Annotated in this window: 50 protein-coding genes (2 of these 50 running past the window's edge); 30 read left to right on the forward strand and 20 right to left on the reverse strand. The window is 46.4% G+C overall.

What is annotated here, in order from left to right:
• Nucleotides 1-472 carry the 5' end (the start) of a sensor histidine kinase gene (locus PBAL39_RS07395; RefSeq protein ID WP_008239945.1) on the reverse strand. 560 nt of this gene lie to the left of the window's left edge, so only the first 472 of its 1,032 coding nucleotides appear in the window; its start codon is at nucleotides 470-472; its stop codon lies off the left edge, out of view.
• 225 nt (nucleotides 473-697) lie between these two features.
• On the opposite strand from PBAL39_RS07395, the gene PBAL39_RS25280 reads away from it, so the two are divergent.
• On the forward strand, nucleotides 698-871 hold the full coding sequence (locus PBAL39_RS25280; RefSeq protein ID WP_157273937.1) for a hypothetical protein: 174 nt from the start codon (nucleotides 698-700) through the stop codon (nucleotides 869-871).
• 373 nt (nucleotides 872-1,244) lie between these two features.
• Here the strand turns inward: PBAL39_RS25280 and PBAL39_RS07410 are convergent, their stop codons facing one another.
• A complete protein-coding gene (locus PBAL39_RS07410) occupies nucleotides 1,245-1,625 on the reverse strand; it encodes a lipoprotein (protein ID WP_157273938.1) in 381 nt (126 codons plus the stop codon).
• A 210-nt stretch (nucleotides 1,626-1,835) separates the two neighbouring features.
• On the opposite strand from PBAL39_RS07410, the gene PBAL39_RS07415 reads away from it, so the two are divergent.
• From PBAL39_RS07415 to PBAL39_RS07425, 3 genes are all read left to right on the forward strand, one after another.
• Nucleotides 1,836-3,380 (forward strand): M20/M25/M40 family metallo-hydrolase, encoded by a 1,545-nt coding sequence (locus tag PBAL39_RS07415; RefSeq protein ID WP_008239949.1) that lies wholly within the window; start codon nucleotides 1,836-1,838, stop codon nucleotides 3,378-3,380.
• Between the two features lie 273 nt (nucleotides 3,381-3,653).
• Nucleotides 3,654-4,031 (forward strand): BlaI/MecI/CopY family transcriptional regulator, encoded by a 378-nt coding sequence (locus PBAL39_RS07420; protein ID WP_008239950.1) that lies wholly within the window; start codon nucleotides 3,654-3,656, stop codon nucleotides 4,029-4,031.
• Nucleotides 4,028-6,007: a TonB family protein gene (locus tag PBAL39_RS07425; protein ID WP_008239951.1), complete on the forward strand. Its 1,980-nt coding sequence runs from the start codon at nucleotides 4,028-4,030 to the stop codon at nucleotides 6,005-6,007. Before PBAL39_RS07420 ends, PBAL39_RS07425 begins: the two co-directional genes overlap by 4 nt.
• 89 nt (nucleotides 6,008-6,096) lie before the next feature.
• On the opposite strand, the gene PBAL39_RS07430 is transcribed toward PBAL39_RS07425, so the two are convergent.
• The 4 genes from PBAL39_RS07430 to PBAL39_RS07445 all read right to left on the reverse strand — a co-directional run bounded on the left by PBAL39_RS07430 (nucleotide 6,097) and on the right by PBAL39_RS07445 (nucleotide 11,343).
• Nucleotides 6,097-6,867: a succinate dehydrogenase/fumarate reductase iron-sulfur subunit gene (locus PBAL39_RS07430; protein ID WP_008239952.1), complete on the reverse strand. Its 771-nt coding sequence runs from the start codon at nucleotides 6,865-6,867 to the stop codon at nucleotides 6,097-6,099.
• 22 nt (nucleotides 6,868-6,889) lie between these two features.
• Nucleotides 6,890-8,869 carry a fumarate reductase/succinate dehydrogenase flavoprotein subunit gene (locus tag PBAL39_RS07435; protein ID WP_008239953.1) on the reverse strand — a complete coding sequence of 660 codons (1,980 nt, stop codon included), beginning with the start codon at nucleotides 8,867-8,869 and terminating at the stop codon, nucleotides 6,890-6,892.
• A gap of 27 nt (nucleotides 8,870-8,896) precedes the next feature.
• The gene (locus PBAL39_RS07440) at nucleotides 8,897-9,577 is read right to left on the reverse strand and encodes a succinate dehydrogenase cytochrome b subunit (protein WP_039866228.1); all 681 of its coding nucleotides are present in this window, start codon (nucleotides 9,575-9,577) and stop codon (nucleotides 8,897-8,899) included.
• A 227-nt stretch (nucleotides 9,578-9,804) separates the two neighbouring features.
• Complete coding sequence (locus PBAL39_RS07445; RefSeq protein ID WP_008239955.1) at nucleotides 9,805-11,343, reverse strand: trypsin-like peptidase domain-containing protein; 1,539 nt, start codon at nucleotides 11,341-11,343, stop codon at nucleotides 9,805-9,807.
• Between the two features lie 147 nt (nucleotides 11,344-11,490).
• On the opposite strand from PBAL39_RS07445, the gene dapF reads away from it, so the two are divergent.
• On the forward strand, nucleotides 11,491-12,303 hold the full coding sequence (gene dapF / locus PBAL39_RS07450; protein ID WP_008239956.1) for a diaminopimelate epimerase: 813 nt from the start codon (nucleotides 11,491-11,493) through the stop codon (nucleotides 12,301-12,303).
• A gap of 8 nt (nucleotides 12,304-12,311) precedes the next feature.
• On the opposite strand, the gene PBAL39_RS07455 is transcribed toward dapF, so the two are convergent.
• The gene (locus PBAL39_RS07455) at nucleotides 12,312-14,591 is read right to left on the reverse strand and encodes a helix-turn-helix domain-containing protein (protein ID WP_008239957.1); all 2,280 of its coding nucleotides are present in this window, start codon (nucleotides 14,589-14,591) and stop codon (nucleotides 12,312-12,314) included.
• A 68-nt stretch (nucleotides 14,592-14,659) separates the two neighbouring features.
• Complete coding sequence (locus PBAL39_RS07460; RefSeq protein ID WP_008239958.1) at nucleotides 14,660-15,295, reverse strand: hypothetical protein; 636 nt, start codon at nucleotides 15,293-15,295, stop codon at nucleotides 14,660-14,662.
• A 218-nt stretch (nucleotides 15,296-15,513) separates the two neighbouring features.
• On the opposite strand from PBAL39_RS07460, the gene PBAL39_RS07465 reads away from it, so the two are divergent.
• Both PBAL39_RS07465 and PBAL39_RS07470 read left to right on the forward strand, forming a co-directional pair.
• A complete protein-coding gene (locus tag PBAL39_RS07465; RefSeq protein ID WP_039866276.1) occupies nucleotides 15,514-18,300 on the forward strand; it encodes an outer membrane beta-barrel family protein in 2,787 nt (928 codons plus the stop codon).
• 4 nt (nucleotides 18,301-18,304) lie between these two features.
• Entirely contained in the window at nucleotides 18,305-19,081 is a 777-nt protein-coding gene (locus PBAL39_RS07470) for a GLPGLI family protein (protein ID WP_008239966.1), read from the forward strand.
• On the opposite strand, the gene PBAL39_RS07475 is transcribed toward PBAL39_RS07470, so the two are convergent.
• The 3 genes from PBAL39_RS07475 to PBAL39_RS07485 form a co-directional block, all read right to left on the reverse strand.
• A complete protein-coding gene (locus PBAL39_RS07475) occupies nucleotides 19,078-19,773 on the reverse strand; it encodes a response regulator transcription factor (protein ID WP_008239967.1) in 696 nt (231 codons plus the stop codon). The two genes, PBAL39_RS07470 and PBAL39_RS07475, sit on opposite strands and share 4 nt — an antisense overlap.
• Nucleotides 19,774-19,781: 8 nt before the next feature.
• Nucleotides 19,782-21,620 (reverse strand): ATP-binding protein, encoded by a 1,839-nt coding sequence (locus PBAL39_RS07480; RefSeq protein WP_008239968.1) that lies wholly within the window; start codon nucleotides 21,618-21,620, stop codon nucleotides 19,782-19,784.
• Nucleotides 21,621-22,130: 510 nt separating this feature from the next.
• Nucleotides 22,131-22,499, reverse strand: a complete 369-nt coding sequence (locus tag PBAL39_RS07485; protein WP_008239969.1) for a DUF3127 domain-containing protein — start codon at nucleotides 22,497-22,499, stop codon at nucleotides 22,131-22,133.
• 72 nt (nucleotides 22,500-22,571) lie between these two features.
• Here PBAL39_RS07485 and PBAL39_RS07490 point away from each other — a divergent pair, with 72 nt between their 5' ends.
• The 6 genes from PBAL39_RS07490 to PBAL39_RS07515 all read left to right on the forward strand — a co-directional run bounded on the left by PBAL39_RS07490 (nucleotide 22,572) and on the right by PBAL39_RS07515 (nucleotide 27,697).
• Nucleotides 22,572-23,753 (forward strand): class I SAM-dependent RNA methyltransferase, encoded by a 1,182-nt coding sequence (locus PBAL39_RS07490; protein WP_008239970.1) that lies wholly within the window; start codon nucleotides 22,572-22,574, stop codon nucleotides 23,751-23,753.
• A gap of 80 nt (nucleotides 23,754-23,833) precedes the next feature.
• On the forward strand, nucleotides 23,834-24,094 hold the full coding sequence (locus PBAL39_RS07495; RefSeq protein ID WP_008239972.1) for a helix-turn-helix domain-containing protein: 261 nt from the start codon (nucleotides 23,834-23,836) through the stop codon (nucleotides 24,092-24,094).
• 62 nt (nucleotides 24,095-24,156) lie between these two features.
• Nucleotides 24,157-24,804: an HD domain-containing protein gene (locus PBAL39_RS07500; protein ID WP_008239974.1), complete on the forward strand. Its 648-nt coding sequence runs from the start codon at nucleotides 24,157-24,159 to the stop codon at nucleotides 24,802-24,804.
• 58 nt (nucleotides 24,805-24,862) lie between these two features.
• Complete coding sequence (locus PBAL39_RS07505; protein WP_008239976.1) at nucleotides 24,863-25,888, forward strand: cell wall metabolism sensor histidine kinase WalK; 1,026 nt, start codon at nucleotides 24,863-24,865, stop codon at nucleotides 25,886-25,888.
• 145 nt (nucleotides 25,889-26,033) lie between these two features.
• On the forward strand, nucleotides 26,034-26,675 hold the full coding sequence (locus PBAL39_RS07510; RefSeq protein WP_198139789.1) for a DUF47 domain-containing protein: 642 nt from the start codon (nucleotides 26,034-26,036) through the stop codon (nucleotides 26,673-26,675).
• Nucleotides 26,676-26,686: 11 nt separating this feature from the next.
• Nucleotides 26,687-27,697, forward strand: coding sequence for an inorganic phosphate transporter (locus PBAL39_RS07515; protein ID WP_008239989.1), 1,011 nt, complete (start codon nucleotides 26,687-26,689; stop codon nucleotides 27,695-27,697).
• Nucleotides 27,698-28,103: 406 nt separating this feature from the next.
• On the opposite strand, the gene PBAL39_RS07520 is transcribed toward PBAL39_RS07515, so the two are convergent.
• Complete coding sequence (locus PBAL39_RS07520) at nucleotides 28,104-28,697, reverse strand: hypothetical protein (RefSeq protein ID WP_157273939.1); 594 nt, start codon at nucleotides 28,695-28,697, stop codon at nucleotides 28,104-28,106.
• Between the two features lie 224 nt (nucleotides 28,698-28,921).
• Here PBAL39_RS07520 and PBAL39_RS25285 point away from each other — a divergent pair, with 224 nt between their 5' ends.
• Nucleotides 28,922-29,059: a hypothetical protein gene (locus tag PBAL39_RS25285; protein WP_157273940.1), complete on the forward strand. Its 138-nt coding sequence runs from the start codon at nucleotides 28,922-28,924 to the stop codon at nucleotides 29,057-29,059.
• A gap of 5 nt (nucleotides 29,060-29,064) precedes the next feature.
• Here PBAL39_RS25285 and PBAL39_RS07525 read toward each other — a convergent pair whose 3' ends face one another.
• On the reverse strand, nucleotides 29,065-30,357 hold the full coding sequence (locus PBAL39_RS07525) for a carboxypeptidase-like regulatory domain-containing protein (RefSeq protein WP_008239992.1): 1,293 nt from the start codon (nucleotides 30,355-30,357) through the stop codon (nucleotides 29,065-29,067).
• Entirely contained in the window at nucleotides 30,350-30,928 is a 579-nt protein-coding gene (locus PBAL39_RS07530) for an RNA polymerase sigma factor (protein ID WP_008239993.1), read from the reverse strand. The genes PBAL39_RS07525 and PBAL39_RS07530 overlap by 8 nt, the downstream gene beginning before the upstream one ends.
• Before the next feature lie 98 nt (nucleotides 30,929-31,026).
• Between PBAL39_RS07530 and PBAL39_RS07535 the strand changes: the two genes are divergently transcribed.
• The 7 genes from PBAL39_RS07535 (at nucleotide 31,027) to PBAL39_RS07565 (ending at nucleotide 39,336) form a co-directional block, all read left to right on the forward strand.
• Entirely contained in the window at nucleotides 31,027-32,916 is a 1,890-nt protein-coding gene (locus PBAL39_RS07535) for a VWA domain-containing protein (protein ID WP_008239994.1), read from the forward strand.
• Nucleotides 32,903-33,637: a DUF4197 domain-containing protein gene (locus PBAL39_RS07540; protein WP_008240001.1), complete on the forward strand. Its 735-nt coding sequence runs from the start codon at nucleotides 32,903-32,905 to the stop codon at nucleotides 33,635-33,637. The genes PBAL39_RS07535 and PBAL39_RS07540 overlap by 14 nt, the downstream gene beginning before the upstream one ends.
• Nucleotides 33,638-33,720: 83 nt before the next feature.
• The gene (locus PBAL39_RS07545) at nucleotides 33,721-34,959 is read left to right on the forward strand and encodes a DEAD/DEAH box helicase (RefSeq protein ID WP_008240003.1); all 1,239 of its coding nucleotides are present in this window, start codon (nucleotides 33,721-33,723) and stop codon (nucleotides 34,957-34,959) included.
• A 68-nt stretch (nucleotides 34,960-35,027) separates the two neighbouring features.
• On the forward strand, nucleotides 35,028-36,308 hold the full coding sequence (locus tag PBAL39_RS07550; RefSeq protein ID WP_008240010.1) for a replication-associated recombination protein A: 1,281 nt from the start codon (nucleotides 35,028-35,030) through the stop codon (nucleotides 36,306-36,308).
• A 2-nt stretch (nucleotides 36,309-36,310) separates the two neighbouring features.
• Entirely contained in the window at nucleotides 36,311-37,789 is a 1,479-nt protein-coding gene (locus PBAL39_RS07555; protein ID WP_008240011.1) for a DUF5687 family protein, read from the forward strand.
• Entirely contained in the window at nucleotides 37,786-38,484 is a 699-nt protein-coding gene (locus PBAL39_RS07560) for an ABC transporter ATP-binding protein (protein WP_008240013.1), read from the forward strand. The genes PBAL39_RS07555 and PBAL39_RS07560 overlap by 4 nt, the downstream gene beginning before the upstream one ends.
• A gap of 171 nt (nucleotides 38,485-38,655) precedes the next feature.
• On the forward strand, nucleotides 38,656-39,336 hold the full coding sequence (locus PBAL39_RS07565; RefSeq protein WP_008240016.1) for an OmpA family protein: 681 nt from the start codon (nucleotides 38,656-38,658) through the stop codon (nucleotides 39,334-39,336).
• A 123-nt stretch (nucleotides 39,337-39,459) separates the two neighbouring features.
• Here PBAL39_RS07565 and PBAL39_RS07570 read toward each other — a convergent pair whose 3' ends face one another.
• Nucleotides 39,460-39,813, reverse strand: coding sequence for a hypothetical protein (locus PBAL39_RS07570; RefSeq protein ID WP_008240018.1), 354 nt, complete (start codon nucleotides 39,811-39,813; stop codon nucleotides 39,460-39,462).
• A 98-nt stretch (nucleotides 39,814-39,911) separates the two neighbouring features.
• Here PBAL39_RS07570 and PBAL39_RS07575 point away from each other — a divergent pair, with 98 nt between their 5' ends.
• The gene (locus PBAL39_RS07575; RefSeq protein ID WP_008240020.1) at nucleotides 39,912-40,931 is read left to right on the forward strand and encodes a Gfo/Idh/MocA family oxidoreductase; all 1,020 of its coding nucleotides are present in this window, start codon (nucleotides 39,912-39,914) and stop codon (nucleotides 40,929-40,931) included.
• Nucleotides 40,931-41,713 carry a zinc-dependent peptidase gene (locus PBAL39_RS07580; RefSeq protein ID WP_008240021.1) on the forward strand — a complete coding sequence of 261 codons (783 nt, stop codon included), beginning with the start codon at nucleotides 40,931-40,933 and terminating at the stop codon, nucleotides 41,711-41,713. Before PBAL39_RS07575 ends, PBAL39_RS07580 begins: the two co-directional genes overlap by 1 nt.
• Here PBAL39_RS07580 and PBAL39_RS07585 read toward each other — a convergent pair.
• Nucleotides 41,708-42,697 (reverse strand): alpha/beta fold hydrolase, encoded by a 990-nt coding sequence (locus PBAL39_RS07585; protein WP_008240022.1) that lies wholly within the window; start codon nucleotides 42,695-42,697, stop codon nucleotides 41,708-41,710. The genes PBAL39_RS07580 and PBAL39_RS07585 overlap by 6 nt on opposite strands.
• A gap of 152 nt (nucleotides 42,698-42,849) precedes the next feature.
• On the opposite strand from PBAL39_RS07585, the gene PBAL39_RS07590 reads away from it, so the two are divergent.
• From PBAL39_RS07590 to PBAL39_RS07620, 7 genes are all read left to right on the forward strand, one after another.
• Nucleotides 42,850-43,452 carry a murein L,D-transpeptidase catalytic domain-containing protein gene (locus PBAL39_RS07590; protein WP_083801718.1) on the forward strand — a complete coding sequence of 201 codons (603 nt, stop codon included), beginning with the start codon at nucleotides 42,850-42,852 and terminating at the stop codon, nucleotides 43,450-43,452.
• A 74-nt stretch (nucleotides 43,453-43,526) separates the two neighbouring features.
• Complete coding sequence (locus PBAL39_RS07595; protein ID WP_008240025.1) at nucleotides 43,527-44,108, forward strand: RNA polymerase sigma factor; 582 nt, start codon at nucleotides 43,527-43,529, stop codon at nucleotides 44,106-44,108.
• A 119-nt stretch (nucleotides 44,109-44,227) separates the two neighbouring features.
• Nucleotides 44,228-45,169, forward strand: coding sequence for an ABC transporter ATP-binding protein (locus tag PBAL39_RS07600; RefSeq protein WP_008240036.1), 942 nt, complete (start codon nucleotides 44,228-44,230; stop codon nucleotides 45,167-45,169).
• Nucleotides 45,166-47,418, forward strand: a complete 2,253-nt coding sequence (locus PBAL39_RS07605) for a Gldg family protein (protein ID WP_008240038.1) — start codon at nucleotides 45,166-45,168, stop codon at nucleotides 47,416-47,418. Before PBAL39_RS07600 ends, PBAL39_RS07605 begins: the two co-directional genes overlap by 4 nt.
• 76 nt (nucleotides 47,419-47,494) lie before the next feature.
• Nucleotides 47,495-48,625 carry a FecR family protein gene (locus PBAL39_RS07610; protein ID WP_008240039.1) on the forward strand — a complete coding sequence of 377 codons (1,131 nt, stop codon included), beginning with the start codon at nucleotides 47,495-47,497 and terminating at the stop codon, nucleotides 48,623-48,625.
• 231 nt (nucleotides 48,626-48,856) lie between these two features.
• Nucleotides 48,857-52,474 carry a SusC/RagA family TonB-linked outer membrane protein gene (locus tag PBAL39_RS07615; protein ID WP_232282908.1) on the forward strand — a complete coding sequence of 1,206 codons (3,618 nt, stop codon included), beginning with the start codon at nucleotides 48,857-48,859 and terminating at the stop codon, nucleotides 52,472-52,474.
• An 11-nt stretch (nucleotides 52,475-52,485) separates the two neighbouring features.
• Nucleotides 52,486-53,895, forward strand: a complete 1,410-nt coding sequence (locus PBAL39_RS07620; protein WP_008240042.1) for a RagB/SusD family nutrient uptake outer membrane protein — start codon at nucleotides 52,486-52,488, stop codon at nucleotides 53,893-53,895.
• A 78-nt stretch (nucleotides 53,896-53,973) separates the two neighbouring features.
• On the opposite strand, the gene PBAL39_RS07625 is transcribed toward PBAL39_RS07620, so the two are convergent.
• From PBAL39_RS07625 to PBAL39_RS07640, 4 genes are all read right to left on the reverse strand, one after another.
• Nucleotides 53,974-55,320: an ankyrin repeat domain-containing protein gene (locus PBAL39_RS07625; protein WP_232282909.1), complete on the reverse strand. Its 1,347-nt coding sequence runs from the start codon at nucleotides 55,318-55,320 to the stop codon at nucleotides 53,974-53,976.
• Nucleotides 55,321-55,331: 11 nt separating this feature from the next.
• Complete coding sequence (locus PBAL39_RS07630) at nucleotides 55,332-56,522, reverse strand: ankyrin repeat domain-containing protein (protein ID WP_157273941.1); 1,191 nt, start codon at nucleotides 56,520-56,522, stop codon at nucleotides 55,332-55,334.
• Between the two features lie 168 nt (nucleotides 56,523-56,690).
• On the reverse strand, nucleotides 56,691-57,530 hold the full coding sequence (locus PBAL39_RS07635) for a universal stress protein (protein WP_008240045.1): 840 nt from the start codon (nucleotides 57,528-57,530) through the stop codon (nucleotides 56,691-56,693).
• Between the two features lie 59 nt (nucleotides 57,531-57,589).
• On the reverse strand, nucleotides 57,590-57,671 hold the 3' end of the coding sequence (locus tag PBAL39_RS07640) for a MarR family winged helix-turn-helix transcriptional regulator (protein WP_008240046.1). Its footprint extends 359 nt past the window's final position; only the last 82 of its 441 coding nucleotides appear in the window; the start codon falls outside the window, past its right edge; its stop codon occupies nucleotides 57,590-57,592.

A 57,671-nucleotide genomic window follows, 5' to 3' on the forward strand; every position in this document is an offset into this window, starting at 1 on the left:
TCTCCCGTTTTTCAGTTTCCAGATTGCGCTGTACCCGTTCATTTCCAAACCAGTCGATCGCAAACTTCAGCAGGGAGCTGACTACAACGAAAAACCCAGAGGTAAATATGGAAGCAAGTGCATAATGTGTAATCGGTTGGTAATTGATCCTGCCCTGCTCATCAATATATTTCAGGATGGTATCTGGGCTTAGGGTAGCAACAACGGTCTTCAACGTTGCCATAGCCATGATCAGCAGAACGATGGAGGCGATATATAACCCATATCGCTTCTGCTCCTTTACCAGCATTGGGATCAGCAAAGTGTAGTTGATATAGAAGATGGAGATGTTGATGACCCCCGCGACTCCATAAGTAATTCCCAGTGCACGTATTGGGAGCTTGTTTTCTGTGTACAATACCGCCATTACGACAATCAGTGCGATGATAAACCAGAATACCACGTGTACTATAAAAGGTCCTTTACTCTTCATGCATTTATGCGCCTAATTCAATACGTCTAAAATAGGGTTTTCAGGCTGCTGAGGCTATATCCTTTCGACGAACGGGCATTTTTTTTCTACGAACTGGTCAAAAATACCAATCAATTACAAAGCCATTCGAAAGTGGCGTTTATCTATGATATTGGAAGCTTGGTCTAAAAGATTTTAGCAGCGTTTTTTTTATGATTCTATTTGTTTCATCAAAACAAAACAATTATGAAAAAGTTATCAAACGTATCGCCATTTCTACTGCTCCTGGTTCCGGTTTTCGTCATGATGATGCTTAGCCTTGCAGCAAGCACTGTAAATACACCAAGTGATGAAGTTGCCTTAAAAGGGAATACAAAGACTACAGGTATTGCAAAAATCACCTCAATATTCTTTAAATAAAAAACACTGTTCCATGTCAACAGTGTTACGTGATGTGTAGCCGGGCATGGATTACTAAATATAAACAGTATTTTGCGACACTTCCAGCCTCATAGCTATCAGGCTTTAAAGATCGAAAAAAGCAATGCAGCCAATAAGATGGCTATAAAAATTACAAGAATACCTACTAGTCTGTTATAGACTGCTTCAATATCTATTAAATCAACATCCCTCCTTCGTGATTTACGCGGTTTTCCAAGGCGAAACAATCTTCTTACAAAACCACCTATCCCGTCCAACAAATACTGGCCGAGTACAACTGCAAAAAACTCAAGTATTACTCCCATATTTTGCCGATCAATTATTTAATTGTCTTTACTATATATAGATCATTCTAAAGGCCCTTTAAGGATTCTCCATTACATTCCTTTTCAAGCGTTTCTTTAAATCGGCTTTCACTTATCGAATATGGTTTAAGTTTGTCATTCGAGTAGTCTATGTTAGCATCAAGAATAAAATATTCGGGCGAGTGGTCATCAGGTTTTCCATTACCATCTAATGGGTGCTGTACTATGTAGATATGATTTCCGCATTTCAGATAAGCGACGATATCCGCTCTAATGACGAAAAACATTTGGTTTTTCTCATTCAAATACATCAATGATAAATCATTGGTATCAAAAGTTGATAGAAAAAAATGATCATCTATTGTAACCTCACGCTCGCATCCAGACAACAATAGCAATGACAACAATAAACAAAAGTAGCGTTTCATATGACCTTTTATTTGAGACATCTAATTTAGTCCTGTCGATAAAATACAGTATCCAAATTTATATTTATTTATCACGCTGAACAACTGTCGCTCAAATTTCTCGAAACAATACGCGCGAGCACCACCTATTGCAACTACAAAGCAACAAACAGTTCCATTTTTTAAAGATTATGGTTACTTTAATCCCTCGATAGCAAATCGTTTTAGATCATGAAGAAACTCACCATCACCACACTGGCCCTGAGTCTATGCCTCACCGTATCTGCACAGGAGAAAATAGATGCATCTGCAGTGCAGAAGATCCGTAAAGAGGGGCTTGAAAATTCAAAAGTTATGGACATCGCCTTTGAAATCACCGATGTGGCAGGGCCAAGGCTCTCCAACTCCCCCGGACTTAAACGTGCGCAGGACTGGGCAGTATCGCAATTCACCAAATGGGGATTAAAAAATGTACATCTTGAAGCCTGGGGAGATTTCGGCAAAGGATGGCAGGTCGCTAAATACTATGCAGCCACCACACTTCCCTATTACCATCCCATCATTGCTTCACCCAAAGCATGGACGCCCGGAACAAAAGGGCCTATAAAATCAGAAGTCATCCTCATCAAGGCAGATACCGTAACCGACCTCGATAAATATAAAGGGAAACTGGCAGGGAAGATCGTCATGTTCGATCAGATGACCTTACAGCCTCTTGAAAACACCTATAAACCGGATGCTGTCAGACATACCGATTCGGTTCTGAATGCCATGGGCAATGCAGAAACAGGTGCACAGCGCCGACCAGGATCCCCGAATAACATGGCCGCACAGATGATGAAGATGAGAGAAGTGCGGGCAGCAATGGCCAGATTGCTACAGGAAGAGCAAACCGGCCTCATCCTCACTTATGCCAGGGGCAGCTATGGTACCCTGTTTACCAGCAATGGTGCTTCTTATGCACTGGATGCCGCTCCTGTCAATCCGGAACTGGAGGTCTCATCCGAAGATTATCTTCACATCCTCAGGCTCCTTCGCGCAGGAAAAAAAGTGGAAATAGAAGCAGACATCCGGACCTCCTTTTATGATCAGGACCCAAAAGGATATAACGTCATTGCCGAGATCCCAGGAACCGATAGAAAATTAAAAGAAGAAGTAGTTATGATCGGCGGTCATTATGATTCCTGGCATTCCGCAACGGGTGCGACCGACAATGCCGCCGGCTCCGCAGTCATGATGGAAGCAATGAGGATCCTCAAGGCCATCGACTTCAAGCCAAAAAGAACCATCAGAATTGCCCTATGGAGTTCAGAAGAACAAGGTCTCTTTGGCTCCAAAGGTTATGTTGCCAAACATTTCGGGGATGCAAAAACAATGTCTTTCACTAAGGAACAGGAAAAGCTCAGTGCCTATTACAACCTCGATAACGGAACGGGTGCCATCAGAGGGATCTATCTGCAGGGCAATGCCGCTGTAAGACCAATCTTTCAGGAATGGCTGAGCCCCTTCCACGATATCGGCGCAAAAACAGTCACCATCAATAACACCGGCGGTACTGATCACCTTGCTTTTGATGCTCTTGGTATCCCGGGCTTCCAGTTCATACAGGATCCTATGGACTACAATACACGTACACACCATAGCAATCAGGATACTTATGACCGCCTTGTGCCGGAAGACCTGCAGCGTGCAGCAACCATCGTTGCCTCATTTGTCTACCATACTTCCGAACGCAAGGACAAATTGCCAAGAAAGCCACTCAGCGATCCAAAATAAAATAATACCCAATAAAATTATTTTTCCCTGCTAAGAAACCTCCGGATACCGGGGGTTTCTGCGTTTAAGAACTGCTTAAGGACGATTTACATCCCGATAACCCACTGAAAAACAGGCAGACAAATCCACTTGCCGTAAAAAATAAATGTAATATATTTTGAAAACTAAAATATTAGTTTTACGTTTATACTAAGAACTTAGTTATAGGGGCCACTATACCTGAGTTCGTTGCGCAACAACATAGGAATTCCAAAAAATCAATAACAATAAGAAATGGAGATAAAAGACTTAACAAAAGCAGAAGAACAGATCATGCAGATCCTTTGGCAAATAGAAAAAGGGTTCGTGAAAGATGTGATGGATTTCCTGCCAGAGCCAAAACCAGCATACAACACCGTATCCACCATCATCAGGATTCTGGAGACAAAGGGTTTTATTGCTCATGAGGCTTTTGGAAAATCACACCAGTACTTTCCGCTGATCGGCAGAGAAGATTACAAACGCCATGCTACAGAAAAACTGCTCGGAAACTATTTCGGGAACTCTGTGGAAAGCATGTTTTCCTTCTTTGTGAAAGAAGAGAAGATTGACCTCAGCGACGTAGATGAGATCTTAAAAATGATTAACAAAATTAAAAACAGACCGAGATGAATTGGGCACATTACATTTTGCAGGTAAACATCTACCTGGTGATCTTTTATAGCTTTTATCAGCTGCTGTTAGCGAAGGAAACCTTCTTTACACTCAACAGGATTTACCTCCTGTCTGCTGGAGTTCTGTCTTTTGCCATTCCATTTCTAAGGTTTGAATGGTTCAACCAGCATGCTGCAGAGCCGCTGCTGGCAGGTGCCGGACAACTGAGCGATCTCATGACACAAGTGAGCATCCAGAATGAGCAGGCACAATTTGGCTGGGGAAACCTGGTCGTCATTGCCTACCTCTCTGGCATGGCTTTCTTCGTGCTGAAGTTCCTCTACCAACTGCTTGCCTTGCGCTTGTTGTTGAAGAAAGTTCCTGTTGGTAATGCCTTCAGCTTCTTCAACTACAAGAGGATAGACCAGCAGCTGCCCGAAGCCGAAATCATTGACCGACACGAGGACATTCATGTCCGTCAGCTTCACACGCTGGATGTCTTGTTCTTCGAAGTGGTGGGAATCCTGACCTGGTTCAACCCTGTCATTTACCTCTACAAAAAGACCATTAAAAACATCCATGAATACCTTGCTGATGAAGCTGCAGCTGAATTCCAGGGCAACAAGGAAGCCTATGCATTACTGTTGCTCAGCAATGCTTTTGGCATCGAGCCAAACAAACTGACCAACACATTTTTTAACAAATCTTTATTAAAAAGGAGGATATTTATGTTACACAAAGAAAGATCTGCAAAAGCCGCCATTCTGAAATATGGCATGCTTTTACCCCTGTTTGGCATTACGCTGACCCTATCTGCAGCCAGCATCCACAACAACAAAACGATTCTTGCCGTATCTGAGGAACTGCCATTGGACAATCCAATGATTTCAGTACAGTCTGCAATTGAAAATCCGCTTAGTAACGGGCAGTCAGATTGGAAGCCATTTTACAAGTATCTACAAAGAGAACTCAGGTATCCACAAGAAGCGCAAAAAAACAATACCCAAGGCACCACTCAGGTGAAATTTACAGTGAACAGCGGAACTGTAAAAGATGCAGGTATTGTAGATCAACTAGGTTATGGATGTGATGAAGAAGTGCTCAGGGCAGTAAAATCATACAATGGATACAAAGTCCTTCCAAATGGGGATTATGCTATTCAAGTGAACTATCAGCTTAGCGGCGGCGCTAAACCAGCGTCCAATGAGCAGCTTAGTAACGTTGAAGGTTATACGTTGCTGAATAAAGTCATCATTGTGGGTTTTGCCCCACCCATTGTCACCACAATAGAGACCAACACCAATGTTGACGTCAGCGATACTAAAATTTATGATTTTGCCGGAATCGAAACCGCACCTGGTTTTAAGGGTGGAATGAACGGCTTATACGACTTCCTGGGTAAAAACGTAAAATATCCAAAGGACGCCCAGGACAAAAATATCCAGGGCAAAGTATTTATATCTTTCGTCGTTGAAAAGGACGGCAGGATTGAGGATGTAAAGGTAGAGCGTGGAGTAGAACCGTCGCTGGATCAGGAAGCGATACGTGTGATGAAAGCATCACCAGCATGGATACCTGGAACGGCCGAAGGCAAAGCGGTGCGTGTAAAGTACAATCTTCCAATAAGCTTCACGCTAAGTGATGATTCCAAGGCCAAAAACACGACTGAGAAAAAGGACGGGATCGTAGTTACCAGCTCCGATCAACCGGCCATTACTTTCAGATCAGGAACATCAGGCACACAGCAACCAATGTATGTCATTGATGGAAAGACTGCAGAAAAAGCAGACATGGAAGCCCTAAAACCTGCAGATATAGAAAGCATCAATGTCCTGAAAGATGCAAGCGCCACTTCTATTTACGGTGCAGACGGTAGAAATGGCGTTATTCTCATCACCACGAAAGCGCACAAAGCATCTGGAAAGATAGAGGCGAAATCAGACAACGACAAAAAGAAAGTGGAATTCAAAGCCAAACCGGCGGGTCAGAAATAACCCAATACATACCCTTTCTAAACACAAAACCCCTGCTAAATATAGCCGGGGTTTTGTGCTTAATGTCCTTGTCTCGTTAGATAAATCTATTAAATATCTTCTTCAGATACAAATTTTGCACTCAAAAAGTCTCTGTTCATCCTTGCAATGTTTTCCAAAGAAATTCCTTTAGGGCATTCCGCTTCACAGGCCCCGGTATTGGTACAGTTTCCGAAACCTTCCGCGTCCATCTGCGCCACCATACTTTGTACCCTGCGGTAACGTTCTGGCTGTCCCTGAGGCAATTGTGCCAACTGTGAAATTTTCGCAGATACGAAAAGCATCGCCGAAGCATTTTTACAGGTCGCCACACAAGCACCACATCCGATACATGCTGCTGCCTCAAAAGCAGAATCCGCCTGTACCTTTGGAATCGGCAAGCTATTGGCATCCTGAGCATTCCCTGTATTTACTGAGATAAAGCCTCCTGCCGCAATAACACGGTCAAAGGCAGTCCTATCTACCGTTAAATCTTTAATTACCGGGAAAGCCTTTGCTCTCCATGGTTCCACAACGATGGTATCGCCATCCTTGAACGAACGCATGTGCAACTGGCAGGTCGTAATCCCTTCCTTCGGACCGTGCGGGCGACCGTTGATGAACATAGAACACGCACCGCAGATCCCTTCCCTGCAATCGTGGTCAAAAACAACCGGCTCATCACCTTTCGAGATCAGCTGCTCGTTCAGGACGTCAAACATTTCCAGGAAGGACATGTCAGGAGAGATCTCTGATAGTTTATAATCCACCAATTTACCATTGGTTTTGGTATTCTTCTGACGCCAGATCTTCAGCGTTAAATTCATATTTCCTGTACTCATGATATTGAGATTTTAGTACTTTCTATTTATAACTTCTTTGTGCTACCTTAATGTTTTCAAACTTCAGCTCTTCTTTGTGCAGTGCAAAAGTCACATCACCTGTGTACTCCCATGCTGCTACATAAGCGTAGTTCTCATCATCACGAAGCGCCTCACCCTCTTCTGTCTGATACTCCTCACGGAAGTGACCACCACAAGACTCATTTCTGTTCAGTGCATCCATACACATCAGCTCACCCAGCTCGATGAAATCGGCTACACGACCTGCTTTCTCCAGTTCAGGATTGAACTCGTCTGCTGCACCAGGAACACGGACATCAGACCAGAACTCTTTACGCAGCTGCTGAATCTCGGCAATACCTTCTTTCAGTCCCTGCTCATTCCTTGCCATACCACATTTCTCCCACATGATCTTTCCTAATTTCTTATGGAAATAATCCACAGACTTCGTTCCCTTGATGGCAAAGAACTTATCAATGATCGCCTGTGCGCTGGCTTCTGCTTCGATGAAAGCCGGGTGGTCAAGCGGAATTGGTTTTGTAGCCAGCTCCTTGCTCAGGTAAGCACCGATAGTATAAGGGATCACAAAATAACCATCAGCAAGCCCCTGCATCAGCGCAGAAGCACCCAGGCGGTTTGCACCATGGTCGGAGAAGTTCGCCTCACCCAAAGCGTACAAACCAGGAACAGTGGTCATCAGGTTATAATCTACCCAAAGACCGCCCATGGTATAGTGTACCGCAGGATAAATACGCATTGGCAACTCATAAGGGTCTTCACCAGTGATCTGTTTGTACATGTCAAACAGGTTACCATATTTTTCCTTGATCACCTCACGGCCTAAGCGCATGCAGGTTTCATAATCCGGATTGTGGATGTTGTGTTTATTTGCCTCAATACGGCCATAACGCTCGGTATTCGCCTTGAAATCCAGGTATACTGCCAGTTTCGAAGCACCAACACCATAACCTGCATCGCAACGCTCTTTTGCAGCGCGTGAGGCCACGTCACGTGGTACCAGGTTACCGAAAGCAGGATACCTGCGCTCCAGGTAATAATCTCTCTCATCCTCAGGGATGTCTGTCGCCTTACGGTTATCATCTTTTTTCTTAGGCACCCAGATCCTTCCGTCATTACGCAGCGACTCTGACATCAGCGTTAACTTCGACTGGTGGTCGCCCGATACCGGGATACAGGTAGGGTGAATTTGTGTGTAACATGGGTTACCGAAGAAAGCTCCTTTTTTGTGTGCTTTCCATGCTGCTGTCACGTTACTTCCCATTGCGTTTGTAGACAGGTAGAACACGTTTCCGTAACCACCACTGCCCAGCAATACGGCGTGACCAAAATGACGTTCCAGCTCACCGGTGATCAGGTTACGTGCAATAATTCCACGTGCTTTACCATCAATTACCACCACTTCCAGCATCTCATGACGGGTAAACATCTCTACCTTACCCATACCTATCTGGCGCTCTAAAGCACTGTAAGCACCCAATAGCAACTGCTGACCGGTCTGTCCGGCAGCGTAGAAAGTCCTTTGGACCTGTGTACCACCAAAAGAACGGTTGTCCAGCAGACCACCATATTCCCTTGCCAATGGCACACCTTGCGCCACACACTGATCGATGATGTTCGCGCTCACTTCTGCCAAACGGTGTACGTTCGCCTCACGTGCGCGGTAATCACCACCTTTTATCGTATCATAGAATAGACGGTAAACACTGTCGCCATCATTCTGATAGTTTTTTGCCGCATTGATACCACCCTGAGCTGCGATAGAGTGCGCACGGCGTGGTGAATCCTGAAAGCAAAAACATTTAACTTTATAGCCCATTTCGGCCAGTGTTGCTGCTGCCGAAGCACCCGCAAGTCCTGAGCCTACTACAATAATTTCGATGCTTCTTTTATTTGCCGGGTTTACTAATGGCATGGAAGACCTCAGCTTGGTCCATTTCTCCGTTAATTCGCCTTCCGGAATATGTGCATTAAATTCAGCCATTTTATATAAGCTTTATACGTTCAAAAATTATTTAATAAGACCTGTATAGATTGCAACAGGCATCGCTGCAAAAAGAATAGAGATGATGATTGAGAACCATACTCCAGCAGCTTTAATGATTGGGGTGTATTTCTTGTGGTTCCATCCCAAAGTCTGGAATGCCGAAGCAAAACCATGCAACAGGTGGTAGGCCAGTGAAATCATTGCCAGCACATAAATTGCCACAACCCAAGGCGTCTGGAACCTCACGATCATTACCGCATAAAGATCTTCATGTCCTGCAGTATCATGTGTAGGAATACCTGTAAAACGTGAAACTACCCAGAAATCAGATAAGTGTACCACAAGAAAGATCAGCAGGATGGTACCTAAAAGACCCATAGAACGGGAATACCATTTGCTATTCGCGGCACCGTTGGTGACCGCATATTTTACAGGACGTGCAGCCTGGTTTTGAAAAACCAGTCTTAGTCCCTGAATGATGTGGGCGAGCAATCCTGCCATCAGTACCACTTCCATCGCTCTGATGAGCCAGTTGGTAGCCATGAAATGTGCCCCCACATTAAAGGTTAATCCTCCGTCGTTCACGAAAATCAAAGAATTGATAAAACAGTGAACCAGCAGAAATGAAATAAGAAACAGGCCGGTGATACCCATTATTAATTTTTTCCCTATAGATGAGGAAAAAGCGTTTCCGAAACTAGCCATTCGATTGTATTTTTAGTTGTATTATGTGCAAAAGTATTTAATAAATGAATGATTTAGGTAATCGTTTCCATAAAAACGCCAGTTAAAAGCTATTTAGAAACAATCTAAATTTTACAGAGTCATGACACGCGCAAAAGCTTATTCTTATACGATTAAATAAAAAACGGGAAGCCTTTGTGGGCTTCCCGTTTGCGACCAAAAGATCTTATTGATTAAATTGAAATTATTTAGAAAGTGAAGGTGTAATTTCCATTCGGTCCAACACCAGAAATGGTAGTCATACCGTTTTTGGAAGTCGGCAATGCACTTTCCACGTCTTTAGCACTGTTCACCGGTTTACCATTCACAGAAGTGACCAGCAATCCTTTAGGGATATCCATCGAATCAAACACCTTTCCTGGTTCGATATCAGTAACTACGACACCATTTTTAGCACCAAATTTTGCTTTTACCGCAGCAGATGCAGGTGCAAACGTTGCGCCCAGTTTACCGACAGTAGCACCAGTAGCTTTACCACCAGTAGATGCTGTTTTAGTGCTCACACTACTTTCGCCTTTCAGAGTAACGTTCAGGTTTTTAAGTTTACCATCCCTCAACACGGTCAGGTTCACTTTATCACCAGGGCTCATGCGGCCGATTTTTTCCTGTAAATCCGGGGAGTCATAGATCTCTACACCCTCCACTTTTTTGATGATGTCACCTTTCTGGATACCCGCAGCAGCACCGCCACCGTTAGGAATTACATCACTCACATATAACCCACTGATGTCATTGATTTTCAATTCACCTGCATAGTCAGCATCCAGAGGACGGAAAGAAACGCCAATGTAACCGCGTTTCACCGCACCGTATTTTCTGAAATCTTCCAACACCTTTTTAGCCAGGTTCACAGGAATCGCGAATCCATAACCTTCATTGGTACCAGTCTGTGAAGCAATCGCAGCATTGATACCGATCAGCTCGCCGTTTGCATTTACCAGGGCACCACCACTGTTTCCAGGGTTGATGGCCGCATCGGTCTGGATGAATGATTCAATACTGTTGTTGGTACGCTCAGGCGCTTTACCTGTACGACGATACTCATCATATTCTTCTTCGGTCAGTTTACCCTGCTCTCTCGCAAGAATACCAATGCTTCTCGCTTTTGCACTTACAATACCAGCAGTTACGGTAGTCTGCAGGTCCAGCGGGAAGCCTACAGCCAATACCCACTCGCCGATCTGTACATTGTCAGAGTTACCCATTTTCACAATCGGAAGACCAGTTTCTTCAACTTTGATCAATGCAAGATCTGTATTCGGATCTTTACCGATTACTTTCGCAACCACCTTACGGCGATCAGAAAGGATGACCTCGATCTTATCCGCGTTGTCTACCACGTGATTGTTGGTCACGATGTAACCATCCGGTGTAAGGATCACACCAGATCCTGATGCTGCCCTTGGTGCACGCTGCATGCGGCCACCGCCACCACCGAAAAAGTCTTCGAACATATCCATTGGAGAACTGCCACGACCACGGCCTTCAGCGCTGCTGCTGCCGTAAGAAGTTTTGATGTGCACCACCGCCGGCGATACCGCTGCTGCTGCATCGACAAAATCTACTGCCCCTGTGGAAGAGATCTTTGATGGATTGCTTGCGAAAAGCACGTTCTGACGTTCGGTCAATGATAAGTTATCATTGTTGCGCTCCAATAGTTTATAAGCGCCAATTGCTGCCGCACCCCCTATAAATGCAGCTAACACTATTAATCCTATTTTTTTCATTTGTATTTATTTGTTTTTTAACCGGCCGTTGAGAGCCTGTAGTTTGTAATTTTACTTTTTTGGAACTATTCTTTTGCTTTATTATTCAAATTTAATACCATATGAACGATATTTGCATACTCATAAAGTCATTAATACTGTTAAAAAATGTTAAATGACCAGCAGAAAGAAGACATGAAGATTCACTTTTACAAATACCAGGGTGCCGGCAACGATTTTATTCTGATCGACAACCGGGACCTGTCCTTTAAATATACGGGCAATAATGCAGTATTACAACTTTGTAACAGACGTTTTGGTATCGGCGCGGATGGATTGATGCTGTTGCAGGATCATGCGGACTATGATTTTGAAATGCTGTATTTCAATGCTGACGGCAAACTGGGCAGCATGTGCGGCAACGGCGGGCGCTGCATTGTGGCCTTCGCGAAACACCTTGGAATAATTGACAGTGAAACTAATTTTCTGGCAGTAGATGGCCCTCATTATGCCAAAATTTCAGATGCAGGCAACTGGGTAGACCTGCAGATGATCGACATCGACCACATCGGCAATGATGGTGAGGCTTACGTCCTAAACACCGGCTCCCCTCATTATGTTGCCCAGGTCAATAACCTGGAGACACTTGATGTGTACCATGAAGGCCATAGCATCCGCAACAACGAGACCTACAAACAGGAAGGCATCAATGTCAACTTTGTCGAAGACCTCGGTGACCATCTGTTTGTTCGCACTTTTGAAAGAGGTGTGGAAGATGAGACCTATGCCTGTGGTACAGGCGTCACCGCTGTAGCCTTATCTATGGCACAGCACAAAGGCCAGAATGGCCACATTGAAACGCCTGTAAAAGTATTGGGCGGTGACCTGCGCATTGCATTCGATTACAATGGCAGCCAGTTCAGAAATGTTTTCCTTTGCGGCCCTGCAGAGCAGGTGTTCGAGGGCAACGTTAGTATATAACGGGCTCCTTACTCCCCTTCGGCGAGGTATGCCGCAACACCGATTTTGATCTCTCCAAAAGAGTAATCACGGCCAAGGTGCTCCCTGATCGGATTCATCTGCATGGTCTTCAGCTCGCGGATGGCCGTAAGGATCTTGTCCAGCTTCCTACTGCCGATGAGCTCTTTCGCAGAGACTTCGTGTTTAGCAACATAATGAGCAAGGTGGCCTTCAATGGTTCCGATCACCATCTTCCGTTCCTGAGCAATTTCATTGATGGTCTTTCCTTCCTTGTGCAGCGCCAGTGAAAGCTCTTTGGTATCGGCCTTCGGTTCCTTCTCCTTCTTGACAGTCGTTTTTCCTTTTGATGGTTTTGCTTTCTTCGCTGTAAAATCCAGCTTACCAGGCATCGCAAAAACCTTCTCCATCTGCGCTGCGCGGGCAGCCTGACTTTGCAGGGCCGTCACATCCTTTTTGGTGAATTCATTGCCCGCAAGGGTGGCACTGAGGAGGGCCGTAGCTTTACGGATTTTCTTAAACTGATCATAAAACAAGGCTTCCATCTCCAACAGCTCTGTCAGGAAGGCGGTCACCTGCTTGTCCTGCTTCACCAGCTCCATCCGCTCAAAAATACGCTTGGAGAAACCCACCAGTAAAGGATTAAAGTAGTTCTCGGCGGCATCTACCCTGTTCATGAGCGTAGCCATGCCCGTCTCCGTTTTATCCTGATATAGGCGCTGGATTTGAGCGAGAAACTTACTGGCATTCACCTTCACCTCCGTCAGGTCTTTCAGCAACTGCCCAGCCCATTTGACATGTTTCTGTTTCGCCGATTTATTGATGTCCTTGGTATAGGAGTGTACATGTTCATAAACATAGTTATCCAGCGGCGCAAGGTCAAAACACTGAAGCAGGTAGTTGCGCAAAAAGGCCTCCCGCTCGGTTTCGATCTGCGTTTCAAGGCTCAGCTGGTTTTCTTTGGTCTTGGAGAAAAAGGAAACATTCTGGTCCTGGCGGATGCCTGCACCGGAGATTTGTGAAGTCAACACCAGCCCATCCAGGGAGCGCAACCTGGACAGTGCCACATAAATCTGACCCGGTGCAAAGGCACTACCAATGTCAATGATGGCCTTATCAAAAGTCAGACCCTGGCTTTTATGGACCGTGATGGCCCAGGCCAGTTTCAGGGGATACTGCGTAAAGGTTCCTACCAGCTCCTCCTCAATCTCTCCGGTCACCTTATCTGTAGTATACTTGATGTTTTTCCAGGTATACTTTTCCAGCACGATCTTGTTGTCGCTTCCCTCAGGCTGCACCTCTATCCGGTCCGTTTGCAGCTCTGTGACCACGGCGATCTTTCCGTTAAAAAAGCGCTGCTCGCCTGTAGGGTCATTCTTGATGAACATCACCTGTGCCCCCACCTTCAGGTCGAGGATGTGTTCTGCCGGATAGGACGACTCACTAAAGTCATCTTCCACCTTCGCCACATACAGGTATGACGGTGCCTTCAGCTCTTCCAGGCTACGTTTATTGAGCGCATCGGCCTTGCTATTGTGCGTGGTGAGTGTGATGTATTTATCGTGTATTGATGGCTTAAAGTCGGCCTGATAATATTTTTCCAGGAGTGCCACATCCTGTGCGGTCACCTCGTTGTTCCGGAGGCTGTTCAGCAGGTTGATGAACACCTCATCACTCTGGCGGTAGATTTTCTCGAGCTCAATATAAATCGGCGGATGTTGCTGCAATGCCAGGGCATCGAAAAAATAGGCGCTGTTGTAAAACTGCCCCAGCAGGCTCCATTCGGAAGATTTCACCACCGGTGGCAACTGATGAAGGTCACCGATAAAGAGCACCTGCACCCCTCCGAAGCTTGCGCTGTTGTTACGGCGGATATAACGCAACACCATGTCGATGGCATCCAGCAAGTCTGCACGCAGCATACTCACCTCATCGATGATCAGCAGCTCCATGTCCGTCAGCACCTTTCTCTTGGCGGAGTTCATGTTCAGGTGCCTCACGATGGACTTTGGCGTATTGTACTGCTGACTGTAGTGATTACCCTCTGCTGCAGGGGCCTTCGGCAGATACGTGCCAAAAGGAAGCTGGAACAGGGAATGGATGGTGACACCGGCGGCGTTGATGGCTGCAATACCTGTTGGCGCTGCGATGACTGCTTTTTTATGCGTCAGCTCCATCAGGTTACGCAGAAAGGTGGTTTTACCCGTACCCGCTTTTCCAGTCAGGAATATATGTTTGGACGTATAATTTACAAATTTGGCAGCAAGCTCAGCGGGGTTCTTCTCAGACATATCTTGGCATCAGTTAAACATATCGCCTTTTTTTAACGGCAGCAGCAAAGATAACAAGAATGCCTAAATTAATGGCTGGCCGTAGGTTGCTTTAAATTGTATTCGATAACCAGCTGCCTGATGAAGTCAAACGTAAACTTGTCGACCTCTTCATAACGCTTCGCCACAGCCGCATTGTCCTGGATCAGATCGAAGAACGCATCCCTCCTCTTTTTTCTGCTTAGCGTAATCCAGCTATTCTTCTTCAGCTCGACCAGCGGACCATCACCTTTCCTGGCAAACCATGTAATGTTATTGTACGAAGTGGTTCCGAAGGCCATGGGCTGACCGGGTCCTCGGGAGAAAGTATTTGAATAAGTACCAGAGATATTCAACTCATAAATACTCAGCTTTCCTTTCTCTACAATCTTCAGGAACTGTTGCTTTTTGGCGTCCGGTAATACCAGCGGCACAAAATGTCCATCACTACTGGAATAGAAACCACGGAGATCGCCAGCCTTTATTTTCTCGGCCTTTCTGCTATCCAGTTTCAGAAATTTCAGCACATCCTTTTTATGACTTTTCACAATCCCCGGAACCGTATCTCCACTGGCAGTAATGAGATAATCGCCCTGGGCCATCAGGTGCGGGCTTTCCAGAAGCAACAAAAAAATACAAATAATCAGTAACGAAGGTCTCTTCAATCTGGCAATGAGCGTGTTCATATTTGAGCGCATAAAGTTGTCTTAAAGGACGCAAATTAGGAGAAATCGTCCAGACTGCCAATATTGATTAAAAATTAACTAAAATTTAACAAAGGCCGTTATCTATAGGCATTAAAAGAGATAAAAGCGCTTTAAATAAATTAACACCTTTTAACAATTTCCTTATATGATTACTAAACATTTAGTTTTATCTTAGACTAACCAAATTAATGCCACTCATGAAGATCATTTTATTCGTGCTAATCCTACTCTCCCTCAGCAGCTACACCTTTGGCCAGCATACAATTAAGGGAAAGGTTACCGATACCGCGGCCACCTATAAAATGTCCAATGCCACCGTTACCATCCTGCAGCAAAAAGATTCCAGTCTTGTCGGATTTACCAGGGCAGACACCAGCGGCAGCTTTCACATCAACCCTGTTCCCTCTGGGCAATTTATGCTGATGGTCAGTTATCCGGGGTACGCCGATTACATCGAGGAATTCCGTATTGACAGCGCCACTCAGCAGAAAGACTTCGGCCTGATCAATCTCATCCTGAAAGCCACGCTGTTGGAGGGTGTCGTCATACAGGGTAAGGCCGCAGCCATAAAGATCAACGGTGACACCACAGAGTATAATCCTGCCAGCTACAGCATACAACCAAATTCGAAGGTGGAAGACCTCCTGAAACAGCTGCCAGGCATTCAGGTAGACAAGGACGGAAAGATCACCGCCCAGGGGAAAACCGTCAGCAAGGTACTCGTTGACGGAGAAGAGTTTTTTGGCGATGACCCCACGCTGGTCACTAAAAACATCCGCGGAGATATGGTCTCCAAGGTGCAGCTGTATGACAAAACAAGCGATAGGGCAGCATTTACCGGCATTGATGATGGCGAGAAAGCAAAGACCATCAATATACAACTCAAAGAAGATAAGAAAAACGGATACTTCGGAAAAATCAGCGCCGGCCAGGGAACCGACAAGTTTTATCAACACCAGGGGATGTTCAATGCTTTCAAAGGAAAAAAGAAAATATCCGCATACCTGACCACTGGAAACACCGGGCAGACGGGGCTTGGCTGGAGCGACAGCGAGAAGTATAGCGGCTCGGGCATAGAAACCACTGATGATGGTGCGGTGATGATGGTATTCACCGGCGGCGATGATGAGCTGGGCGGCTTCGATGGGAGGTATGGCGGGCAGGGAATCCCAAGGTCTTACAGTGGCGGCCTGCACTATGAGCACAAGTGGAATAAGGATAAGGAATCCATCAACAGCAATTATAAAATCGGCAATATGGACATTGAGGGTGTCCAGAACTCCCTTTCACAGAACAACCTGCCAGACGGCATGATCAGCAGCAGCAGTGACCAGAACTTTCGCAAACACCTGTTTCAGCAGCGTGGAGATGCGAAGTACAGCATCTCCATAGATTCCGTAACTACCTTAAAGGTCAGCATCAATGGTTCATTGAAGCACAGCTCCACCGAAGACCAGTTTTTGTCGCAAAGCAACCGCGCCGACAATAGCCTGCTGAACAGTAGCAGCCGCAGCCTCAATAACAAAGGAAAAGGGCATAACATCAGTGCCGATGCTTTTTTCAGCAAGAAACTGCCGAAAAAAGGACGCACGTATACCATCCGGATCTCCGGACAAGTCAAAAATGACGACGCAACAGGATTTCTCCATGCCAAAAATGAGTTCTTCAATACCAGCGGAACTTTGGACAGCAGCCAGCTGACCGATCAGTACAAGGTAAATGACATTCAGGACAACAGGTTCAGCACTGAACTCAGCTATACCGAACCTTTAACAAAAGAGATCTCGCTAAGTGTCAGCTACGGCTTGAACCTCCTTCATGGGACATCCGACAGAAAGTCGTTCAATCAATCCGCAATGGGCCAGTATGACTTGCTGGACGAAACCTTCAGCAATAATTTCGATCTTCAACAGCTCAGCAACCGCGGAGGTCTTTCCTTCAACTACAAGAAAGACAAGTCAGTCATCAACATTGGAAACGACCTTAGCCAGGTGAGCTTCAGACAGAAAGACCTGTACAGGAACAGCAACTTCAACAGAAACTTTATCAACTGGAGTCCCAGGGCCGACTACAGGTACATGATCTCCAAACAGCAGAGTCTTCAGTTCCGGTATAGCGGTCGCACTTCCCAACCGGGAATAGACCAGATCCAACCTGTCAGGAACAACAACGATCCACTCAACATTACACTAGGCAATACAGAGCTGAAACCCTCATTTTCAAATAACTTCAGTCTGAGCTACAACTCCTTTAAGATCCTGAGCGAGCAGTACATCTGGATGCAGGGATCCTATAATTTCAACAGCAACGCGTTCAGCAGTAACGTCATCACTGACGCGACTGGTAAGACGACCTATCAAACGGTCAACCTGCAGGGACACACTCCGTCCAGTTATTACTTCAGCACTTCTATGGACAGGAAAGTAAAAGTAATAGGCAGCAATGTAGGCATGGAGCTCAACATCAATGGAAACACCAGTTACAATATGGTCAACAATGCGATGAACACTTCAAAATCTGCCAGTTACGGGGGGAATCTGAATTTCAGAAAATCAAAGGAAAACAGATATGATTTCTATATGCGCGGGGGGCCGAACTACAATACGAACAGTGCTTCGCTGCAGACAGCAACCAACAATAATGGCTGGGGAGCTTCCGGGGATGCCACCCTTAACATTTACCTGCCCGGCAAACTGGAGCTCAGCACTACAGCCAACTATGAGTTCAGGGGCAAAACACAGACCTTCGACGAGACTTTTGAGCGGCTACTCCTGAATGCATCCATCAGCAAGAAGTTCCTTAAAACAGAAAATCTGAAGCTCTCGTTCAGTGGGCAGGACCTGCTGAACCAGAACGTAGGTTTTGACAGGACTGCCAACAACAACATGATCAACCAGAACAGCTATACCACCATCAAACGTTTTTTCCTGCTGTCGCTAAGCTGGGACTTCAATAAAATGGGGATAGACACCACTAAGAAATAAAACCATGGGCAGCATAAGAAACACCATTATCATTCTCCTTTTTTGCAACATCAGTATATATGCACAGCAGGCAAGGTTCACTTCCTCAGGCATCATTGAGTTTGAGAAAAGCACCAATATGTACGCCATCATGAAAAAGCGCATCAATAAAGACAATGAGAATTATATGCAGCCTGTGTATGAACAATACCGAAAGGGCAATCCGCAGTTTATGCTGCTGAAAAGCACCCTTGTTTTTTCGGGTCAGCAGAGCTTGTTTACTCCCATTGCTCCTGAAGCCAATGCGGAAATGGGATTTTTTAATGGTAACCCCATGGCAGAACAGCACAACATCGTCTATACAGACCATGGCAGCGACAGCTTTACTGCACAGAAAAAAGTATATGAAGAGACATTTCTGGTCAGGGATAAACGAAGAAAGATCAATTGGAAGGTCACCACGGAGACACGCGAAATTGCCGGTTACCAATGCAGGCGCGCCAATGCAATCATCCTGGACTCTGTTTATGTTGTTGCTTTTTACACTGACCAGATCCCCTTGTCTGGAGGCCCGGAATCCTTCTCCGGGCTACCGGGAATGATCCTTGGCGTTGCTTTGCCGCATGAGAACATCACCTGGTTTGCAAAGTCGGTGAAAGACCAGCCAGTCAATACAGCCACGATAAAGGCACCCACAAAAGGGAAACCGATGGACCGGGCCACACTGACAAGCACCCTTCAGTCTATTATGAAAAGCTGGGGCGACTATACCAGTACGGCATTGAAGGCTTTCAGTCTTTAATTGACCAATAGTTTATATCCCTTACCATGGACGTTCAGGATTTCCACCTTCGGATCCTCACGCAGGTATTTACGCAGCTTGCTCAGAAAAACATCCATACTTCGTCCGTTGAAGTAGTTGTCGTCATGCCAGATGCTCAACAATGCTTCCTCACGTGTCAGGACAGCATTTTTCTTCAGGCACAGCAGCTGGAGCAGCTCCGCCTCCTTGGTAGACAGCTTCTGTTGCTGCCCCTGGTAGTGAATGAGCTGGGTCGTGTAGTCGAAGGTATAGTCGCCGATCTGGAATTGTGTCTGTGCTGGCACTGGCTCCGGAGTTTCCTTCACTGACATTCTTTTAAGGAGCGCATTGATGCGCAGCAGCAGTTCTTCGATACGGAAAGGCTTGGTAATGTAGTCGTCACCACCAAGATCATACGCCGAAGCCTTGTCTTCTATCATTGCCTTTGCCGTAGCAAAGATGATCGGCACCTGCTGGTTGAGCTTACGAATTTCCTTTCCCAGTGTGAACCCATCCTTCTTCGGCATCATCACATCCAGGATGCATAGGTCAAAGTCCTGTTTGGAAAAAGCTTTCAAACCTTCATCACCATCCATGCACAGCACCACATCGAACTTGCCTTTCAGCTGCAGGTAATCTTGCAGAAGCAGACCCAGGTTCGGGTCATCTTCCACCAATAGTATCGTTTTCATTGGCTTAATCAGTTATGTTTTAGTGGTAATATGATTTCAAATGTTGTTCCTTTATCTTTTTCGCTGTGCACCTTGACGGTGCCCCCCATCTGTTCGATGATGTCCTGCACATAGTTAAGTCCCAGTCCGAAGCCCTTCACATCGTGAAGGTTCCCTGTGGGCACCCGGTAGAACTGGTCAAAGATACGTTTCGTCTGCTCTTTGGTCATCCCAATGCCTTTATCAGACACCTCAATGATCATATTCTTGCTTGTATGTCTGGTGCTGAGCGTAATCCGCGGCGCATCGGCACTGTACTTATTGGCATTGTCGATCAGGTTGTAGATGACATTGGAGAGGTGCAGTTCATCGGCCATGATCACCGGCGGCTCAGACTCCAGGTTCATGGTAATGTCTGCATTTTTTTTCTGCAGCTGCAGGCTCATGCTGTCCACTACCACCACAATCAGGTCGTTGATGTTCACTTCCGAGGGCTCCAGTCGCAGCTCCTTCTTTTCCAGGCGTGCGATGCTGAGCACCCTTTCAATGTGGTTACCAAGGCGCACGTTTTCATCGTAGATGATGCCTGCCAGCCTGTTCACGCGACTTTGATCGGAGGTGATCTCCGGATCTTTAAGGGCTTCGCTGGCAATCATGATGGTCGCCACCGGGGTCTTAAACTCATGCGTCATGTTATTGATGAAGTCGTTCTTCATCTCTGATATTTTCTTTTGGCGGAGGATCGTATAAAGGGTGTAAGTGAAGATGAAGATCAGCACCAGCAGCAACCCTGCCGAAGAGGCCATCGTGGCAAACAGGTTACTTATGATCAGGGAGTTTTCATCCGGAAAGTTCACATACAACATTCCAGGGTCCCGGAAGACGTCATTGCTGAACAATGCCACTTTATGTACATTCTTTTTTAAGGGTTCCTCTTCCACATTGGAAACTTTCCTGAAGTACAGGGAGTCCTTGTTGGCGAGTTTCACCCAGAAGTCGTAATCCAGCTTGATGTTCCTGTTCAGCAGCTCCTCGCCAATGAGGGTATCCAGCACACTCCTGGAGATGCGCTGGTTAATGGGAATGTTCTCCTGCTGCATTTCTTTGGCCACATCCTGTAAGTAAAGCAGACTGCTGGGCTCGATGGTCATGGTATCAGCCAGCATATCCTTGTAGGACTTGTTAAATTTTGAATCCTCCAGCTCATCCTCGCTCCTGAACTTGGCAGCCATTTCAGGGCCAACCCTTGGCAGCGTAATCAATAATGGCTTGCGACTGAAAGGATTGAAGGCCAGATAGCGAATGCTATCGGGAAGGCGATCTGTAGACAGTTTGAACGTCACTGCCCTTACTGGAATAAAACTCTGGTTGATATTTGCAGAAATGATGTTTCCCGCAGCATCAATGCCGAGGTTAAGGTCGACCTGCAGGGGCGACTTTTTATTGTTGTCCATGCTGGAAAGGGCGACATATTCCTTTTCGGTAATGATCATCGGCCGCAAGTAGTTGTTCCTGATGACACTGTCCTGCATGTTCAGCTCGGCAATAATTTTTTTCTGCTGTTCCAGCTTACGCGCTTCTTCCTGTTCTTTATGCTTTTCCTTGAAGTCTACCAGCATCTGCGCCCTGCTGCGGAGCTCTTCTTCGCGCTCCGCCCTCAGCTGCTCGTCTTTTTTGTTCAGGTGGCGCGCAGCATACCGCTTCTGCACCTTGTTGACCACTGCATTTAGCGCCTGGCTGACATCCTGCTGGAAAACCTGTGTTTTAAGTTTATAAGCCTCCCTGATGTAATACAATTGCATTACAAAGACCCCCAGCAAAGCGATGGTCATTAAAATGGTGATTAACCAGAGACTCTTCTTTTTCATGTGATAACATTCAAAATTAACTAAGCATCGACAGAGTGGTACCTAATTTAACAAATTTTAACACACTGGGAATATTGATACGGCAATAGCTATATTTGTATGACTAACCTATCGGCCGGTTACATTCCTGCATCACCGGTAAACGGATGATTCTCACGCTCCCCTGTAGCAATAGGATTTTCCCTAAACTTAAACCGGACCAAGTCGCTACACGAGCCGTACCAAGCCTATATTAAGTCCACCTTAAGTCCACATCATCTCCACGTTGAGTCCACGTTTTTCTAGTAAAAGGTGGACTCAACATGCTTCCATTGTGTGTTCAATATGGATTCATTACGGCGCCGTACGAGTGTTGGTATTAACCAAGGGTTAATCTTATCTAAGGATTAAGCAGTAATATCCGAAAGTGTATAGGATTTCCAACGCTGCCGTTTAGCAATTAAAGGGCAAAAAAAATGCCGGAAGGTATTTCCGGCAAATTGGTCAAATTTGTTTATTTAAAAAAGATCTTTAGAAAGGAAGGTCATCTTCCTCTGCTGCAGTATTGTTCAAATCTGCCGGTGGTGCATAGGCTGGCGTTGAAGCAGCAGCACCTGCATTGGTAAGGGCATTGATACGCCATACCACCAGGCTATTGAAATATGATGTTTTGCCAGTTTTATCAGTCCATGGGCGACCGCGTAAGTTAAAGGAAACTTCCACATCATCACCGGTTTTCAAGCTATCGAACAAAGCAGTTTTATCTTGTAAAGCCTCAAACCTGATGTATTCAGGATAAGTAGGGTTTTCTGCATATTCTATAATCAGGTCACGTTTTTTAAAAGTCTCACTCACCTGCTGTAATGCACCAATTTCATGCACTTTTCCTTTTATTTCCATAACAAATACTCTTTTATTCTCGTAAGAAGCTCAAATCTCTATATTTTTATTGATAACTTCGCACAATATATTATGCAAGTTTTCCACACCAAAAGTAAGGTTATCCTAACCTGTAATAAACGTCTTTCTTCCTATTTACAGGAGGAGGTAAAAGCCCTTGGCTATAGCATTGTAAGAGACTTCCCGACAGGGGTAGAGCTCAACATCACGCTTACAGAGTGCATCAAGCTGAATTTAAACCTGCGTTGCGCCAGTCAGATCCTCTATTGCCTGAAGAGCTTTAAAGCCAATAATCCTGAGGAGTTATACCAGGAGCTGGTGCAAATGCCATGGGAAGAACTGATCGATTTCGCAGGATATTTTTCGGTCACCTCAAATGTGGATAACCCAACCATTACCACCCCACTTTTTGCGAACCTGAAAGTGAAGGATGCCATTGTCGACAGGATAAAAGATAAAAAAGGCATCCGTCCAAATTCCGGATCCGATGCCAATAAAGCGGTAGTCCACCTGTACTGGAAAGATAGTGAGGCTGACATCTTCCTGGATACTTCCGGCGAGACACTTGCAAAGCATGGCTATCGTAAGATCCCCGGCAAAGCGCCGATGCTTGAGGCACTGGCTTCCAGCGTCATCTTCAGCACGGGATGGGACCAGAAGTCGCCATTTGTAAACCCCATGTGCGGATCGGGAACGCTTGCCATTGAGGCAGCGCTCATCGCTACCAACAGAAGACCCGGCCTATACCGTATGAACTATGGTTTCATGCACATCCTGGGTTATGACGAGGAGGTCTTCTTCGCTGAGCGCAGAATATTAAAAGAGCAGGTAGTCAAAAACACAGACATCCAGATCATCGCCACCGATATTTCTGAGGATGCCGTGGATGTGAGCCGCAAGAACGCAAAAACAGCAGGTGTTGACGGGCTGATTTCTTTTGAGGTGTGCGACTTTGCCGATACGGTTGTCCCTGAAGGCGGTAGAGGAGTAGTCATCTTTAACCCTGAATATGGAGAGCGTCTTGGTGTTCATTCTAAGCTGGAGCTGACCTATAAAAGGATGGGTGATTTCATGAAACAGCACTGTAAGGGATACTCCGGATACATCTTTACCGGAAACCCAGACCTGGCCAAGAAGATCGGGCTCAAGGCAGCACGAAAAATTGAATTTTACAACGGAAAGCTGGATTGCAGGATGCTGGAGTATGAATTGTATGACGGCACGCGCAGGACCGACACACGAGAAGATATTTAATATATTTATTCATCATACAAATCCAGACCTTAATGCTTTTCGTTAATCTACATTATTAAACGGAAACAAATTTTTATATCATGAAAGAAGTCCTTAAATTGAATATCGAGGATGTGGCGGGTAACATCAAGAAGATTAGAAAGATAAAATCTTTGACACAGGAGTTTTTGGCTGCCAAACTCGACATTTCGCAGAATGCTTACAGCAAAATTGAACTAGGACACAGCAAGCTGACCGTAGAACGTATGTACCAGATTGCAGATATTCTGAATGTTGACGTGATACAGTTGCTCAGCCCGATACCAAATAATTTTAGCGATAAATTCTACGCCTCCGTATAATTATCAACAAATTACTTTTTATCCTGTGATTACAGATACATTTGCCCCAAAGCAATGATCTGATGAATTTAATTATTAACGATACCATACAGTTTGTTAAGGAAACTCTGGCCGGCGCTGAAGCTGGCCACGATTGGTTCCATATCGAGCGTGTGTTTCATAATGCAAAAGCAATTAATGAAACGGAGCAGGGAAACTGGCTGGTGGTCGCACTTGCCGCACTACTCCATGATATCGCTGATGCGAAGTTCCATAACGGGGATGAAGAAATTGGTCCTAAAACGGCAGCAGATTTCCTGACTATGAAAGGCGTCGATCCCGACGTCATTCAGCATGTCCGCGACATCATCAGTAACATGAGTTATAAGTCGAGCCTCGGTGAGGTAACCTTCCGATCTAAAGAGATGGAGATCGTGCAGGATGCAGACCGGTTGGATGCGATCGGTGCCATCGGCATTGCACGTGCATTCACTTATGGAGGTTACAAAAACAGGGCTTTATACGATCCGGCGATTCCGCCAAACCTGCAGATGAGCAAGGACGAATATAAGAACACAACTGCCCCCACCATCAACCATTTTTATGAAAAGCTGCTGAAGCTCAAAGACCTGATGAACACCGGAAAAGGCAAAGCCATCGCCGCACAGCGCCATGATTTTATGGAGGCTTACCTGGAGCAGTTTCTGCAGGAAGCTGAAGGAAAGCGTTAGCCAAAATTTACCGTTGTTTATTTCTTAAAGAGTTCCAATCTATTTGTAACTTGGCTTCATGAAGTTAAGTGTTTTAGTCCTCATCGCCGCCTGTGCCGTAGGGCTTTCCATCGGGCTGGTCAACTTTTATTTCCAGAAAGACTGGTATTTTATGCTCATGTCTTTCGGGGTTGCTTTTGTGACGAGCTTTATTGTATTTTACTACCTGCTGGAAAAATACATCTACTCCAAGATTGTACTGATCTATAAGTTGATCCATAACCTTAAACTGGGCAAAGACCTGAAGGACGCCCTTGGCGAATACGTCAGTTCCGATCCCATCAATGATGTGGAACATGAAGTAAAAGAATGGGCTGGAGCCAAGAAGCGCGAGATTGAGATACTGAGAAAACAGGAACAGTTCAGAAGAGAGTTTCTGTCCAATGTATCTCATGAGTTTAAAACACCTTTGTTTGCAGTACAGGGATATATAGAAACGCTGCAGGACTGTCTTCTTGATGATCCGGAGCAGGCAATGAAGTTTCTGAAGAAGGCGGAGACCAATGTGGAACGCCTGAGCTACCTCATCAACGATCTGGATTCCATTTCCAAGCTGGAGTCTGGTGAGATCCCGATCAACTACGAGAAGTTTGACTTTGTGGTGTTGGCAAAAGAAGTAATGGACGTGCTGGAAGACCGTGCAAAAACCAAACACATCACCATCTCCTTCAAAGATAAATACACACATCCTGCGTATGTAAGGGCCGACAGGGAGAAGATCCGTCAGGTGATGATCAACCTGATCCAGAACTCCCTGAAATATGGCAAAGACCATGGCTCTACTGCCATTAAGATCTTTGAGCTGCACGATCAGTACCTTGTAGAAGTGACAGATGATGGCATTGGTATCGACGAGAAACACCTGCCCCGATTATTTGAGCGTTTTTACCGTATTGATACCCATCGTTCCCGTCAGGAAGGCGGCACAGGACTGGGCCTTGCTATCGTAAAACACATCCTTGAAGCACACCAGCAGATCATTTCGGTGAGAAGCACACTTCAAATAGGCTCCACTTTTGCATTTACATTGGAAAAGATTGGTTAACAGCGGGTCAGCTTTTTAAAAATAACTTAACACTTAACATTAAATTAACATTACACTCATACTTTTGTATCATATTTTATAGAGCGGATGGTCTTTGCCTCAGGCGGTATTCATCCAAAAATTAAAGCAAAATATAAACATAAAGATGAATAGCATTTTTAATTTCTTTACTCCTAAGGACAAAAAGTTCCAACCTCTATTTGAGCAGGCCGGCAGCAATGCATTAAACATTTCTAAAGCCCTTCTGCTTGCCCTTACGGCAACGGATCTTGAAAAAAGAAAAGAATACATCAAAGAAGTAGAGCGCTTAGAGCATGTTGGTGATGACATTACCCACTCCATTTTCCTGGAACTTAGCAAAAACTTTATCACTCCTTTTGACCGTGAGGACATACACGCACTGGCAAGTGCTGTAGATGACATTGCAGATTACATCCATGCTTCAGCAAGTAATATCGAATTGTACAACATTGTGAACATCGGTGATGCCATGGTGAAACTGGCAGAGCTGCTGGTAGAGATGTGTACAGATTTGGAAAAAGCGATCAAAGAATTACGCAGCTTTAAAAATATCCGTGTCATTGCTGATGCCTGTGTAAGGATCAACAGCGGCGAGAATCAGGCTGACTATGTAACTAACCTGGCCATTGCCCGTTTGTTTGAATTTGAGACTAATGCTATTGAGCTGATCAAACAAAAAGAAGTCCTTCAAACGCTTGAAATGGCTACAGATAAATGTGAAGATGCAGCCAACGTGTTGGAATCTATCTTGGTAAAGAACGCTTAAACCTTTAAAAAATGGTAACTACCTTATTGGTTGTTGTAATTGTCCTTGCAATTGCCTTCGATTATATTAATGGCTTTCATGATGCAGCGAATTCAATTGCGACTATTGTATCTACCAAAGTATTGTCGCCTTTTCAGGCCGTATTATGGGCCGCTCTCTTTAACTTCGCTGCATATTTCTATTTTACAGATCATAAAGTAGCCAACACCATCGCGAAGACGGTGGTAGAAAACTTCATTACGCTTGAAGTGATTCTTGCCGGTCTAATTGCTGCGATCACCTGGAACTTATTCACCTGGTGGTTCGGTATTCCTTCCAGCTCTTCACATACGCTGATTGGCGGTTTTGCGGGTGCTGGTATGGCGAAGGCAGCGACGCTGGGCGCAGGCATCATGTCGGCGATCAACCTTGCTCCTATCCTGAAAGTCGTAGCCTTCATTGTGCTGGCTCCGGTGATCGGTATGATCATTTCCGTGATCATTTCCATCATTATCCTGCACATTTCCAAAAATGCACGTCCATCCGTAGCTGAGAAATGGTTTAAAAGACTACAGTTGCTTTCTTCCGCAGCCTTGAGCTTTACCCACGGTGGTAATGATGCGCAAAAGGTTATGGGGATCATCTATGTAGCCATGGTGGCTTCAAACGTGCTTAAAACGGGTGATGCAATGCCAGAGTGGGTTCCAATCTCCTGTTATGCAGCTATCGGCCTGGGTACCATGAGTGGTGGCTGGAAGATTGTAAAAACTATGGGATCTAAGATTACTAAAGTAAATGCCTTCGAGGGTGTAGCTGCAGAGACTGCAGGTGCGGTAACCTTAGGTATCACTGAACACTTCGGTATACCTGTATCAACAACACATACCATTACGGGATCTATCGTCGGTGTGGGACTGCTGAAAAGGGTTTCTGCTGTACGCTGGGGTGTGACAGTGAGCTTGCTGTGGGCATGGGTACTTACGATCCCTGTATCGGCTACATTGGCTGGTATTGTTTATGGGGTTATTCACCTGTTCTTTTAATTGAAGATATAGCAGACCCCGGTCTGAAATTACATAGTTACATGATTTGAAGGTGCTGGAGTCTGAAAAGATGATTCCAGCACCTTTTTGCATTAATGGGTAGAGTCGGCAAAAATCTGGCGCTTGCAACACATCAATAAGTCAGGTCGACAATCTAGAACGGTACTGCAACCTCAATGGGACCATTCCTGTTTGGTAAAAAGAGCTAAAGGGGCTCAGTTTCTGGTAGTACCAGCTGCGGAGCGCGCTGTTGTTAATGGAAAATTCAATATCAGACGCTTTTTTCTTTTCTCCCTTGCAGGAACATGGTTTCAGATGGAAAAATTGTCGAGATTCTCGGGGAGAACCATAACATTGACGATCACCTTGATCCTTTATTGGAAACTCTAAACGGGGATAAGACCATTTAATTTTCTGCTTGCGTTTTCTTAGGTATATTAAGAATCTCGATAGTTCTCAATGGAAGAAATATCAAGTCCGTTGGGCTACCGTTTTTAGCATGTAATTTGTGGATAACATTGAATACATATCCAAATGGCAATTTGCTATCAATTTGATTGTTGTATTTTTTCGGCGAATAAAGTGATTGGGCAGCATTGAGCGCCGCATTCATGTCAATTAATGGTTGGTCGATATGATTTTTATAAAATACAAGAATTGGTATGATAATACTAAACTTCTTATTACCCGTACGCATGAAACTACAATCAGATGTTAGCAGTCCTTTATATTTAGGGAACATCTGATAAGCAAGACTGTCATTAGCCGTTACTTTAACCACGGTATTCTTTCGGTTATCTGTACGAACTATATCAATCTTAAAATTAAATGCATAGATCTGAATACTGTCCTTGAAAATATAATCCAGTTTTAGACAGTTTTTCACATGAGCATTGAATTTTTTTTCATCAATGCTCCCTTTGTCCTGCGAGTATGACGAAGAAGTAATCATTGCCAAGAAAGCCATAACTATGGCGGTTCTAAATATAAATATCTTCATAATAATAGTATTACTATTCATGGGCACTTCGTACCTGTAAACCCTGGCACGGTAGTATCTCTCTCCTGTTGATTGATTATTTTTTTAGCTGGCGTCAGAAGAAGGATCCCGCTTTCTGCAAGAGCTAGCGCTTTATCCGGATTAGGGACACTAAAAAAGGAACTTCGAATGGAGATCAGAAAAAGACCCGATTACAACGCTTTGAAAAATAAATATCAGAAATCATGAATAAGACCGCACGAATTGTAACCGCCGTAATTCTGATTGTTGTAATGCTGGTCATTAACTTGCACAATGCCTTTAGCTTCTATCATATTGATCAGATCTCTTTAACACAATTCTTTATATGGCAGTCTGAGTAAGCTCTTTAAAAAGAAATGTACACCGTCATCCTGCTGCCCTGAACTTTCGGCTGACTCCATTTAGGGCCATTCCGCAACAGGCGCTTAGCTTCTGTGTCATGCTCCGCATCCACACTTTTCTGAACCTGAACATCGGAAGGCTGTCCCTTTGCATCAACAACAAAAGTCAATCCTACCTGAGCGTCTGAGCTTTTTTGCTCTTTTAATCCATTGTTTGCTTTGAGGTAACTTTCCCATTTGGCCCAGCCCCCTACAGGATTGGAGATCATTTCCTTTGCACGGCTACGGACAGTTACACCAGCAACACGGCCATTTAAAGCCCCGACAACAGTCGTATCCTTTGCCTTGCTATTGGACTTAACCACGACCACTTCACTGAGACTCTGCGCATCTCCTTTCATCCTGATTTCCATGGTTTCACCAAGTACAACCGGAGCTTCCTGATTTTTATATCCGATAGCAGTAGCGACTATTTTTGATGAAGCAAGCAGCTCCGGAGCAGCAAGGTGAAATTCTCCTTTTTGATTGGTCGTCACCCCTTGGTTTGTACCAGCCAGGTTGACCATAACCCCCTGCATTGGCTCTCCGGTCTCTTCGTCGAGCACCTTGCCATTTAAATTGGCCTTTAGAGGTATTGAACTTTCACTATCGGCAATGCGTGTGGCCGCAGCGGTAATCGCCTGTTTTTTCAATGCACTGTATCCTCTGATTTCCGCTTCATTCAGCTGTGGACTTACGGAATCCGCCACAGTAACAGGAGCATTCCTTTGCATATTGGCTGCATAAGCGTTTTCGCGCATGTCCATAACGGCCTCATCGACCACAGCCTCGGCCGATGGGCTTTTAATCACATCAGACTTTGGCAATACTTTAGCCAGCATTGGATCGGAGGGCAATGCGTCGAGCGTATCTTGTTCTAACTTTGGCGCGATGTTCACATCGACCTGTTTAGCTTGTCCGGCAAGCTGCTGTTTGCGGTTGGCCGTATCTTTCATCCAGAAGATGATGCTCACCGCAATAAACAACACTGCCGCCGTGGCAGCAATACTCAGTCGCTGCCAGGTAATCACCCTTCCCTTCTTCGCCACCTGCTCTTCAGCTACGCGCTCCTGCAGCTGTTTCTGCAGCAGGGACAGGTTGCTTAACGCACGTTTAGGAGCAGCACTGAGGCCTGCCAGTGCTTCCGCCACAAAAGGGTCTTCCAGCGCTTCGCGCTCTACCCTGTTCATGGTTTTGGCGTCCAGCTTCCCATCGAGGTAATCCTCTAATACATTGATATCTAACCAGTCGTTATTCACTGCTATTCCTTTCTATACAAATTTTCAGGTTCCGCTTCCCATTCTGGATATAGCTCTTCACTTTCAGCATGTCATAACCCGTAATGTCTGCCACTTCCTTATAACACTTCTCCTGCAAATAGAACAGGTCCACACTAATGCGCTGCTCCTCAGGAAGTGTTTCCATACACTTCTCCATCACTGTCAGTTTCTTTTCCTTTGTATCATCCATATCAAGATGCACAAAATCTGTGTTTTCCACAAAAGTATCTTCGATGGAGATGGTGGTATTTTTAGCGTCCTTGCGGAGTGCCATCAGGCAGTGGTTCCTCGTAAGCACATGCAGCCAGCTTTTGAAATTCTGCACCTCATGCACACGGAGTTTTTTGATCAGCTCTTCGAAGATCTGCATGACCGCATCCTTGCTTTGCTCTTCATCCTTCAGGTAGTTGAGGCATACCCCGAATACCAGGTGCATGTATTTGTTGTACAACAGGCCCAGCACTTCCAGATCACCGCTGCTTTTATACTGCGCAATCAAAGAAGCATCATCACTTTCGGCTATACGGGCGTTGTTCTTTATAAACTTCAATGTGGTTCAATCGTATAATTCGCTCAAGTATAAAAATATTTTCTGAATATTATATGGAAATTCTCCAAAGCTGACATCATTCCTGAAAACCAGAAATTATGAAAAAGCTATTGTTATCCCTTTTTATAGCCCTGATTGCTTTCGGCTTTACAGCAGACACGGCACGTACCATCACCGGAACGGTGACCGATAAAAATACAGGAGCAGTCCTCCCAGGTGTAGCTGTCCGCGCAAAAGGGACAAAAACAGGGGTAACAACGGACGGCAAAGGACGATACAGCATCCGCGTCCAGGCCCAGGTATCTGTACTTACCTTTTCCTCTATTGGTTTTGAAACACTGAACCTGCCCATCGGCAAGAAAACAGTGGTCAATGCCGCTATGGAACAATCACAGCAAGCATTAAATGAAGTGGCAGTCGTAGGTCACGCTGCACAGAAGCGGATGGAAACCACCGGCTCTGTAATGGTAATGGCACCATCACGTGGCTCTTTCGTCCACAAAAACATCGTCTATCGTCCACAGGAAACTGAAAGTTATGCCGGCATTAATGAGAATAGATTTCATGATCCCCTGAAAGATCCGCTATCTACATTTTCTATAGATGTAGACGCAGCCTCCTATTCCAACGTGCGCCGCATGATCAACAATGGAGGGCTGCCTGAGAAAGATGCGGTGAGGATTGAGGAAATGATCAACTATTTTGACTACGACTATCCGCAGCCTGCGGGAGATGATCCGGTGAACATCATCACGGAAATTGCTGCAGCCCCCTGGAACAAAAAACACAAACTGGTACAGATCGGCTTGCAGGGAAAAACCATCAGTACCGCAAAACTTCCGTCGTCCAACCTTGTCTTCCTGATTGACGTCTCCGGATCAATGAACGACAGCAACAAACTGCCCCTGCTCGTCTCCTCCTTCAAGCTGCTCACCGATCAGCTGAGAAAGACCGACCGCGTAGCGATCGTGGTATATGCAGGCAATTCAGGTCTGGTATTGCCCTCTACCAGCGGGGATCAGAAGACGACCATCAAGGATGCACTAAACAAGTTGTCTGCAGGTGGTTCTACTGCTGGTGGTGCAGGCATCAGACTGGCTTATGAGGTGGCCGCCAAAAATTACATCAAAGGTGGAAACAACAGAGTGATCCTTGCCACAGACGGCGATTTTAATGTCGGCGCCTCCAGCGATGAGGACATGGAAAAGCTGATCGAGGAAAAACGCAAAAGCGGCGTGTTCCTCACGGTGCTCGGCTTCGGCATGGGCAACCTGAAGGACAGCAAGATGGAAGTGCTGGCCGACAAGGGCAATGGCAATTATGCCTATATCGACAACATCAACGAGGCGCGGAAGGTCTTGGTGAATGAATTTGGTGGCACCCTGTTTACCATTGCTAAGGATGTCAAGTTACAGGTAGAATTCAATCCTGCAAAAGTACAGGCCTACCGCCTGATCGGGTATGAAAACAGACTATTGGAAGATAAGGACTTCAACGATGACTTGAAAGATGCTGGAGAGCTCGGCTCCGGACATACCGTTACTGCACTCTACGAGGTCATTCCTGTAGGTGTCCAAAGTACCTTTTCTGCCAGCGTAGATCCCTTGAAGTACCAGCAAAATAAAGTCTCCGCAGGTAGCAATGGCAGTCCGGAATTGCTGACCGTGAAGATGAGGTACAAGGATCCCGATGGAAAAAAGAGTAAATTATTGCAGGAAGCGGTGATGGACTCCCCGGTTTCCCTTTCAGGCAGCAGCAGCAACTTCAGGTTCGCCGCCGCCGTGGCTGAATTTGGCATGCTCCTGTGCCAGTCTGACTTTAAGCAGGATGCCTCTTTTGCTCAGGTAATTAACCTTGCCACCAATGCCATGGACAAAGATAAAGAAGGATATCGTTCAGAATTCTTAAAATTAGTCAGGTCGACGAAGCTATTGGCGAAAGATTTGCTTAGTATTGAGGATTCAAAAGATTTCAATGAAAAAGATTAGCATTTATTTTATCGCCCTATGTGTGGTCAGCCTGAGCAGCTGTGATGTTCAAAGTCAGTCGAAGTTGGGAAACATCCTTAAACAGATTCCTGCGGGGGGTAATCCAACTACCACAGAAATTGGCTTAGGCATCAAGCAGGCACTGGAGCTGGGCACCTCACATGGCGCAGACCTGCTGTCAGCAAAAGATGGCTTCCTGGGCAATGCAGCCGTGAAGATCCTTTTTCCACCAGAAGCACAGAAGGTGGAGAAAACCTTGCGCAGTGTGGGTCTGAACTCATTGGCAGACAATGTAGTGACCAGCCTGAACAGGGCGGCAGAAGATGCCGCGAAAGAGGCAAAGCCGATTTTCCTGGCGGCCATCAAACAGATGACCATTGCTGATGCCACCAACATCCTCCTGGGAAATAAAGATGCGGCCACACAATATTTTAAAAGGGTAACCACATCGCAGCTGATGCAAAAATTCAGTCCGGTGATTACTAACAGTTTGAGTAAAGTGGGCGCGACAAAATACTGGGGTGATGCCGCAGCGCAATACAACAAGATCCCACTGGTAAAACCGGTATCCACAGACTTGTCAGCTTATGTTGCGGAAAAAGCCATCGACGGGATGTTTTACCAGGTCGCACAGGAGGAACTGAAGATCCGCGACAACATCGGAGCGCGCTCTACCACCCTGTTGCAAAAGGTGTTCGGCTACGCGGACAAAAACAAATAATCAGTATATAAGTTCGTTAGCACTTCATAACTAATAAAATAAAGGTTACTTTTATAGAGTAATAACAAATCACAAGAAGTATATTGGATTTTCAAGAATTTAACTTTAACCCTGAACTGTTTGAGGGTTTATTAGCAATGGGCTTTCGTAATGCTACGCCCATCCAGCAGGAGGCCATCCCCCTGATCTTAAGCAAGAAAGACTTAATCGCCTGTGCCCAGACGGGAACAGGAAAAACCGGCGCCTACCTTTTACCGATCATGAATATGATCACAGGAACGGAAATACGTCATAACAATACATTGATCCTTGCCCCTACCAGGGAACTGGCACAGCAGATAGACCTGCAGGTGGAAGCGTTATCTTATTTTACCAACATCAGTTCCTTAACGGTATATGGCGGCGGCGACGGCATTGCTTATGAGCAGCAAAAGCGCTCCATGCGCGATGGCGTAGACATCATCATCGCCACACCAGGCCGTTTGATCTCTCACCTTTCCTCAGGGGCCCTGAAGCTGGATCAGCTGCAGCACCTGGTATTGGATGAGGCCGACAGAATGCTGGACATGGGCTTTTATGATGACATCATGCGCATTGTCAGCTTCCTGCCGAAGGAAAGACAGACGGTGTTGTTCTCGGCAACCATGCCGCCAAAGATCAGAAAGCTGGCCAGCACCTTGCTCAGCAACCCTGAACAAATCAGCATCGCCATCTCTAAACCTGCCGCAGGAATCAATCAGCAAGCCTACATCGTACATGATTCGCAGAAGGTGAAACTGCTGACGGAGCTCATGAAAAATGTGGACTTCCCAAGCATCCTCATCTTTGCCTCTACCAAGGAAAAAGTGAAAAACCTGGGCAAGGTATTCCGTGGCCTGGGCTTTAAAGCAGAAGCTTTCCATTCGGACCTGGGGCAAAAAGAGCGTGAGGCCATCTTACTGGAGTTCAAAAATAAACGTGTGCCGGTATTGATCGGGACAGATGTACTCTCCAGGGGTATTGATGTAGAAGGCATTAGCCTGGTGATCAACTATGATGTTCCTCATGACCCTGAAGATTACATCCACAGGATCGGCCGTACGGCGAGGGCTGCCACGACAGGAACGGCCATCACCCTGGTGAACGATAAGGACAAACGTAAGTTTGCCAACATCGAGAAGCTGATTGAACGCCAGATCGACAGGATGCCTCTTCCGGAGCATTTGGGTCAGGCACCAGACCAGTCCTCGATCAAAGAAGAAACCTCCGCAGATCGTAAGCCCCGCAAGCCGCAGCAACGCAAGTTCTGGAAGAAAAAAAGTAAACCTGCGGGCTCCGCATAAGCGTTGTTCTGCCAGAGATAAGATATTACAACAAGGATTTTCTGTTCTAATATCTTATCTTTACTTATATGCAGAATCTTCCCCCTTTAGCAGAACGCATGCGCCCTCAAAGCCTGGATGAATATGTAGGTCAGCAACATATTGTAGGTCCTGATGCCGTACTACGCAAGGCCCTGCAAAGCAAACAGCTGCCTTCCATGATCTTCTGGGGACCTCCTGGTGTCGGAAAAACTACCCTCGCCTATATCATATCACAAACACTAGACCGTCCTTTTTTTAACCTTAGCGCCATCAACTCTGGTGTGAAAGACATCAGGGACGTTATTGACCGTGCCGCTCTGTTGAAAGACAGCCTGATGGGTCTTCCTATTCTTTTTATTGATGAGATCCACCGCTTCAGCAAATCTCAGCAGGACAGCCTCCTGGGTGCCGTAGAACGAGGCCTGGTGACGCTCATCGGTGCCACCACAGAAAATCCTTCTTTTGAAGTGATCTCCGCTTTGCTCTCACGCTGTCAGGTCTACATCCTCAAAGCATTGGATGAAGGAGAGTTATCGGGTCTGCTGCAAACTGCTATTAAAAAAGATGTGGTGCTGAAGACCAAGAAGATCACCATTAAGGAGCATGAGGCCCTGATCAGGCTGTCCGGCGGTGATGGCAGGAAGCTCCTCAACGTGCTGGAGATTGCGATCAATGGCATTGGCGGCGACAAGATTGTGCTGACCAACAAAAATGTGCTGGAGCATGCACAGCAGAACCTGGCTTTATACGATAAAGCCGGGGAGCAACATTACGACATCATTTCCGCTTTTATAAAATCCATCCGCGGCAGCGATCCCAATGCCGCTGTCTATTGGCTCGCCAGGATGATCGAAGGAGGTGAAGATCCCCTGTTTATCGCCCGCAGGCTGCTGATCCTCGCATCGGAAGACATCGGCAACGCTAACCCGAATGCCTTGCTGCTTGCCAATAACTGCTTTCAGGCGGTCAACGTAATCGGTTATCCGGAGTCGAGGATCATCCTTTCGCAGGCGGTCACCTACATGGCCTCCTCGCCAAAAAGCAATGCCAGTTATGAAGCCATAAATAAAGCGCAGGCACTGGTGAAACAAACGGGCAATTTGCCAGTCCCATTACTTATCAGAAACGCCCCGACGAAGCTCATGAAGAACATCGGTTATGGAAAAGATTATCAGTATTCGCATGGGTACGAAGGGAACTTCTCCCCACAGGAGTATTTTCCTGATGTCCTGAGCGGCACAAAACTATATGACCCCGGAAAGAACCCGGCGGAGGAAAAACTGAGGGAGAAACTAAAACAAAACTGGAAAGATAAATATAACTATTAACTATGCTGACAACCTTTTTGGACCACCAGTGGAAGGCCTTCTGGCGATCAAAGAATAAAACGGGAAGTATTGCCGCACAGATCTTCATGGGCATCTTTATTCTATATTTTCTTGCGGTCGCCTTTTTTATCGGGATCGGCCTGGAGCCATTGATCGGCAAGTTTTTACCAAAGAAAGATGTTTATGAAGTCTTCAATGGTTTTATCCTGTATTATTTTGCGCTGGACTTCATCATGAGGATGCAGCTTCAGGAATTGCCTACCCTATCGATCGTCCCTTACCTTCACCTCAATATCAAGCGGCGCAAGCTGGTAAATTTCCTGAACATCCGGTCGCTGTTCAGTGCATTCAACATCCTTCCTTTATTCCTGTTCCTGCCTTTTTGCTGTACTGCCATTGCAGATGTCTACGGACCTTTCGCAGCCCTGATGTATGTGGTATCAATCCTTTCTCTTGCCATTTTCAACAATTACCTGGCATTGTACCTCAAGCGCCTCAGTATCTCCAACCTGAAGGTCATTCCGATATTGCTGGCGCTGATCTCGCTGCTGGGTATAATGGAATATCTGCAGGTTTTCTCCATTGCCGCAGGCTCCAATGTGCTGTTTGAGCATGTTGCAGCACAGCCGCTGTTGGCGCTGGTTTTTCCTTTAGCAGCCATCGCCGCCTACATTAACAATTCCAGATACCTGCGACAGAACCTTTATACCGAGGAGCTCAGTAAAGCGGAAGCAAAAAAAACAAGTACAGACTATCCATTTCTGGATCGTTTCGGGGAGATTGGTACCCTGGTGGCACTGGAACTGAAGCTGATCCTGCGGCACAAACGTACCCGTTCATCTATGATGATGGGTCTGATCTTTGTCTTCTATGGCTTCCTCTTTTATAAAAAGCCCTTTCTTGACCAGGATAACCTGGGAATGATGCTCTTCGCAGCGATCTTCATGACAGGCAGCTCGATCAGCATTTATGGCCAGTTCATGTTTGGCTGGCAGTCTGCTCACTTTGACGGGCTCCTGGTGAACAAGGTTGACTTCCGCAAATTTATTAAAGCGAAGTTCCTGCTGTTTACCTTACTGTCGACCGTAGTGACGGTAATCGTGAGCCTTTATGGGCTGATCAGCTGGAAGATTCTTGTGATCCAGTTTGCGGCCTACCTCTATAATCTCGGACTTGGGACGGTGATTGTGCTTTACTTTGCCACACGCAATGCCCGGTCGATTGACCTGACGAAAACGGCGACCTTTAATTTTCAGGGTGTTGGTGCCAGTCAGTGGGTATTGGGCCTCCCTTATTTTTTACTGCCTTACCTGATCTTCGGTCCTTTTGCATTCCTCGGCCATCCCTACATCGGGTTGATCGTACTGGGCGCACTGGGGATCATCTCCTTGCTGATGCGGGAGTTCTGGATCAGTTTCCTTTATAAAGAGTTGAACAAAAGAAGATATATTATTGCCGAAGGCTTTAGAGAAAAATCATGATGTTAGAAATCTCAAACTTAAAAAAGACTTATGCAGACAGGACAGTAGTCAATATTGAAGCGCTGCAAATCCATACAGGGGAAACCGTTGGTCTCGTAGGCAACAATGGAGCCGGCAAAACGACACTTTTCCGTATGCTGCTCGACCTGATCCGCCCTACAGAAGGACAGGTATTGTCGAAAGGCACCGATGTGGCCGGAAATGACCACTGGAAGGACTATACCGCCTCTTACCTTGATGAGGGCTTTCTTATCGATTACCTTACTGCTGAGGAGTATTTTGTATTTATCGGCAGCCTTCATCAGATGAGTGTAGCCGATGTACAGGAATACCTGAAGCAATATACCGAGTTCTTCAATGGCGAAATCCTGGGCCGCGGCAAGTACATCCGTGATTTCTCGAAGGGCAACCAGAACAAGGTGGGCATTGCGGCCGGCCTGATGCAGCAGCCGGAGCTGCTGATCCTGGATGAGCCTTTTGCAAACCTGGATCCGACAACGCAGATCCGGCTAAAGGGAATGGTGAAAAACCTGAAGCAGGAACGGAACATGACGACACTCATCTCCAGTCACGATCTGAACCACGTGACAGACGTATGTGACAGGATTATTTTGCTGGAGAAAGGACTGATAATCAAAGATCTTCAGACCAATGAGAACACGTTGCAAGAACTGGAAGCCTACTTTTCGGAGTAAAAAAAGCCTTGTATACTATTATAGTCAGTATTTTTGTCAGTTTTGGTGATGACCCCGATGCGGCGGATGACAATTCCCCATCAATGGATTGAAATGACACAATAATTTTACAAAACGTTAAGATTGGCATTGCGTTTGATTAATGGTCACAGTAAAACAAAATATACGATTATGATTACTTCGAGATTTAAAATAGCAACATTTAGCATCGCATTAGCCATTGGAAGCATGGCCTTTCAGGGATGCGATAGTTTAACAAAAACACAAAAAGGCGCTGGAATTGGAGCTGCTACAGGTGGTGTGATTGGCGCTATTATAGGCAAAAAAGCGGGTAACACTGCTGTTGGAGCTATCATTGGTGCTGCTGTAGGTGGTACTGCCGGTGGTTTCATCGGAAAAAGAATGGACAAACAAGCTGCAGAGATCCAGAATGCGATCCCGAATGCTGAAGTGATCCGTGAGGGTGAGGGTATCATTGTTAAATTTGATAGCGGAATCCTGTTCGGTTTTGATAAAGCGGACCTTACTGCTCAGGCAAAAACAAATGTTAAATCACTTGCAGGTTCGTTGAACCAATATCCGGGAACAGATATCAAAGTAATTGGCCATACTGATAACAAAGGTACTGAGACTTACAACATGGGTCTTTCAGAAAGAAGAGCTGCAGCTGTTAAAGCATATGCAGTTTCACAAGGTGTACCTTCTTCACGTCTGATCACTGTTGGAAAAGGTTTCTCTGAGCCAATTGATGACAACTCTACTGAAGCTGGAAGAGCTGCAAACCGCAGGGTTGAAGTTGTAATTGTTGCTAACGATCAGCTGAAAAAAGAAGCACAGCAACAAGGAAAATAACAAAGACACATACATCTACCTATATAAAACGAAAACCCGTCGTACCATGTACTTCGGGTTTTTTAATGCATCAATATTTGGGTTTTGGCGAAGAATAGAAATCTATATCTCGCCAAAACCCTGTTACTCTCCGGTTTCGTAGATATCAGCGAAGTAAGTCAGGACAAGCGACTTCAGCAGCAGTTCCTGTTCCATCATGGCAAATGAAGGGACGGGTTTGATGAGTTTCCAGTGCGGCCATCCGTCTTGGTCGAGGCCTTCCAGTTCGTAGAAACCCATTTCACTGAGGAGGCGGCAGGTAGCGATGTGCATCAGCTCTTCTTTTTGTCTTTTGCTGTATTTGCCAGGTCCCTTTCCCAGTTCCTGCACACCGATCAGGAAGAGCATGACTTTTAAATCAGGCAGATCAGAATCAAATTCCGTAGCTATTTTCTGTTGCAAAACTTTCCATTTCGCATGTATTTCCGCAGGTTTCATAGCCGCAAAGATACGAAAATAGGCCCGATGTGCTTTATGACAATTTATTAAAGCGTTATTGACCTTGAATTGCTATTTTAGCCATATTACCTAAAACGATGCCCATGAGTAGAGAAATTATAACAGGTCTGCTGGCCTACGGAATGTCAGGAAAAGTATTTCATGCCCCATTTGTTGCTGCACATGCAGGCTTTAAACTGCATGCAGTAGTAGAGCGCAACCATAAAAATGCAGCATCAGACTACCCCGCTGTCCTGAGCTATGATAGCGTAGAAGCCTTACTTGCTGACGCAGCTATAGAGCTGGTCGTGATTAACACGCCCAATTATACGCATTACGATTACGCAAAGCTGGCACTTACCGCCGGAAAACATATCCTTGTTGAAAAGCCTTTCACGGCAACTTCTGCGGAAGCCTTACAATTGTTTGCCCTGGCAAAATCTGTTGGAAAGCAGATTTTCTTTTACCAAAACCGCCGTTGGGACAGCGACTACAGGGCCGTTTGTGAGGTGCTCGATAGCGGGAAGCTCGGCAAATTAAGCGAAGTGCATTTCCGCTACGACCGGTACCGTTCTACCATTGGTCCGAAGTCTTTCAAAGAGACGCCAATGGCTGCGAGCGGATTGATGTATGACCTGGGGCCACACCTTCTGGATCAGGCCATCAGTTATTTTGGCGAACCACTGTCCTTTCACAAGATATTGGGCAAAAACCGCATAGGCACACAGGTGGATGACTACTTCTCCATTCACCTTCAATATGCTGATAGCCTGAATGTATTTGTCCACGCGAATATGATGGTGGTAGATCCCTTGCCTGCTTTTGTAATCAATGGCACCAATGGCTCCCTGCAGAAAGTCAGGGCCGATTCACAGGAAGAACAACTGCTGAAAGGGATGAAGCCAGGCGACGAAGGATATGGCATTGAGCCAGAAGGATCAGCAGGAAAGTTAACGCTGATTGATGTTGAGGGTCATAAGACCACATGGGAAGTCCCATCGTTGGAAGGTAACTATCTGCCTTTATTCGAAGCGGTATACCAAAGTCTGGTCAATGATGCAGCATTCCCGGTTACGGAAGCACAGGTACTTGCACAACTGGCCATCTTAGAAGCCTGATGATGGAGTCTTTTTTTATCCTGATTCCGATTTTTCTGTTGGTGCTCTATTTCATCTTCAGAAAAGACAACAGCCACAATTATGTTAACCTCAGTGAGTTTGACAGAAAGTTGCTGTTTGACCATGTACATTACTACCAGGAACTAACTGATGAGGGCAAGCTACGCTTTGAACAGAAGGTAGTTGCCTTCCTCAGCGACGTTAGGCTGGAGGGAGTAGGTACAGAAATTACCGTGCTGGATAAATTGCTGGTCGCCTCGAGTGCGATCATTCCAGTATTTGGCTTCCCGGACTGGAAGTACCGCAACCTGAGTACCGTGGTGCTGTACCCGGACACTTTCAATAAAGACTTTCAGTTTGAGGGTGGAGATCGGAGTATCCTTGGCATGGTGGGCACAGGTTTCATGAATGGGCAGATGGTATTGTCGCGCGCTGCACTGCAGCAGGGTTTTTCCAACAAGGCCGACAAAGAAAATACCGCAATACATGAGTTTGTACACCTTTTGGATAAGTCGGACGGCGCCACAGATGGCGTTCCTGAAAACCTGATGAAACATGAGTATACACTTCCCTGGCTGCAGATGATCCATGCCGAGATGCAGCGGATTGAAAAGGGAAAGTCGGACATTAACCCCTATGCCATCACGAATGAGGCTGAATTTTTTGCCGTGGTATCAGAATACTTTTTTGAAAAGCCGGAACAGTTTAAGGAGAAACATCCTCAGCTTTATTCCGGCTTATCATCAATATTTATGCAGGATCCTGCAGAGAAGAATTTATAGCGCGCCTAGAAGGGCGACTGTAAATTCTGTAGTAACCTCGACATGCGGGATATGACCACAGCCTTCAAATTCTATGATTTTAGCACCGGGGATCTTGGCCGCAGTTTGTTTACCAAGAAAACGGTATTTTCCATATAGGGCCTGCTGATCCGGACTGAGCAGGCCTTTACCCACAATGGTTTTATCTTCTTTGCCAATAAAGAGTACGGTAGGTACACGGATGTTGACAAATTCATGGACCACGGGCTGCTCATAAATCATGCTGAAGGTCATGGCTGCGACCTTTGCCCATCTCGGAAAATCAGCACTGTTGGTAACGCCACCCGCAATTTTTACCAGATCATCATATTCAGGCTTCCAAACGGTGAAGTAGGAGCTTTTATAGTAGTTTTTCGTGCTCTCTGCCGTTGCTTTCAGCTCCGTTTTGTATTGTTCTTCCGTAGTGACGTAGGGTACAAAATTGCGGTAATCTTCAAGGCCGATCGGGTTTTCGAGCAGCAGCTTTTCTGTAGTTTGCGGATACATCAAGGCGAAGCGCATCGCAAGCATTCCGCCCATGGAATGTCCAAGAACATTGGCTTTAGCAATCCCCAATGTATCGAGCAGGGCCTTGTTCCAACGCGCCATCTGGTGGAAGCTGTAATGGATAAACGCCTTGGAAGATTTACCGAACCCTATCTGATCGGGAACAATCACCCTGAATCCGCGACTGGTCAGCGCCTTAATAACTTCTGTCCAATAGTAACCACCAAAATTCTTACCATGGAAAAGGATCACTGTCCTTCCGTTATTCATCTGAGTTGGCCGTACATCCATATAGGCCATTCTCAGGTCCTGTCCTTCAGTATGGACCGGAAAATATTTAACAGGATAAGCATATTTAACATTTTCCAGGTTGATGGATACCGTATCCGGGATTTGTGCCCAGGCAGCAGTAAACACAAAGAATAAAAGCAGGGAAATGGAAAGTTTTTTATAGAACATAAGTGATTTTTAGGAAAAAACAATGTTGTGGATTGAATGTTCTAAACATAAGCATAATTTCCATTCCGGGGGAATTCTAAACCGAAAGGTTACAATCTGACCGTCTCATTTCCTATCTTTAAAACCAGTAGATCTTCAGACCAACCGACCAGATGACCAAGAAATTAATCGCAGCGCTGCTCCTGCTACATGTCTTGCTTTGCTTCAGTCCGGGCATTGCAAACAGGACGTTCGCAGCGGAAAAGGAACCTTCATTAGAAAAATTGACTGCTGCCATAGCGTATTGCAAATCAAATGGGCTGAACACCTCATTCTGCATCTTCGTGGACATGAGCATACATTCCGGAAAAAACAGGCTTTTCGTTTACGATATGAAGCAGCGGAAGGTCATTGCCTCGGGTCTATGTGCCCACGGTATAGGAGGCGGGAGCACAGCCATGAAGCCCGTTTACAGCAATGCCGTTGGCAGTAACTGCAGCTCACTGGGTAAATATAAACTTGGTAAAAGGGCCTACAGCAATTGGGGTATCCATGTTCACTATAAGATGCACGGTCTGGAGCGCAGCAACAGCAATGCTTTCCGTAGGATCATTGTTCTCCACTCCTACAGCCCTGTTTCGGCAAAAGAGATCTATCCCTCCACACTTTTCAACGTCAGCGCAGGCTGCCCAGTGGTGGCAGATGATACCATGCGAAAAATAGACACCCTCATCCGCAGCGGCGAGAAAAACATATTGCTCTGGATCTATGAATAGTTATCATTAATTTTACTATTGTTAAAAAATCCTTTAATTTACATTGGGGAATGAAAACACATGGGGGATGAAAGATGACCGATTACGGTGACTTTACAGATGCAGAGCTGGTCGGCTTACTGAAGTCTGGTAACAGGACTGCTTTTGCAGAAATCTACCAGCGCTACAAGTACGTACTGCATCACCATGCATGGAACAAAACCTTAAATGAGGAAGATGCGAAGGACACGATACAGGAAGTTTTCACCACGTTATGGACGAAGCGCGAGCATATAGAAGTGGGTAGCAACCTCTCCGGATATCTGTACACCTGTGTGCGCAACCACATCCTGAACATGATGGCCAGGAAGCAGGTAAAGACAAAATATATCGATTCCATAAAACAGTTTTCTACGCTTCAGGACAGTGTGGTGACCGACCACCGGGTTCGTGAAAATCAGCTTAGGTCGGCCATAGAGAAAGAGATTTCTGAGCTGCCGCCACGGATGCGTGAAGTTTTCGAGCTGAGTCGCAAGCAGAACTTAAGTCATAGGCAAATTGCCGAGTTGATGGGTACCACAGAGCAGACGGTAAAAAAACAAATGACTTATGCGTTGAAGACCCTGCGCAAGAAGCTGGGGCTCCCACTTTTCCTCATGATGTTACTTTTCTATTAAAAAATTTTAAATTCTTCTACCTCCACCATGGCGCATGGCTGTCTTATCTCTTCAGGTCATGATCCTGACGTTTGCGTCCTGCTGCGCAAATCAGTTAAGAACCACAAAAGGAAAGAATTTTGGACACTAACATTGTAAGAATAGAAAAGCTGTCCCACCGCTACAGCAAAGACTGGGCGATCAGGGACATCAGTTTTGAGATTGGCCCCCGGGGGATCCTAGGGCTGCTGGGCTCCAACGGTGCCGGGAAATCGACGACCATGAACATCCTCTGCGGGGTGCTCAACCAGACCGAAGGGAATGTGTTTATCGACGGTATCAGTCTTCGTGAGGAGCCGGAAAAGGCTAAGCGAATGCTCGGTTTCCTTCCACAGAATGCACCGTTACACCTCGACCTGACCGTAGATGAGTACCTGACCTACTGCGCCAATATCCGTGACATCGCCCCCAGGGAAATAAAGTACGCTGTTGCGGCCGTCAAGGAACGTTGTGGCATTGCCCATTTCAGCAGGCGGCTGCTGAGCAACCTCTCCGGCGGATACAAACAGCGGGTAGGCATTGCGCAGGCGATCATCCACCAGCCAAAGCTGGTGGTGCTTGATGAGCCTACAAACGGGCTGGATCCCAACCAGATCCTTGAGGTGCGGAAGCTGATCAGGGAGATTGCCGAGGAGCGCTCCATTATCTTTTCCACGCATATCCTCTCGGAGGTGCAGGCGACCTGTAAGGACATCAGGATGATTGAGGGCGGCAGAATTGTGTTTGCGGACACGATGGAGGCTTTCAACAACTACATCCTACCGAACTCAATGCTGGTATATATGGACAGGCCTCCGGCAATTGACATGCTGGCCGCCCTTCCTGGAATTACCAATGCGGAGTTGCTCAATGACGGCGGTTTCAGGCTGCACTTCGGGGCATCTGCCACCATATCAAAAGAAATCATCGAGGCCAGCATCATGTTCAAATGGGAGCTGACCGAAATCATGCTGGAGAAAAGTTCGCTGGACGAAATCTTTGCCCAGCTCTCCAACCACAAAAGCCCGCAACGACCATTATGAGAAAGACCTTAAAAATAGCAAAGCTGGAACTCAGCATTTTATTTTACTCACCAGTAGCATGGCTGGTATTGATCATTTTCATCATACAAAGTGGCACCCGTTTTTTCGGAATGTTTGGCGGCTATCAGGAAGCAATGGCCATGGGTAATCCGGTGAACGACCTTACCTTTGCGATGTTTCCCGGCACCAATGGACTGTTCGATCAGACGCTGCAGAACATCTACCTATATATCCCCCTGCTCACTATGGGCCTTATGAGCCGGGAGATCAGCAGTGGCTCCATCAAACTGCTGCTGTCCTCACCAGTAAAAATCCGCTCCATCATCTTCGGTAAATACCTGGCCATCATGACCTATGGCTTCCTGCTGATGGTTGTGCTGGGTTCCTATTCCCTTGCCGGGCTGGCCATCATTAAAGACGCTGACACCGGACTCATCCTCTCTGGACTTACGGGGTTGTTCCTGCTCACCTGCACCTATGCAGCTATCGGCTTGTTTATGTCCAGCCTGAGCTCCTACCAGGTGGTAGCTGCCATCAGCACGCTGGCTGTATTTGCAATGCTACAATATATTGGCGGTGTGGGACAGGACATCGACTTTATACGTGACCTCACCTATTACCTATCGCTCTCCGGCCGGGCCGATGACATGCTGAAGGGACTGCTGAACAGCAAGGATATCCTGTATTTTGTTCTTATCATTGGTTTGTTTCTGTGCCTGAGCATCCTTCGGTTGCGCGCCAGCAGAACTGCCAAACATTGGAGCTTTCAGCTTGGTGTTTATACGATGGCCATCTGTACCGTATTGTTAGGCGTATACGTCAGTTCACGGCCGCAGTTCATCTGTTACCTGGATGCGACACAACACAAAACCCGTACACTGACCCCAAACAGTCAGGCCATTGCAAAACAGATCAAAGGGCCATTGCGTATGACGACCTATGTGAACCTGCTGGATCAGCATGTATATACCGGATTACCTGCATCGAGGAATTTAGACCTTTCCAGGTTTGATGGTTTCAGGAGGTTTATTCCAGGACTGGAACTGAATTACGTATATTATTATGACATCACCGACCTGAAGGAAAATAACAATATGATTTACCAGGGAGACCTTACCGGGCTCACCATTCCGCAGATTGCAGAAAAGGTAGCAGAGAACATGGGGTTAGACCTGGGCGACTTTATGCCGCCTGCGGAGATACGGAAACGCATCAACCTTAAACCCGAGGACAACAGCCTGGTAAGGGTGCTGGAATATCAGGGGCGGACGAGCATGCTGAGGTTATACAATGAGATGGACCCTTCGCCGTCGGAAGCGGAGATCAGCGCCGCAATCAAGCGACTGTTGGTTAATCCGACGAGAGTAGTGTTCATCAACGGGCACCATGAGCGTAGCATTGTCAAGACCGGCGATCGCAACTATCAGTTGATGACGACAATGAAAAAAGCGAGAAAAGCGTTGGTCAACCAGGGTTTCGACGTGTCGGAGGTAGACCTGAGCAAGGAAGCACTACCATCGCCACCCTTTGTGCTGGTCCTGGCCGACCCCGCAACTGCACTTGGCGCTGCTGAACAGCAGCAGATCAAAACATACCTGGACAAGGGCGGTGACATGCTGATAACCGGGGAACCCGGCAGGCAGGACATCCTGAACCCGATCCTTCGTTCAATAGGCATCCAGCTACAAACGGGAATGCTGGTCATGCCCACCAAGGACAATGCGCCGGATCTGATTATGGCAACCGCAGGTCCCGGCGGGGGTGCTGTAGCGATGCCCGGTGCGGCGGCGATGAGTTATGACCCTGCTTATGGTTTTCAAGCCGACACCTTGCTGATCAGCCCAGCAGCCGGCTGGAATACAAACAGTGCGGTAGACCTGACAACAACAGAGCTGTCCTACCTGCCTGCTGCAGGCGACCGAAAGGGAGCATTCCCTACGGCCATGGCGCTCAGCAGAACAGTCAACGGTAAAGCACAACGGATTTTCATAGCCGGCGATGCGGACTTTATGGACAATGCAGAGCTTAAGCATGCCCGGGGAATGAACCTCTCCTTTACAATGAGCCTTTTCAAGTGGTTCAGCAAGGGCGAATTCCCGATCGATACGAGCAGGCCCGCGCCTTCTGATGACGACATCCTTCTGAACAAACGACAGATATCAAGCCTGAAGCTTATTTTTATAGGTTTGCTGCCTGGATTGATCGCTTTATTGGGGGCAAGCACACTGATTCTGAGAAAAAGAAATTAAATTTAAAATAAATCTACCTCCTTAGATGCCACATCTTGTCTTAACCTCATTGAAGCAGATCCTTACCCGATAAAAAATGGAAAAATCCAGCATGACAGAAGTAGAAATCAATAGCTTACTGGAAAAATACAAACAAGGCGATGCCGATGCGGAAGAAATCGCCTTTCTGGAAAGCTGGTACATCTTTTACCAGGAGCCCGGCAGTAATGTGCTGGGCATGATTCCAAGAAAGGAGGCTGTGGATGAGGTATGGACAAAAATTGAAAACGAGCAATTTCCGCAGCCTCTCAGGATATGGCGCAGGATTGCAGTAGCAGCAGCGCTGTTCATAGCGCTCTTCACCGGCCTTTACCTCATTGGCAGGGATCAGCAGCCGCAGCTGGAGTCTGCACGTATTGAAAACACAAAAGAAGACATCGCTCCCGGAACGGAGGGGGCCACGCTGACCTTAAGCGATGGAAGGAAGATCAGCCTGTCGGCAGCCGCCAACGGTGATGTTGCCAGGCAGTCGGGCGTAACGATTACCAAGAGTGCAGGTGGCCAGTTGACCTATGAACTCCTTCCTACTACACCGGGGACAGCGTTGCAATACAATACACTGAGTACCACGAAAGGTGAACAATACCAGATCAAGCTGCAGGACGGCACCAGGATATGGCTCAATTCGGCTACAAGCATCAGGTTCCCTACCAGCTTCGCCGGATTGCGGAAGCGGGAGCTAAGCCTGACCGGGGAAGCTTATTTTGAGGTGGCGAAAGACCACAGCAGACCATTTACAGTCAGCGTAGCAGGTCAGCAGGTGAAGGTGTTGGGCACGCACTTCAACATCAGCAGTTATCCTGATGAGGCACTAAGCAAAACAACACTGCTGGAAGGCTCCGTAGCTATCGGCGGCAAGGTACTGCAGCCCGGAGAGCAGGCCGTGGTAAAGGGAAATTCCATCAGCATCAATGTAGCCAATATTGAAGAAACAATGGGCTGGAGAGATGGGTATATCATCTTTGAAAATGAGCCTATTGAAGCTGTGATGCGCAAGATTGCGCGCTGGTACAATGTGGAAGTAGTTTTCGAAGGTCCTATGCCTGAGGATGACTTCGGCGGACGCGTGCCACGCCTGTCGAACGTATCACAGGTACTGAAGAAGCTTGAGCTGACCAATAAGGTACACTTTAAAGTCGAAGGAAGGAGGATCACAGTGATTAAATAGCTACTCACCGTTGTCCATAAAAAAAGCCAGAAGTGCTTGTAACACTACTGGCCCGGCCTGGATGACATCAATAAAATTTCTGATCATATCAACGTTAAACCCGCGAAAAGGGCTTTGAGCTCCTCGAAAAAATTCAGGCCCCATCGCGCAAACAGACCTAAACAAATGTATAAAAATTATACCATTAACATAGGTGTGCCCGGGCGGCTCATCTATCAACTTTTGCTAATTATGCGACTGACCACCGTCATTTTATTGGTAAGCATCATGCAGGTAAGCGCCACTGGCTTTGCCCAGAAGATTACGCTTGCCGAAAAAAATGCGAGCTTAAAACAGCTGTTCACAAAAATCCAGGCCCAGAGCAAGTATGATTTTGTGTATACTGCACAGTTGCTCAGGGACGCAAAACCCATCGACATCAATGTTAAGGCTACAGAGCTGAAGCTGGTGCTCGACAAGATCTTCGAGAACCAACCTTTAACCTACACCATTGATGACCACATCATCGTAATTAAGGCGAGGGAGCGGACATTGCTCGACCGTCTGGCGGAGTATATCAATGCCATTACCATTTCCGGCCATGTCTACAATCAGGACGGAACAGCTTTACCGGGAGCATCAGTCCGGATTGATGGCACCAAGCTACGGACTACCACCGATGCTTCAGGCAGGTTCAGCATCTCCAATGCTCCCAACAAAGGGCGCCTGATCATTACCTACGTAGGTTATAAACCAGATACGATCGCCATCAATGACCAGCAGGATTTCGACATCCGCCTGACCTTGCAGGCGAATACGATCAACGAAGTGAATATCGTATCTACAGGTTATCAGGATTTGCCTAAAGAACGTGCAACAGGATCTTTCGAAGTCATTACCAAGGAACAGTTGCAACACAGCACCGATCCAAACCTATTGAGACGGCTGGAAGGCATCACCACCAGTATGGACTTCAGGAATGACCTGCGGGTGCGCAACTCAAGTCTACCAAATGCAAAGGAATCACCACTTACCAATTTAACCATCAGGGGTAAAAACACATTGAACTATAATACACAGAACACCAGTGGCCAGGTGCTGGTAGTCATCGATGGTATCGCCAGTCCTTACTCCATCGACAAGGTAAACCCCAATGATGTGGAGAGCATTACCATCCTGAAGGATGCCGCAGCTGCCTCAATATGGGGATCACGGGCGGCAAATGGCGTCATCGTGGTAAAGACAAAGAAGGGACGCTACAATAAGCCTACACAAGTTTCCTTCAACAGCAATGTGAGCATAACTGAAAAAGTTGATCTGTTTTATAACAAGACGATGAGCATTTCAGATTTTGTAGATGCACAGGTCTTACAATTCAATACGGCCAACATGCCACTGCCGGCCCACAGCATCTCCGCTTTATACGGACAGGAACCGGTTTCGCCAGTTGCGGAGATCATGAATTCCTGGAAATTTGAAAACACACTTACAGAAGCGCAGGCAATGGCACAGCTGGATGCACTCCGGGGCAATGACATCAGAAATGATTATGATAAATATTTCCTGCGAAACTCGGTGAACCAAAGTTATTCATTGGCAGTAGACGGTGGCTCTGAGCTAGTTAACTACAGGTTATCAGGAGGTTATGACCGCACCATCAACAATACGAAACAGTCTGGTGCTGACCGGCTGGCATTGAGTTACAATCTTTCTGCACGTCCGGTAAAAAACCTCGAGTTGCAGGGCAACATCACCTTTAACATTCAGAAGACCAATGATCAGGCTGCCGAGAATGCCATCACCGGAGTGACCAACAACACCTTTTACCCTTACACCATGCTCGCTGATGGCGCCGGCAATCCGCTGGAACTTACAAAAATTTACCGCCCGGGATTGCTAAACCTCCTGGAATCGGAATATGGCAGTAGGCTGCTCAGTTTCCGCTACAGGCCTTTGGAAGACATCAATGAAGGCTACAATAGGATCAAATCGCAAAATGTAAACATCAATTTTGGCGCGACTTACAGGATTATCCCCGGAGTCTCTGCACAGCTTTCCTACAATTATAACAGTGGCAGGAATGACGATAACACGCTGTACAGGCAAAATTCCTTTTACATGCGTAACCTGGTCAATTACTTCACCACTTCCCCGTACTCTTCTGACCCCATGACTTATGAGGATGTACCTGATTTCGTACGAGGTATTCCACTGGGGGGACAATACCAGACCAACCTGAGCAAGTCGACCAACCAGACACTGAGGGGTCAGTTGAACTTCGATAAGACCATTGCCGACAAACATCAGATTTCGGCCATCGCCGGAGCGGATATTGCGGAAAACAAGAGCATCACCAATGCCAACATCTACTATGGCTATGACGAGCATACCCTGAAAAGCGACAACGACATTAACTTCAGTGGACTCATTCCTATTCTTTTTGCGGAAGATTTTAACGGTTACAATGGTGAGCTTGTTCCCAGGGTGAACAATCCTTTTCTGGACAACAGGATCAGGACTTTCAGCTGGTTTTCAAATGCTGCATACACCTACGATGGGCGTTATACGTTGTCGGCCAGCATCAGGAAAGACATCTCCAGTGAATTTGGTCAGGGAACCAATCAGAAGGGCACGCCCTACTTCTCTTTTGGGGGAAGCTGGAACATCAACAACGAGTCCTTCTATCATTTTGACCTGGTACCAATGTTAAAGTTCAGGGCGACCTTCGGGTACAATGGCAACGTGAACCCACTGGTTGTATCCCGGCCATTGATCACCTATATTGACTATGGCAATTATGAAGTTCCCTATGCAGCGACACAGCCTAGTGGATCGGTATCCAACAGCTTATTGCGCCCGGAAAAAACAGGCATCTGGAACCTGGGTATAGATTTCGGATTCAAAGGCAACCGCCTCTCGGGAAGTATTGAGTATTACAACAAAAAAACAAGTGACCTGCTTGCCGGTGGTGCATTGGATCCAAGTACCGGGTTTACTAACGCCACCTACAACACCGGCGACCTTACCGGGTATGGGATGGACATCACACTCAATTCTGTAAACATTGAAGCAGAAAAGTTCCGATGGACCAGCAATTTCCTTTTCAGCTACAACAGAGTGAAGGTAACGAAGTTGTATGCTGCCAATACCAATACCGCGGGAGGTGTGGTAAGCAACAGCACAGGATCTTACAATGAGGGTTTTGATTTATCGAGGTTGTTCGGTTACAAATGGGCCGGGCTGGATCCACTTACAGGAGACCCACGAGGTTATGTAGACGGCACAATTGTATCGGTTTCCAATGACGGAACAGGAAATACGAACTATCGCAACATCCAGAATGCGGCTGTATCTGAGGCACACTATTTCGGCTCGGCGGTACCGGTGTTTTTCGGATCGCTGAGAAATACTTTCAGTTACAAATCATTTTCAGTATCGGCAAACCTTCAGTATAAACTAGGTTACTTTACACGCAGACCTTTGTCGCAGGTGGTTAACTACTCATCATTGTATACCTCCAGAGGGGCACTGCAGGGTGCAGAATTTGCAAACAGGTGGCAGCAGCCTGGCGACGAGACAAAGACCAATGTCCCATCAGCAGTAGTTTCATCCGGCAGTCAGAACAGGGACAATTTCTATTACTACTCGGACACTAACGTGATTAAGGGCGATCATATCCGTTTGCAGGAGATCAACCTTTCTTACGGCCTTGAAACCAAAAAGAACTGGTTCATCAAAAACCCGAGGATTTACGCCAATGTGAACAACCTGGGCATCCTTTGGAGAGCTAACAAGCTGGGGATCGATCCTGAGGTATTTGACTACCCTACGCCAAGATCATACAGCTTCGGTTTATCTGCTAACTTTTAATCACCATTACCATGAAAATATTTCAACAAACCGGCTTAATCCTAACCATTTGTGTGTTGCTTACCTCCTGCCAGAAGTTTGTGGACATCAAAAAGACCAGCACGGAATCTACGATTGAAACCGCCAATGACTGTCAGTTGATTATGGACAATTACGAGTTGTTCAACTCCGACTACCCTTTCGATGGGGAGGGCTCTGCCGATGACTACTATATCAATGACCTGACTTACAGCGATACCTATACCAGCATCGAAGATCAGAGTGTGTATACCTGGGACATGCAGGCCATCCGCCTGAATTCTTTCCAGTGGGTAAGGCCATATAACAAAATATACCACACCAACCTGGTGCTGGAAACCCTGGCAAAGCTGCAGGGCAGGGAAACACAGGCTGCCCTCAATAACCTCAGGGGATCTGCATTGTTCCTTAGGGCTTATGCGCTGTTTCAGGTTGCACAGTTGTATGCTAAGCCCTACGGACCGACAGCGTCACAGGACATGGGGGTACCCATCCATCTGGTTTCGGACATCAATGACACACCTGGCAGAGGCACTGTACAGGAGACTTACGACCGCATTGCAGCAGACCTCATCGAAGCCGCAGCAATGCTGAATGAAACTTCTTCAATGGCAACCAGACCGAATAAAGCGGCGGCCTTTGCCATGCTGGCCAGGGTATACCTTTCCATGGAGGATTACACCAATGCCATGTCGGCCGCAAACTCAGCACTGCAGCTACGTGCTGCATTATTGGATTATAACAGTCCGGCGGTGAATAAGGATCCATCTTCAAATACACCCTTTGCACGTTACAATCCTGAGGTCATCTTTCATTCTATCCTTGCCAGCAGCACTTTCCTGAGTCCTGGTAATCCATTCAGCAATGCTGCAAAGATTGACTTGGACCTCGTGAACAGCTATGCCGACAATGACCTTAGGAAAACCGTCTTTTTCAAGCCCAACCTGGATGTGAATGAAGGAACCTGGCGCTTTACCGGCAACTATGAGCCAACAACCAGCTCAACTCTTTTTAACGGACTGTCTGTCGATGAGCTGTACCTCGTGAGGGCCGAGTGTTATGCGCGCTCCAACCGGGCAGACCTGGCGATGGCAGACCTGAATATGCTGCTCCGCAACAGGTGGGTCACCGGAAGTTATACCAATATGACGGCAATAAGTGCCGACGATGCACTGGCAAAAGTTTTAACGGAGCGCAGGAAAGAACTGGTGATGCGCGGACAGCGGTGGACGGATTTGAGAAGGCTGAATAAGGACGAGCGCTTCAGGAAAAACCTGAGCAGAACTGTTACCGCCGGTGGTGCATCAACGACATTTACATTGCCTGCAAATGACATCAGGTATACGCTGCTGATTCCACAGGAAGTAATTACCAATTCCCGCTTATCCCAAAATCCACGATAGACAGCGACAACAGAATAGCACAAGGCCTCCGGAAGCATCATCGGCTGTTTTTCGGAGGCCTTGTTATGTGGTAAATAGTTAGCCTTTCAGGATTTTCATTTTCTCTGCATCAAATTCTTCCTGTGTAAGCACACCTACATCGAGCAAGTCCTTTAAATCCAGAAGGGCTTTTTTCTTCGTTGCCATGTCATCAGCAGCACCCGCTTTCGTCTCCATTACTGCCTGAGCTGTTTCAGGCTGACTTTTTGCGGTGTCCTTAGGTCCGAAATCGAGGAGCAGCTGTGTAATTTCGTTGAAGCCCTTGATGTTCGAATAGTCGATGGCCTTTTGTTCCTTTACGTTGACCACCGCGGTATCGGCTCTCTGCTCCAGCAGATACCTGACGATGTCCTTTTTGCCATTTGCTGCTGCATAGTGTAAAGGCGTGTTGCCGCTTTCATCCTGAATGTTGACTAAGGCACCTTTCTCTACCAGTAGTTTTACAAGACTGAGGTGGCCATTTTTTACAGCCACGTGAAGCAGGCTTTCGCCCCCGGGTTCATACCCTGGCCCGAGGTTATAACCGCTATCGGCTGACAGATTATTGGCGGTTTGCACCCAATCCAGGTAAGAGCTCATGTCGTCATCGCCCTGGCTGAGCGGTTTGCTATAGTTGACTTCGATACCCTGCTCCAGGAACAGGGCCACAATCTCTTTCTGGTTGTGATTGCAGGCGTACCAGATGGGAGACAGGCCACTGTTGGACGAGACCTTCAGGTCTGCATGATGTTCCACCAACAGCTTGATGACCATGTTGTTGTTTTGATAACAGGCGAACAACAGAGGTGTCTCGCCGGCGTGGTTGGCATGATTGACATCCGCTCCATTCTGCAATAGGGTTTCAATGACAGGCATGCTTTTAGCCCCCACTGCATTGATTAAGGGGGTATTCCCTGCTTTGTCGGTAACATTGACATTGGCGCCATGGTTGATCAGTTCCAGGACTACCTCTTTATTACGGAAGCATGATGCCACCAACAATGGTGTCTCTGCCTGATTATTTTCCAAGTCTGCCTCCATGCCATTGTCAAGCAGCTGCTTCAGGATTTCCAGTTGTGAGGTCCTGGCAGTAAGGTGTAACAGACTGTTACCCTGCAGGTCATTGATGCTTGTCGAGGCACCTTGCTCCAACAGGTAAACGGCGGTTTGTTTCTGCTTTTGAAGGCATGCAAAAAAAAGCGGTGTTTCCCCGTGGTGGTCTTCGTAATCCAGCACGGCACCAGCCTCAATTAAGGCCTTGACAATATCCAGATAGCCGCGGTGGGCGGCATAATGAAGCGCTGTTCTGCCCTTTTCATCGGTATAGGCAACATCTACTTCCTGGTTTTTAAGTAGTATTTCAGCAATTTTTCTTTTGCCCGATTCACAGGCAATTATAAATGACATGGACATAGGAATCAGGATTTATGAGCCAGCAGCAATGCTACGGTTTTTGTTTTCAGGTTATCTGTGGAAGCCAGGTCCATCGGACTCTGGTCTTTGTTATTGGTCACATTGGGATTGGCACCACGCTCAAGAAGGTATTTTACTTTTCTATAGGTGTCTTTAGCCATGTCCTGATCATAGTTGACGTTGTAGGCGCAGACTTTATGAAGCAGCGTATCCCCATGATCATCAGCGTGGTTGACATCCACCCTATCCAGATCGATGATGGTTTTGAAGACCTCGAAAGATTTTTCGGCACTGACGTCCAGGGGAGTTTTTTCGTTGCCGTAAAAGATGGCAGGCTGCAATAGATCTGCACCATCTTCAATAAGGCTTTTAAGCAGGCGGATGTCGTTTTCAGACGCTCTGTTGCTCATCCGCTTTAAATATTCAAAAAGGATGGTTACACCATCCCTGGTCTGGATGTCAGAATCGGGCTGCTGGTGGTTGCGCATCTCTTCGTAAAGTTGCGGGTCCAGCAGTGCTACCACAGCATAATAGAAAGGTGTTTCTCCGGTTTGGTCAGGAAGATTGGCATCAGCACCATGTTCCATGAGCAGGGAAACCAGTGCTTTTTTATTTCGTGACAGGGCGGTCATTAATGGTGTTTTCCTGACGATGTCCTGTGCATTTACATCTGCCCCCTCGGAGAGTAGCAGTTCCGCAAGTTCCATGGAGGTTTCCGGTTTAACCCTTGTGTTCTGCGCAACCTGATGCAGGTAACCCTGCTCCGCACTGTTTACCTGGCCCAGGTCAAATCCTGCAGCTATCAGAGCCTTAAAGAAAAACAGGTCTGCACCTTCGTCAAGCGCCCAGGAGAACAGTGTTTGTCCTTTAACTTCGTCATTAATATTGTCCAGTTCTGAAAAAAAGCGTTCCAGGAAACCCAGGAAATCTTCATCTACAGGTCTGTATCTAAGAATTTTCTCAAACAACGAAGCTCTGAAAGTATCATATTCGTAGATGTCTTTTTCAATGATGTTATGCTGGAGCAACAGCAACAGCGTATCAAAGGCTTTTTCTCTAAGCAATTGATCGAGTAGCTGTGACCACTCATATTCTGATACTTCGAGTTTGATGGCACCTGAGTTCTCCAATAAGTTTGCAGTTTCCGGGAAATTACTGCTTTTTAAGGCGGCTAATAACGCTTGACTATGTGGCATAAAATAAATACTAAATTTATTTTCCATATATTCAAAAATCGCACCATTTCCTGATGAACAGGGGCGACACGCATACATTTGTCTAAGCCTTTGTGGTTTCCATTTGATAACGCTCCAGAAGAGAACTGAAAACATCGGTGGTGGCCTGGGCGATTGTTTTTAAGGACACTATTTGAGGATCAGGATCGGATGCTTCGCATTGAGTGTGATGGCTTCCGTTGTACTTTTATGGGTCAGGTTACGGAAGAAACTATATTTGCCGGGGAGGGCGACAATCAGTTGCAGGTCCTGCTCATCTGCAAACGAAAGAATTCCATTCACCACATCCTCATCGTCACTGTAGCTTACTTTATATTCCATTCCTGAAAGAAAATCTTCCAGGGCACTGAGGTGTTCAGCTTCATGTTCAAGATGTGAATGCCGCGGGTCAATGTTCAGTATGGTGAGTTGCGGGTTCCACCATCTGAGGGGACTGCCGGAGCTGCTGACAGGATTGAGGCGGGAGGTCATGGCGAAGTCGCAGGGGATCAATGCCCGGCTGATCTTCTGGTAGCTGACATCAGAAGGAATGATCAGCACCGGAACAGGGCTGGTCTTAGCGATGGCAATGACCTGCTCGCCGATGTAGCTTTCTTCATGTCCGTTGGCACTGTCGCTGCCGTATAAAATGAGGTCTGGTTTTTGCCGTTCAATCACGTCATGGACAGCCCGCAGCAGAGGACGTTCACTCAGTACAGTTTCTATCTGAAGATCAGGGTTACAATTGCTTAGCAACTCATTGGCAAGTACTTTTAGCTGCTGATTGATCTCCGTCCTTTCCTCCAGCATATCTTCATTACTCAGCTGCACAAAATCTGCAGAAGGCAGCAGCTGTTCGTAGATGGATTTGTAAAAGGTCTTCAGGAGAATTACCCTACTTACATGGAGCGCTTTGAGGAGGTTGCTGGCATACTTTAGTGCGTTTGCAGATGTCTCTGAAAAATCTAGAGGGATCAATATTGTTTTCATGTATCTATTATATTGCTAAGTTCAACTATCAATTATTTAACTATTCCTTCCGAACAAAACTACCGTAGGCTATCTATCATCTTCTCCAGGGTGAGCACTGCTCTTTTGAGGTCAACGGCATCAAGGTCTGCGGTTGCGATG

This window comes from Pedobacter sp. BAL39 (genome assembly GCF_000170795.1).
GTDB lineage: Bacteria > Bacteroidota > Bacteroidia > Sphingobacteriales > Sphingobacteriaceae > Pedobacter.

Bases quoted from the DNA above. Each gene is read 5' to 3' on its own strand.
- PBAL39_RS07585 (WP_008240022.1), bottom strand. From the start codon at position 42,697: ATGTTCTATAAAAAACTTTCCATTTCCCTGCTTTTATTCTTTGTGTTT.
- PBAL39_RS07455 (WP_008239957.1), bottom strand. From the start codon at position 14,591: ATGTCTGAGAAGAACCCCGCTGAGCTTGCTGCCAAATTTGTAAATTAT.
- PBAL39_RS07470 (WP_008239966.1), top strand. From the start codon at position 18,305: ATGGGCAGCATAAGAAACACCATTATCATTCTCCTTTTTTGCAACATC.
- PBAL39_RS07550 (WP_008240010.1), top strand. From the start codon at position 35,028: ATGCAGAATCTTCCCCCTTTAGCAGAACGCATGCGCCCTCAAAGCCTG.
- PBAL39_RS07465 (WP_039866276.1), top strand. From the start codon at position 15,514: ATGAAGATCATTTTATTCGTGCTAATCCTACTCTCCCTCAGCAGCTAC.
- PBAL39_RS07520 (WP_157273939.1), bottom strand. From the start codon at position 28,697: ATGAAGATATTTATATTTAGAACCGCCATAGTTATGGCTTTCTTGGCA.
- PBAL39_RS07435 (WP_008239953.1), bottom strand. From the start codon at position 8,869: ATGGCTGAATTTAATGCACATATTCCGGAAGGCGAATTAACGGAGAAA.
- PBAL39_RS07460 (WP_008239958.1), bottom strand. From the start codon at position 15,295: ATGAACACGCTCATTGCCAGATTGAAGAGACCTTCGTTACTGATTATT.
- PBAL39_RS07475 (WP_008239967.1), bottom strand. From the start codon at position 19,773: ATGAAAACGATACTATTGGTGGAAGATGACCCGAACCTGGGTCTGCTT.
- PBAL39_RS07420 (WP_008239950.1), top strand. From the start codon at position 3,654: ATGGAGATAAAAGACTTAACAAAAGCAGAAGAACAGATCATGCAGATC.
- PBAL39_RS07505 (WP_008239976.1), top strand. From the start codon at position 24,863: ATGAAGTTAAGTGTTTTAGTCCTCATCGCCGCCTGTGCCGTAGGGCTT.
- PBAL39_RS07605 (WP_008240038.1), top strand. From the start codon at position 45,166: ATGAGAAAGACCTTAAAAATAGCAAAGCTGGAACTCAGCATTTTATTT.
- PBAL39_RS07415 (WP_008239949.1), top strand. From the start codon at position 1,836: ATGAAGAAACTCACCATCACCACACTGGCCCTGAGTCTATGCCTCACC.
- PBAL39_RS07485 (WP_008239969.1), bottom strand. From the start codon at position 22,499: ATGGAAATAAAAGGAAAAGTGCATGAAATTGGTGCATTACAGCAGGTG.
- PBAL39_RS07575 (WP_008240020.1), top strand. From the start codon at position 39,912: ATGCCCATGAGTAGAGAAATTATAACAGGTCTGCTGGCCTACGGAATG.
- PBAL39_RS07615 (WP_232282908.1), top strand. From the start codon at position 48,857: ATGCGACTGACCACCGTCATTTTATTGGTAAGCATCATGCAGGTAAGC.
- PBAL39_RS07590 (WP_083801718.1), top strand. From the start codon at position 42,850: ATGACCAAGAAATTAATCGCAGCGCTGCTCCTGCTACATGTCTTGCTT.
- PBAL39_RS07500 (WP_008239974.1), top strand. From the start codon at position 24,157: ATGAATTTAATTATTAACGATACCATACAGTTTGTTAAGGAAACTCTG.
- PBAL39_RS07540 (WP_008240001.1), top strand. From the start codon at position 32,903: ATGAAAAAGATTAGCATTTATTTTATCGCCCTATGTGTGGTCAGCCTG.
- PBAL39_RS07565 (WP_008240016.1), top strand. From the start codon at position 38,656: ATGATTACTTCGAGATTTAAAATAGCAACATTTAGCATCGCATTAGCC.
- PBAL39_RS07610 (WP_008240039.1), top strand. From the start codon at position 47,495: ATGGAAAAATCCAGCATGACAGAAGTAGAAATCAATAGCTTACTGGAA.
- PBAL39_RS07515 (WP_008239989.1), top strand. From the start codon at position 26,687: ATGGTAACTACCTTATTGGTTGTTGTAATTGTCCTTGCAATTGCCTTC.
- PBAL39_RS07560 (WP_008240013.1), top strand. From the start codon at position 37,786: ATGATGTTAGAAATCTCAAACTTAAAAAAGACTTATGCAGACAGGACA.
- PBAL39_RS07480 (WP_008239968.1), bottom strand. From the start codon at position 21,620: ATGAAAAAGAAGAGTCTCTGGTTAATCACCATTTTAATGACCATCGCT.
- PBAL39_RS25285 (WP_157273940.1), top strand. From the start codon at position 28,922: ATGAATAAGACCGCACGAATTGTAACCGCCGTAATTCTGATTGTTGTA.
- PBAL39_RS07635 (WP_008240045.1), bottom strand. From the start codon at position 57,530: ATGAAAACAATATTGATCCCTCTAGATTTTTCAGAGACATCTGCAAAC.
- PBAL39_RS25280 (WP_157273937.1), top strand. From the start codon at position 698: ATGAAAAAGTTATCAAACGTATCGCCATTTCTACTGCTCCTGGTTCCG.
- PBAL39_RS07495 (WP_008239972.1), top strand. From the start codon at position 23,834: ATGAAAGAAGTCCTTAAATTGAATATCGAGGATGTGGCGGGTAACATC.
- PBAL39_RS07555 (WP_008240011.1), top strand. From the start codon at position 36,311: ATGCTGACAACCTTTTTGGACCACCAGTGGAAGGCCTTCTGGCGATCA.
- PBAL39_RS07620 (WP_008240042.1), top strand. From the start codon at position 52,486: ATGAAAATATTTCAACAAACCGGCTTAATCCTAACCATTTGTGTGTTG.
- PBAL39_RS07425 (WP_008239951.1), top strand. From the start codon at position 4,028: ATGAATTGGGCACATTACATTTTGCAGGTAAACATCTACCTGGTGATC.
- PBAL39_RS07490 (WP_008239970.1), top strand. From the start codon at position 22,572: ATGCAAGTTTTCCACACCAAAAGTAAGGTTATCCTAACCTGTAATAAA.
- PBAL39_RS07510 (WP_198139789.1), top strand. From the start codon at position 26,034: ATGAATAGCATTTTTAATTTCTTTACTCCTAAGGACAAAAAGTTCCAA.
- PBAL39_RS07440 (WP_039866228.1), bottom strand. From the start codon at position 9,577: ATGGCTAGTTTCGGAAACGCTTTTTCCTCATCTATAGGGAAAAAATTA.
- PBAL39_RS07570 (WP_008240018.1), bottom strand. From the start codon at position 39,813: ATGAAACCTGCGGAAATACATGCGAAATGGAAAGTTTTGCAACAGAAA.
- PBAL39_RS07535 (WP_008239994.1), top strand. From the start codon at position 31,027: ATGAAAAAGCTATTGTTATCCCTTTTTATAGCCCTGATTGCTTTCGGC.
- dapF (WP_008239956.1), top strand. From the start codon at position 11,491: ATGTTAAATGACCAGCAGAAAGAAGACATGAAGATTCACTTTTACAAA.
- PBAL39_RS07630 (WP_157273941.1), bottom strand. From the start codon at position 56,522: ATGCCACATAGTCAAGCGTTATTAGCCGCCTTAAAAAGCAGTAATTTC.
- PBAL39_RS07430 (WP_008239952.1), bottom strand. From the start codon at position 6,867: ATGAGTACAGGAAATATGAATTTAACGCTGAAGATCTGGCGTCAGAAG.
- PBAL39_RS07625 (WP_232282909.1), bottom strand. From the start codon at position 55,320: ATGTCATTTATAATTGCCTGTGAATCGGGCAAAAGAAAAATTGCTGAA.
- PBAL39_RS07410 (WP_157273938.1), bottom strand. From the start codon at position 1,625: ATGAAACGCTACTTTTGTTTATTGTTGTCATTGCTATTGTTGTCTGGA.
- PBAL39_RS07580 (WP_008240021.1), top strand. From the start codon at position 40,931: ATGATGGAGTCTTTTTTTATCCTGATTCCGATTTTTCTGTTGGTGCTC.
- PBAL39_RS07595 (WP_008240025.1), top strand. From the start codon at position 43,527: ATGACCGATTACGGTGACTTTACAGATGCAGAGCTGGTCGGCTTACTG.
- PBAL39_RS07445 (WP_008239955.1), bottom strand. From the start codon at position 11,343: ATGAAAAAAATAGGATTAATAGTGTTAGCTGCATTTATAGGGGGTGCG.